At 60.1% G+C, this 56550-nt stretch carries 52 protein-coding genes (2 of these 52 running past the window's edge); 20 read left to right on the forward strand and 32 right to left on the reverse strand.

Annotation, left to right across the window (positions count from 1 at the left end; genetic code table 11):
- The 3 genes from P5706_RS24500 to P5706_RS24510 form a co-directional block, all read right to left on the reverse strand.
- On the reverse strand, positions 1 to 2753 hold the 5' portion of the coding sequence (locus P5706_RS24500) for a DEAD/DEAH box helicase (RefSeq protein ID WP_502945502.1). Its footprint begins 562 nt before the window's first position; the window shows 2753 of its 3315 coding nt (coding positions 1-2753); its start codon is at positions 2751 to 2753; the stop codon falls past the left edge of the window.
- A 138-nt stretch (positions 2754 to 2891) separates the two neighbouring features.
- Entirely contained in the window at positions 2892 to 3902 is a 1011-nt protein-coding gene (gene nagZ / locus P5706_RS24505) for a beta-N-acetylhexosaminidase (RefSeq protein WP_285682353.1), read from the reverse strand.
- A 134-nt stretch (positions 3903 to 4036) separates the two neighbouring features.
- Positions 4037 to 4744, reverse strand: a complete 708-nt coding sequence (locus P5706_RS24510) for a TetR/AcrR family transcriptional regulator (protein WP_200430530.1) — start codon at positions 4742 to 4744, stop codon at positions 4037 to 4039.
- A 263-nt stretch (positions 4745 to 5007) separates the two neighbouring features.
- Between P5706_RS24510 and lexA the strand changes: the two genes are divergently transcribed.
- Both lexA and sulA read left to right on the forward strand, forming a co-directional pair.
- Complete coding sequence (gene lexA, locus P5706_RS24515) at positions 5008 to 5616, forward strand: transcriptional repressor LexA (protein WP_200430531.1); 609 nt, start codon at positions 5008 to 5010, stop codon at positions 5614 to 5616.
- A gap of 10 nt (positions 5617 to 5626) precedes the next feature.
- Complete coding sequence (gene sulA / locus P5706_RS24520) at positions 5627 to 6100, forward strand: SOS-induced cell division inhibitor SulA (RefSeq protein WP_200430532.1); 474 nt, start codon at positions 5627 to 5629, stop codon at positions 6098 to 6100.
- A 244-nt stretch (positions 6101 to 6344) separates the two neighbouring features.
- Here the strand turns inward: sulA and P5706_RS24525 are convergent, their stop codons facing one another.
- From P5706_RS24525 to P5706_RS24555, 7 genes are all read right to left on the reverse strand, one after another.
- On the reverse strand, positions 6345 to 6578 hold the full coding sequence (locus P5706_RS24525; protein WP_017254451.1) for a hypothetical protein: 234 nt from the start codon (positions 6576 to 6578) through the stop codon (positions 6345 to 6347).
- Between the two features lie 166 nt (positions 6579 to 6744).
- Positions 6745 to 7266, reverse strand: a complete 522-nt coding sequence (locus P5706_RS24530) for a DUF6586 family protein (protein ID WP_200430533.1) — start codon at positions 7264 to 7266, stop codon at positions 6745 to 6747.
- A gap of 191 nt (positions 7267 to 7457) precedes the next feature.
- On the reverse strand, positions 7458 to 10079 hold the full coding sequence (topA, locus tag P5706_RS24535) for a type I DNA topoisomerase (protein WP_285682357.1): 2622 nt from the start codon (positions 10077 to 10079) through the stop codon (positions 7458 to 7460).
- A gap of 114 nt (positions 10080 to 10193) precedes the next feature.
- Positions 10194 to 10430 (reverse strand): DUF1653 domain-containing protein, encoded by a 237-nt coding sequence (locus P5706_RS24540; RefSeq protein WP_200430536.1) that lies wholly within the window; start codon positions 10428 to 10430, stop codon positions 10194 to 10196.
- A gap of 97 nt (positions 10431 to 10527) precedes the next feature.
- Complete coding sequence (fadA, locus tag P5706_RS24545; protein ID WP_017137418.1) at positions 10528 to 11703, reverse strand: acetyl-CoA C-acyltransferase FadA; 1176 nt, start codon at positions 11701 to 11703, stop codon at positions 10528 to 10530.
- Positions 11704 to 11732: 29 nt separating this feature from the next.
- The gene (fadB, locus tag P5706_RS24550) at positions 11733 to 13880 is read right to left on the reverse strand and encodes a fatty acid oxidation complex subunit alpha FadB (RefSeq protein ID WP_017137417.1); all 2148 of its coding nucleotides are present in this window, start codon (positions 13878 to 13880) and stop codon (positions 11733 to 11735) included.
- Positions 13881 to 14376: 496 nt separating this feature from the next.
- Positions 14377 to 14814 carry a hypothetical protein gene (locus P5706_RS24555; protein WP_200430537.1) on the reverse strand — a complete coding sequence of 146 codons (438 nt, stop codon included), beginning with the start codon at positions 14812 to 14814 and terminating at the stop codon, positions 14377 to 14379.
- Between the two features lie 105 nt (positions 14815 to 14919).
- Between P5706_RS24555 and P5706_RS24560 the strand changes: the two genes are divergently transcribed.
- Entirely contained in the window at positions 14920 to 15372 is a 453-nt protein-coding gene (locus P5706_RS24560) for a universal stress protein (RefSeq protein WP_200430538.1), read from the forward strand.
- Between the two features lie 212 nt (positions 15373 to 15584).
- Here the strand turns inward: P5706_RS24560 and P5706_RS24565 are convergent, their stop codons facing one another.
- A complete protein-coding gene (locus tag P5706_RS24565) occupies positions 15585 to 17507 on the reverse strand; it encodes an ATP-binding cassette domain-containing protein (RefSeq protein WP_285682363.1) in 1923 nt (640 codons plus the stop codon).
- Positions 17508 to 17720: 213 nt separating this feature from the next.
- Between P5706_RS24565 and P5706_RS24570 the strand changes: the two genes are divergently transcribed.
- The gene (locus P5706_RS24570; protein ID WP_200430543.1) at positions 17721 to 19649 is read left to right on the forward strand and encodes a transglycosylase SLT domain-containing protein; all 1929 of its coding nucleotides are present in this window, start codon (positions 17721 to 17723) and stop codon (positions 19647 to 19649) included.
- Between the two features lie 369 nt (positions 19650 to 20018).
- Here the strand turns inward: P5706_RS24570 and P5706_RS24575 are convergent, their stop codons facing one another.
- Entirely contained in the window at positions 20019 to 21806 is a 1788-nt protein-coding gene (locus tag P5706_RS24575) for an ABC transporter transmembrane domain-containing protein (RefSeq protein ID WP_285682365.1), read from the reverse strand.
- A 235-nt stretch (positions 21807 to 22041) separates the two neighbouring features.
- Here P5706_RS24575 and P5706_RS24580 point away from each other — a divergent pair, with 235 nt between their 5' ends.
- Positions 22042 to 22215, forward strand: a complete 174-nt coding sequence (locus tag P5706_RS24580; protein ID WP_163005420.1) for a PA1571 family protein — start codon at positions 22042 to 22044, stop codon at positions 22213 to 22215.
- A gap of 213 nt (positions 22216 to 22428) precedes the next feature.
- Here P5706_RS24580 and pdxB read toward each other — a convergent pair whose 3' ends face one another.
- Complete coding sequence (gene pdxB, locus P5706_RS24585; protein WP_285682368.1) at positions 22429 to 23571, reverse strand: 4-phosphoerythronate dehydrogenase PdxB; 1143 nt, start codon at positions 23569 to 23571, stop codon at positions 22429 to 22431.
- Between the two features lie 287 nt (positions 23572 to 23858).
- Here pdxB and P5706_RS24590 point away from each other — a divergent pair, with 287 nt between their 5' ends.
- Entirely contained in the window at positions 23859 to 25241 is a 1383-nt protein-coding gene (locus P5706_RS24590) for an MATE family efflux transporter (protein ID WP_285682370.1), read from the forward strand.
- On the opposite strand, the gene tusA is transcribed toward P5706_RS24590, so the two are convergent.
- Both tusA and rlmM read right to left on the reverse strand, forming a co-directional pair.
- Positions 25238 to 25483, reverse strand: coding sequence for a sulfurtransferase TusA (tusA, locus tag P5706_RS24595; RefSeq protein ID WP_502945503.1), 246 nt, complete (start codon positions 25481 to 25483; stop codon positions 25238 to 25240). The two genes, P5706_RS24590 and tusA, sit on opposite strands and share 4 nt — an antisense overlap.
- 125 nt (positions 25484 to 25608) lie before the next feature.
- Entirely contained in the window at positions 25609 to 26685 is a 1077-nt protein-coding gene (gene rlmM / locus P5706_RS24600) for a 23S rRNA (cytidine(2498)-2'-O)-methyltransferase RlmM (protein ID WP_285682372.1), read from the reverse strand.
- A gap of 196 nt (positions 26686 to 26881) precedes the next feature.
- On the opposite strand from rlmM, the gene acnA reads away from it, so the two are divergent.
- On the forward strand, positions 26882 to 29623 hold the full coding sequence (acnA, locus tag P5706_RS24605; protein WP_285682374.1) for an aconitate hydratase AcnA: 2742 nt from the start codon (positions 26882 to 26884) through the stop codon (positions 29621 to 29623).
- A gap of 65 nt (positions 29624 to 29688) precedes the next feature.
- Here the strand turns inward: acnA and P5706_RS24610 are convergent, their stop codons facing one another.
- Both P5706_RS24610 and cysK read right to left on the reverse strand, forming a co-directional pair.
- The gene (locus tag P5706_RS24610) at positions 29689 to 30627 is read right to left on the reverse strand and encodes an aspartyl/asparaginyl beta-hydroxylase domain-containing protein (RefSeq protein ID WP_056857296.1); all 939 of its coding nucleotides are present in this window, start codon (positions 30625 to 30627) and stop codon (positions 29689 to 29691) included.
- A 312-nt stretch (positions 30628 to 30939) separates the two neighbouring features.
- Positions 30940 to 31914, reverse strand: a complete 975-nt coding sequence (cysK, locus tag P5706_RS24615) for a cysteine synthase A (RefSeq protein WP_285682377.1) — start codon at positions 31912 to 31914, stop codon at positions 30940 to 30942.
- 124 nt (positions 31915 to 32038) lie between these two features.
- Between cysK and P5706_RS24620 the strand changes: the two genes are divergently transcribed.
- The 3 genes from P5706_RS24620 (at position 32039) to P5706_RS24630 (ending at position 35376) form a co-directional block, all read left to right on the forward strand.
- The gene (locus tag P5706_RS24620; protein ID WP_200430552.1) at positions 32039 to 33115 is read left to right on the forward strand and encodes a DUF748 domain-containing protein; all 1077 of its coding nucleotides are present in this window, start codon (positions 32039 to 32041) and stop codon (positions 33113 to 33115) included.
- 237 nt (positions 33116 to 33352) lie between these two features.
- The gene (locus P5706_RS24625) at positions 33353 to 34198 is read left to right on the forward strand and encodes an AAA family ATPase (RefSeq protein WP_017137402.1); all 846 of its coding nucleotides are present in this window, start codon (positions 33353 to 33355) and stop codon (positions 34196 to 34198) included.
- Positions 34198 to 35376, forward strand: coding sequence for a vWA domain-containing protein (locus tag P5706_RS24630; protein ID WP_285682380.1), 1179 nt, complete (start codon positions 34198 to 34200; stop codon positions 35374 to 35376). The genes P5706_RS24625 and P5706_RS24630 overlap by 1 nt, the downstream gene beginning before the upstream one ends.
- A 107-nt stretch (positions 35377 to 35483) precedes the next feature.
- On the opposite strand, the gene P5706_RS24635 is transcribed toward P5706_RS24630, so the two are convergent.
- Genes P5706_RS24635 through P5706_RS24645 form a run of 3 tightly spaced genes read right to left on the reverse strand, consistent with a single transcriptional unit; the run spans position 35484 to position 37836 of the window.
- A complete protein-coding gene (locus tag P5706_RS24635) occupies positions 35484 to 36398 on the reverse strand; it encodes a 5-oxoprolinase subunit C family protein (protein WP_285682382.1) in 915 nt (304 codons plus the stop codon).
- A complete protein-coding gene (locus P5706_RS24640; RefSeq protein ID WP_285682384.1) occupies positions 36395 to 37099 on the reverse strand; it encodes a 5-oxoprolinase subunit B family protein in 705 nt (234 codons plus the stop codon). Before P5706_RS24640 ends, P5706_RS24635 begins: the two co-directional genes overlap by 4 nt.
- On the reverse strand, positions 37096 to 37836 hold the full coding sequence (locus P5706_RS24645) for a 5-oxoprolinase subunit PxpA (RefSeq protein ID WP_285682386.1): 741 nt from the start codon (positions 37834 to 37836) through the stop codon (positions 37096 to 37098). Before P5706_RS24645 ends, P5706_RS24640 begins: the two co-directional genes overlap by 4 nt.
- Before the next feature lie 175 nt (positions 37837 to 38011).
- On the opposite strand from P5706_RS24645, the gene P5706_RS24650 reads away from it, so the two are divergent.
- Positions 38012 to 38932 (forward strand): LysR family transcriptional regulator, encoded by a 921-nt coding sequence (locus tag P5706_RS24650; RefSeq protein ID WP_200430559.1) that lies wholly within the window; start codon positions 38012 to 38014, stop codon positions 38930 to 38932.
- A 109-nt stretch (positions 38933 to 39041) separates the two neighbouring features.
- Here P5706_RS24650 and P5706_RS24655 read toward each other — a convergent pair whose 3' ends face one another.
- From P5706_RS24655 to P5706_RS24665, 3 genes are read right to left on the reverse strand one after another with little or no spacing between them, the layout of a single operon-like run.
- On the reverse strand, positions 39042 to 39584 hold the full coding sequence (locus P5706_RS24655; protein WP_099548664.1) for a DUF2937 family protein: 543 nt from the start codon (positions 39582 to 39584) through the stop codon (positions 39042 to 39044).
- 11 nt (positions 39585 to 39595) lie between these two features.
- Positions 39596 to 40372, reverse strand: coding sequence for a class II glutamine amidotransferase (locus P5706_RS24660; RefSeq protein WP_285682390.1), 777 nt, complete (start codon positions 40370 to 40372; stop codon positions 39596 to 39598).
- A 30-nt stretch (positions 40373 to 40402) separates the two neighbouring features.
- Positions 40403 to 40939 carry an MFS transporter gene (locus P5706_RS24665; RefSeq protein WP_065929160.1) on the reverse strand — a complete coding sequence of 179 codons (537 nt, stop codon included), beginning with the start codon at positions 40937 to 40939 and terminating at the stop codon, positions 40403 to 40405.
- A 21-nt stretch (positions 40940 to 40960) separates the two neighbouring features.
- Between P5706_RS24665 and P5706_RS24670 the strand changes: the two genes are divergently transcribed.
- Both P5706_RS24670 and P5706_RS24675 read left to right on the forward strand, forming a co-directional pair.
- Positions 40961 to 43003 carry a S9 family peptidase gene (locus P5706_RS24670; protein ID WP_285682393.1) on the forward strand — a complete coding sequence of 681 codons (2043 nt, stop codon included), beginning with the start codon at positions 40961 to 40963 and terminating at the stop codon, positions 43001 to 43003.
- Between the two features lie 70 nt (positions 43004 to 43073).
- Positions 43074 to 43547 carry a cyclic nucleotide-binding domain-containing protein gene (locus P5706_RS24675; RefSeq protein ID WP_065929158.1) on the forward strand — a complete coding sequence of 158 codons (474 nt, stop codon included), beginning with the start codon at positions 43074 to 43076 and terminating at the stop codon, positions 43545 to 43547.
- Here P5706_RS24675 and P5706_RS24680 read toward each other — a convergent pair.
- Entirely contained in the window at positions 43544 to 43828 is a 285-nt protein-coding gene (locus P5706_RS24680; RefSeq protein ID WP_200430562.1) for a hypothetical protein, read from the reverse strand. The genes P5706_RS24675 and P5706_RS24680 overlap by 4 nt on opposite strands.
- A 78-nt stretch (positions 43829 to 43906) precedes the next feature.
- Between P5706_RS24680 and P5706_RS24685 the strand changes: the two genes are divergently transcribed.
- Entirely contained in the window at positions 43907 to 44593 is a 687-nt protein-coding gene (locus P5706_RS24685) for a spermidine synthase (RefSeq protein ID WP_056857309.1), read from the forward strand.
- 203 nt (positions 44594 to 44796) lie between these two features.
- Here P5706_RS24685 and P5706_RS24690 read toward each other — a convergent pair whose 3' ends face one another.
- Positions 44797 to 45717 (reverse strand): ParB/Srx family N-terminal domain-containing protein, encoded by a 921-nt coding sequence (locus tag P5706_RS24690; RefSeq protein WP_285682397.1) that lies wholly within the window; start codon positions 45715 to 45717, stop codon positions 44797 to 44799.
- 151 nt (positions 45718 to 45868) lie between these two features.
- Here P5706_RS24690 and P5706_RS24695 point away from each other — a divergent pair, with 151 nt between their 5' ends.
- The 3 genes from P5706_RS24695 (at position 45869) to P5706_RS24705 (ending at position 47282) form a co-directional block, all read left to right on the forward strand.
- The gene (locus tag P5706_RS24695; RefSeq protein ID WP_003210675.1) at positions 45869 to 46243 is read left to right on the forward strand and encodes a YajD family HNH nuclease; all 375 of its coding nucleotides are present in this window, start codon (positions 45869 to 45871) and stop codon (positions 46241 to 46243) included.
- 162 nt (positions 46244 to 46405) lie between these two features.
- Complete coding sequence (locus P5706_RS24700; RefSeq protein ID WP_003189607.1) at positions 46406 to 46873, forward strand: RNA methyltransferase; 468 nt, start codon at positions 46406 to 46408, stop codon at positions 46871 to 46873.
- A 67-nt stretch (positions 46874 to 46940) separates the two neighbouring features.
- Positions 46941 to 47282, forward strand: coding sequence for a YgaP family membrane protein (locus P5706_RS24705; RefSeq protein WP_017137388.1), 342 nt, complete (start codon positions 46941 to 46943; stop codon positions 47280 to 47282).
- Between the two features lie 118 nt (positions 47283 to 47400).
- Here the strand turns inward: P5706_RS24705 and P5706_RS24710 are convergent, their stop codons facing one another.
- On the reverse strand, positions 47401 to 48621 hold the full coding sequence (locus P5706_RS24710; protein WP_285682401.1) for a hypothetical protein: 1221 nt from the start codon (positions 48619 to 48621) through the stop codon (positions 47401 to 47403).
- A 14-nt stretch (positions 48622 to 48635) separates the two neighbouring features.
- On the reverse strand, positions 48636 to 49085 hold the full coding sequence (locus tag P5706_RS24715) for a YcgN family cysteine cluster protein (protein WP_138816255.1): 450 nt from the start codon (positions 49083 to 49085) through the stop codon (positions 48636 to 48638).
- 153 nt (positions 49086 to 49238) lie between these two features.
- Here P5706_RS24715 and P5706_RS24720 point away from each other — a divergent pair, with 153 nt between their 5' ends.
- Entirely contained in the window at positions 49239 to 49823 is a 585-nt protein-coding gene (locus P5706_RS24720) for a nitroreductase family protein (RefSeq protein WP_017137385.1), read from the forward strand.
- Between the two features lie 152 nt (positions 49824 to 49975).
- Here P5706_RS24720 and P5706_RS24725 read toward each other — a convergent pair whose 3' ends face one another.
- The 4 genes from P5706_RS24725 to P5706_RS24740 form a co-directional block, all read right to left on the reverse strand.
- Positions 49976 to 50908 (reverse strand): D-2-hydroxyacid dehydrogenase, encoded by a 933-nt coding sequence (locus tag P5706_RS24725; protein ID WP_285682404.1) that lies wholly within the window; start codon positions 50906 to 50908, stop codon positions 49976 to 49978.
- 108 nt (positions 50909 to 51016) lie between these two features.
- Positions 51017 to 51310 (reverse strand): YcgL domain-containing protein, encoded by a 294-nt coding sequence (locus tag P5706_RS24730; protein ID WP_056857316.1) that lies wholly within the window; start codon positions 51308 to 51310, stop codon positions 51017 to 51019.
- A complete protein-coding gene (gene rnd, locus P5706_RS24735; protein ID WP_200430567.1) occupies positions 51307 to 52440 on the reverse strand; it encodes a ribonuclease D in 1134 nt (377 codons plus the stop codon). The genes P5706_RS24730 and rnd overlap by 4 nt, the downstream gene beginning before the upstream one ends.
- 122 nt (positions 52441 to 52562) lie before the next feature.
- Positions 52563 to 53162: a class I SAM-dependent methyltransferase gene (locus P5706_RS24740; protein WP_285682407.1), complete on the reverse strand. Its 600-nt coding sequence runs from the start codon at positions 53160 to 53162 to the stop codon at positions 52563 to 52565.
- 399 nt (positions 53163 to 53561) lie between these two features.
- Between P5706_RS24740 and P5706_RS24745 the strand changes: the two genes are divergently transcribed.
- Positions 53562 to 53921, forward strand: a complete 360-nt coding sequence (locus tag P5706_RS24745; RefSeq protein WP_285682410.1) for a hypothetical protein — start codon at positions 53562 to 53564, stop codon at positions 53919 to 53921.
- A 292-nt stretch (positions 53922 to 54213) separates the two neighbouring features.
- Here the strand turns inward: P5706_RS24745 and P5706_RS24750 are convergent, their stop codons facing one another.
- Positions 54214 to 55584 (reverse strand): glutamine synthetase family protein, encoded by a 1371-nt coding sequence (locus P5706_RS24750; protein ID WP_285682412.1) that lies wholly within the window; start codon positions 55582 to 55584, stop codon positions 54214 to 54216.
- A gap of 357 nt (positions 55585 to 55941) precedes the next feature.
- Between P5706_RS24750 and P5706_RS24755 the strand changes: the two genes are divergently transcribed.
- On the forward strand, positions 55942 to 56550 hold the 5' portion of the coding sequence (locus P5706_RS24755; protein WP_285682414.1) for a transporter substrate-binding domain-containing protein. 156 nt of this gene lie beyond the right edge of the window; the window shows 609 of its 765 coding nt (coding positions 1-609); its start codon is at positions 55942 to 55944; its stop codon lies beyond the right edge, outside the window.

Below are 56550 nucleotides of genomic sequence, written 5' to 3' on the forward strand. Positions count from 1 at the left end.
AAATCACAGCACACCTGCCGCAGTTTGAGCAGCGCCTCCAGAATAATGATCTGGCTGCGGGCGACACCATGCCGAGTGATTTCATCGCGGACCTTTTTGTCCATCGCCACACGCACAGTTTCGTACACGTCGCGCTGGGCGTCGCTCAAGTCCACCCAATGCACAATCTCGGTCTTGGGTGGCAATTCAGTCGCCACTTGTTCTTTTTTACGACGCAACAGGAACGGTTTGATCCTGGCGCTAAGGTGCTGCATACGCTGAGCTTTACCGTGTTTTTCAATCGGGGTACGGTACTCACGATTGAAGGTCTTGCTGTCTCCCAGCCACCCTGGCAACAGGAAATGGAACAATGACCACAGCTCACCCAAGTGGTTTTCCAGCGGCGTGCCGCTCAAGCACAAGCGCTGGCCGGCAGCCAGTTGACGTGCCGCCTGGGCAGCTTTGCTGTTGGGGTTTTTGATGTTTTGCGCTTCGTCGAGAATCAACACGCTCCAACGTTGCGGCTGCAAAACCTCAAGGTCACGGGGCAGCAGTGCGTAAGTGGTCAGCACCAGATCGTAATCGGTCAACCGGGTGAAATCGGCTTGGCGCTGGGCGCCGTGCAGGGCCAACACATTGAGTTGTGGTGTAAACCGTGCGGCCTCGTCCATCCAATTGGGGATCAGGCTGGTGGGCATGATCGCCAAGGCTGGCGCGGTCAAACGACCGGCATTTTTTTCCGTGAGCAAGTGCGCAAGAGCTTGGAGTGTTTTGCCCAAGCCCATGTCATCACCCAGAATGCCGCCAACGTCCAACTCCCGCAGGGTTTGCATCCAGTTCAAGCCTTCGAGCTGATAACCGCGCAGTTCAGCGTTCAACCCTATAGGGGCCGCGACGTGCACATGGGTCGACTCTTTAAGGCGCTTGGCGAAATTTCGTACATGCTCACCGCCTTGCCAGACCAGGGGAATACCGTCCAGATCGTTGAGGCGGGCCGCATCCGGCGCACTCAATCGCAGTGAGTCACTGTCGGGGGCGCGTTGGTACAAGGCACCCAACGTCGCCATCAAGGGTTTAAGCCGACCATAAGACAGCGCGACTTTAGTCCCCTCGCGAGTACCCAGGCTTACCAATACGCGCTCCTCGTCTGCGCGCTCCGCCATATAAGTGGCGTCGAGCAGCTTGGGCTGGCGAACGATCAGTTCCAGCACAATGGGGAGCAGGCTATAGCGCGAGCCGTTGACCTCAATCCCGAGTTCAAGATCAAACCATTCGTGACCAGGAGACTCTTCAATATCCGCGTACCAAAGGTCCACGGCCTCCACATTGTAGTAAAAACCAGGGTGGATACTGATGTCCCAGCCGGCCTCCCGAAGGGTTGGCAGATGATGTTCAATAAAGTCCAGCCAGGCGTCGTCAGTCGGCAGATCAAACATCTCGCCGGCGCTCTGCGGCAATGCCCGCGTCTTACGCTTGACCTTGGCAAAACCGAGCTTGGTCATGATTTTGCGCAAGGCCTTCTCGGCCGAAGGCTTGCGTTGGATACGCTGGGTTTCGGTGCTGCTCAACACTCGTATCTCAACGCCGTCTTTATCAGCGGTCAGGCTATCGCCGTAGCGAAAGGCCAGCGCAGCACGGTGCTCGATCAACGGCATTTGCCTACGGAATTCAGTGCTATAGGAATAGGACTCGTCGCTTCCAAGTGTCAGACAAGCCTGCGGCTCAAGCGTATCGACAATGCGCTCAGTCAACTCGCGCGGTGGCGGGATTTCGGCGCCCGCTGCGCTGAGGCGATGGCTGAACAACGCGACTTGATTTGCCGGAATCTCGGGTAAGGCGGACAAATGAATAGCCAGACGGTCGTCCATCTCATACTCAAGTGCCCCCAACTCCAGGGTGTCCAGGTTTAGATAATGAAGCGGGGTAAGCGGCAAGACTTCGTGCAACTGCAGTTCATCGCTCAGCCACTGCGGTCGATAGCTACCGTCGGGCTGCACGGCCCAATTGAAACGGGCAGCAAGCGTGGGGCCTGGATTGAGCGCCAACTGAGCGTCAAACTCCACGAATAGCCGCCCAGTTTTGAGTGCCAGTGTGAGAATTTCGGCACCGTCCGCGCCCTCCAGCGGAAAGCTGTTGCCGTAGCGCCCGTAGGCTCGCCCAACCAGCAGCAGCCGGCAGATACGCTTGTCCACTTCGAGCATATAGCCAGGGGCGCGTGCCAGGGTTTCATCCAGCGAATACAGCGCTTTGATTTCGCTGTAGCCGCCTTTTTTCAAGAGGCGTGCCCGGTAGACAGCCAGTGACCAGTGGTTCGAGTAAGGGTCTGGGTTGAGCTGGTACAGCAAGCAGGTGTTGCTGCCTTTGGGCAGCGACTCAAGCTCTAAAGTAGCCGCTGGAATGTTGCTAAGCCATTGCTCGATCTGCGGATTGAGGCGGTCGCTGGGTGCTTTTCTGGGTTGATCCAGCTCATTGGGCTCATTGGGCTCATCGGTCATCACGATAAGCTTGAATAAAGCCGCAGCGGCGTGTTTGCAGTCGACTGCCATAGGGCAGGAGCACACGCAATCGATATCGGTCCAGTGCGGGTCGTCTTTGGCCAGCAGGGAGATCGTCAGCGAATAGAAATTGCCACCGGAGCCCCTGCACCTTGCGATGAGTCGTTGCTTCCCGACATCGACGACGTGGACGCGGCCTTGTGTTGCATATTCAAAACCACGCTCAAGAGTGCGAGGGCTGAAGTTCTCTTGCCAGTCCAGACTAACGAGGCGTGTCATCAAATCATTCATGGGTATGCACTTTACAGTCTAAGCGTAGGCGGGATGAAGGCAGATTCTTCCTGCCTACAAGTACGAACAAGCAGCCATGGAACGCTGATATTTCCGACACGCTGGACGTTAACTAAACACCCCTTGTCACTCAAACAATTGAGCAGCTCGAAGCGCCTCAATAGCCACCAACCAACGCGGATCCTGCTTGTACTCCGTCGACGCAATCGCCTCCCCGCGCATCCGCGCAATCCGCGCCGATGGCGTAACCTTCATCCGCTGCGCCGCAGTCAGTGCCAACTCCGCAGCCGCCCGGTCATTGCACACCAAGCCCATGTCGCAACCGGCCGTCAACGCCGCTTCAATTCGACTGGCCGCATCGCCGACCACATGAGCACCGGCCATGGACAGGTCATCGCTGAAAATCACCCCGTCAAATTGCAGCTCGCCGCGCAAAATGTCCTGCAACCAGCGACGCGAGAAACCGGCGGGCTGGGCGTCCACTTGCGGGTAAATAACGTGAGCCGGCATCACCGCCGCCAATTGCTTGCTCAGGCGTGCGAAAGGCACCAGGTCATTTGCGCGAATCTGCTCCAGGCTGCGCTCATCATTGGGAATCGCGACGTGGGAATCCGCCTCGGCCCAGCCGTGGCCCGGGAAGTGTTTGCCGGTGGCGGCCATGCCGGCGCTGTTCATACCGCGAATGAATGCACCCGCGAGCACGGCAGCACGCTCCGGGTCGCCTTCGAAGGAACGGGTGCCGACCACGGCACTGCGCTGATAGTCGAGGTCCAGCACCGGCGCGAAGCTCAGGTCAAGGCCGACCGCCAGCACTTCAGTGGCCATGATCCAGCCGCACTGCTCAGCCAGGTATTCGGCATTCAGCTTGTCCGCCAGCAGACGCATGGCCGGCAGGCGTACAAAGCCGTGGCGCAGGCGCTGCACACGACCGCCTTCCTGATCGACCGCCAGCAGCAGGTCTGGGCGCACCGCGCGAATCGCCGCGCTCAGCTCGCGCACCTGGCGTGGATGCTCGATATTGCGCGCAAAAATGATCAACCCGCCCACTTCAGGCTGGCGCAACAACTGCCGATCCTCGGCCGTCAGCCAAGTACCGGCCACATCGACCATTAAAGAACCTTGCAGGGCAGCAGTCATAAACCTTCCTTAAATAACGCACACAACCCGTTGCCCTCACATGGCGCGATACGCACAGTGAGCACAACGGGTTGCGAGTAAATAGCTGAAATCGGCATGGCGGCTAGCTTAGCCGCCGCGCACACCTGGGGCAATCACGCCTTGGCGACGGCCGGCGTGGACTTGCTGCGCGGGCGCAGTAGCGCAGCGGCCATGGCTGGGTCAGTCACGCCGGTTTCTGCACGCATGCCGGCGGCAAGGAACGGCACCATCAGGCGCATCACTTGCTCGATGGACGTGTTGACGCCGAAATCGGTCTCGGCAATCGCGCGCAAGGCCTTGATGCCGGACATGCTGAACGCAGCGGCGCCGAGCATGAAGTGCACACGCCAAAACAGTTCGATCGGCGGAATACGCGGGGCGGCTTCGTTGACCAGCAACATATAGCGGCGGAACACCTTGCCGTACATATCTTCCAGGTAACGGCGCAAATGGCCCTGGCTCTGACTGAAGGCCAGCCCTAAAAGACGCATGAAGATCGACAAGTCATTGCCACTGCGCGGTTGAACCACCAGCGCTTGCTCAACCAGGATTTCCAGCAGGTCTTCCAGGCTGGGCTTGTTTTCGGGCTTGGTCTGGCGACGTTCCAGCTCACGGTCGAGGCTGGCGCAGAACGGCCCCAGGAAGCGCGAGAACACCGCCTGTATCAGGGCTTTTTTCGAGCCGAAATGATAGTTCACGGCGGCGAGGTTGACCCCAGCCTTGCTGGTGATCAGCCGCAATGAAGTTTCAGCAAATCCTTTTTCCGCGAACAATTGCTCGGCAGCATCGAGAATGCGTTCAACGGTTTCCGACTGGGCCATGGCTACTCCGCCTGACAAACACTTGTTTGAAACATACGTTTCAGGGTATGTCTTGTCAAGCCTGCAAGGCCGCTTTCCGGCCGGGCAGTCACCTATTTCACGCCTATTTAATCACATCCTTACCGCTCTGTAGGCAGCGCTGTCTATGCCTTGTAGGAAGGGTGACAGATGACCGTCCAGCGGAGTGCCAGAAAAGGATGATTGCCAAGCGCAGTTCACTGTATATAATCCCAGTCACTGTATAAAAAGACAGAGCGATCAATATGCTAAAACTGACGCCACGCCAAGCTGAGATTCTGGCTCTTATCAAGCGCTGCCTCGAGGACAACGGCTACCCGCCGACGCGAGCTGAAATTGCGCTGGAACTGGATTTCAAGTCCCCCAACGCCGCTGAAGAACACCTCAAGGCCCTCGCCCGCAAAGGCGCAATCGAGATGACCCCGGGTGCTTCACGCGGTATTCGTATCCCTGGCTTTGAAGCCAAGGCCGACGAATCGACCCTGCCGATCATCGGCCGCGTCGCCGCCGGTGCACCGATCCTGGCGCAGCAGCACGTCGAGGAATCCTGCAACATCAACCCGACTTTCTTCCATCCGCGTGCCGACTACCTGTTGCGCGTACACGGCATGAGCATGAAGGACGTGGGCATTTTCGACGGTGATCTGCTGGCCGTCCACACCACTCGCGAAGCCCGTAATGGCCAGATCGTCGTCGCCCGTATCGGCGATGAAGTCACCGTCAAGCGCTTCAAGCGCGAAGGCAGCAAGGTCTGGCTTATGGCCGAGAACCCTGAGTTCGCCCCGATTGAAGTGAACCTGAAAGATCAGGACCTGGTGATCGAAGGCTTGAGCGTCGGCGTCATTCGCCGCTAAAGGAGGCACCATGCAGCTCGTGCACACCCCGCCACACACACAACTGTCGCTGTTCGAGGCCTTTATGGCCCAACCCCTTGCGCCCATCCTCAAGGAAACGGTCGAGGCCCCTTGGGGCTCCGAACCTGAGGCGTTCAGTGAACTGTCGTTGCGCGGTGCTGCCGGGAGCTGCCTGAGCCTGCTGGCGCCGATCCTTCGCGAATTGAGCGAAGAGCAGGACGCACGCTGGCTGACGCTGATCGCCCCGCCCGCCAGCCTGACCCAGGCCTGGCTGCGGGACGCAGGCCTCAACCGTGAACGCATCCTGCTGCTGCAACCGCGAGGTGCACAAAGCGCTCAACAGCTGACGTGCGAAGCCTTGCGCCTGGGGCGTAGCCATACGGTGGTGAGCTGGTTAAACCCCCTGAATGCGGCCGCCAAGCAACAGCTGATCAGCGCCGCACGCACGGGTGATGCGCAGAGTTTGAATATTCGATTGGGGTAATGGGATCTGATGCAGGACAGCTTGTTGTGGCAGGTGCGCTTTTTGTGACAAGCATGCTTGTTGTGGCAGGTGAGCTTGTTGTGGCGAGCGAGCTTGCTCGCGCTGGGCTGCGCAGCAGCCCCAAAACCAGGCACCGTGGAATACCTGATACACCGCATTAGATCTATTCAGGGCCGCTTCGCAGCCCAGCGGGAGCAAGCTCCCTCGCCACAGAATCCCGCTTCTCAGAACACTTCATCGCTACTCAGTGAAGCACCCGCGGCCCATCTTCCTTCTCCGGCTCGCCTTCGGCCAGGCGACCAGCCATCTGCACACCCACGCTCAACATGGCTTTCGCCACTTCCACGTGCTGGCCTTGCAGGAACGCTTTGGCGTCCTCGGAAAAATCCAAAATAACCAGAGAACCCTCGTCCTCAGCCCGGCGCAGCTCGATTCGGCCGTCAGGCAACTCTACAATTTCCAGAAAGGACGTTGGCATATAAGTCTGTTCTCCACGAAAGGCCGGGATTATATCAGTCATCCACCCAGCCTCGCAGAGGATCTGAACAGGTTTCTTGACGGCTTGATGAATGGTGCTCTCGAGAGGTTTGCGCTCAATGTGGGAGCTGGCTTGCCAGCTTCCACTTTTGTTCAGCACAACCCTCTCAGCACTCGTTCAAGCCTTCACGAAACCGCAATGCCATCTTCTTCAGTTCCTGACGCCAGCTTTCCAGCTCTTCGCGGCTCAAGGGCTTGGGCTCATCCTCTTCCAGCGCAACGGCCACGATCAGCGGCTGTGTCACATCGCCCTTGGGCACATGGGGAACACGCGGCGGCTGGAACATATCCGCATGCGCCTTGAGCAATCGAGCAACCCAACTGTCGGGGCTCTGCGCCATTTCCACCAGTTCGGCCAATTCAGGAATCGCCATGCTGTCCAGCACTTCGCGGTTCATGAGCATTTCTGCTCGGGGCGCGCCCGCCTGGGGCAAGCGGTAGAACCCGGCAATTTCATGGCACAAGCCCAGCAAAGCGCCGTAAAGGTGGAACAACGCGGCCTCACGCCCGGCCTGGACCAGCGCGATGGCATTCATCTCCTTCCCTTCCTCGGCACGGCCAAGGGCTTCCAGGGACAAACCCGCGAAGTAAATTTTCTGATTGGTACGGGTATAGAGTTCGTTGGCCATAACGGCAGTCTCCACAACGAAATAAGCGTGATGCTGGCTGAACATTGTGGCGAGGGAGCTTGCTCCCGCTGGGCCGGGCTGGCGCTCCAGTGCGCAGCGCCCCCTAAAGCCGGGGCCTGCTGCGCAGTCCAGCGCGAGCAAGCTCCCTCACCACAGCAAGCCCGCCCCTAGACCTCGGACAGATCAGCCGATCAAGCGCCCTGGCGCTTGTCCTCGACCTTCCATTTACCACCGTCGTAGAACGCTTTCCAGCCAGTTGGCTTGCCGTCCACTTCGGTCTGCACGTACTGCTCCTTGGTTTTGCGGCTGTAGCGGATCACGGACGGGCGACCGTCGGGATCCTTCTTCGGCGCTTCACACAGGAAGTGGTACTTCGGATCGATCTCGTCTTTATGCGGCACGATCTCCATCACCAACGGTGCACGCGTCTCGCGGTTTTTCGGGAACTGGCTGGCCGCCAGGAACAGGCCCGAAGCGCCGTCACGCAGGATGTAGGTGTCGTTGACCTTCTCGCACTTGAGTTCCGGCATCTTCACCGGGTCCATCTTCGGCGGCGCCGCGTCACCGCTCTTCAGCAGTTTGCGCGTGTTCTTACAGGTCGGGTTGGTGCAGCCGAAGAACTTGCCGAAACGGCCGGTCTTGAGCTGCATCTCGCTGCCGCACTTGTCGCATTCCAGGCTCGGGCCTTCGTAGCCTTTGATGCGATAGGTGCCCTCTTCGATCTCGTAGCCGTTGCAGTCCGGGTTGTTACCGCAGATGTGCAGCTTGTGCTTCTCGTCGAGCAGGTAGGCGTCCATCGCCGTGCTGCAGATCGGGCAGCGATGCTTGCCACGCAGTACCAGCGACTCGGACTCACCCTCGTCGTCAGCGGCAATCTCATCACCCGGCACCAGGTTAACCGTGGCCTTGCAACGTTCTTTCGGCGGCAGGCTGTAGCCTGAGCAACCGAGGAACACACCGGTGGATGCGGTACGAATCTGCATCGGGCGGCCGCACGTCAGGCACGGGATGTCAGTCATCACCGGCTGGTTGGCGCGCATGCCGCTATCAGGGCTTTCGGCTACTTCGAGTTTCTTTTTGAAGTCGCCGTAGAACTCATCCAGCACGTTTTTCCAATCGCGCTCGCCCTGGGCCACGTCATCGAGGTTCTCCTCCATGCCGGCGGTAAAGCCGTAGTCCATGAGGTTGGAGAAGCTCTCGGACAGGCGCTCGGTCACGATGTCGCCCATCTTTTCCGAGTAGAAGCGACGGTTGTGCAGCGCTACGTAGCCACGGTCCTGGATGGTCGAGATGATTGCCGCATAGGTCGAAGGACGACCGATACCGCGTTTTTCCATCTCTTTTACCAGGCTGGCTTCGGAGTAACGCGCCGGCGGCTTGGTGAAATGCTGGGACGGGTCGAGCTTGATCAGCTTCAACGTGTCGCCCTGGGCCATGTCCGGCAGCACGTCGTCATCGCCTGGCTTGGCGATTTGCGGCATCACGCGGGTATAGCCGTCGAACTTGAGGATACGGCCCTTGGCACGCAGCTCGAAGTCGCCTGCGCCTACGCTGACGGTGGTCGACAGGTATTGCGCCGGCAGCATCTGGCAAGCCAGGAACTGGCGCCAGATCAGCTCGTAGAGGCGCTCAGCGTCACGCTCCATGCCAGTCAGCTTGCTTGGCTCGGTGTTGGCGTCGGAAGGACGAATCGCTTCGTGAGCCTCCTGTGCGCCTTCTTTGCTGCTGTAGACGTTCGGCGACTCCGGCAGATACTTCTTGCCGAACTCGCTTTCAATATAAGTACGCGCCATCGCCACCGCGTCTTGCGACAGGTTGGTGGAGTCGGTACGCATATACGTGATGTAGCCGGCTTCATACAGACGCTGGGCCATCATCATGGTTTTCTTCACACCGAAGCCCAGGCGGTTACTGGCGGCCTGTTGCAGGGTGGAGGTGATAAACGGCGCCGACGGCTTGCTGCTGGTCGGTTTGTCTTCACGCTTGACGATGCTGTAGATGGAAGCCTTGAGCTTCTCCAGCGCGGCCATGGCCTGGGCTTCGTTCAGCGGTTTGAAGGCCTCACCTTTCTCGCGGGCCACTTCAAAGCGCACGTTGTTGCCCTTGGCAGTGCCCAGGTCAGCGTGGACTTCCCAGTATTCTTCGGGGTTGAACGCTCGGATCTCGCGCTCACGCTCCACCACCAGCTTGACCGCTACCGATTGCACACGGCCGGCAGACAGGCCACGGGCGATCTTCGCCCACAGCAGTGGCGAGACCATGTAACCCACTACGCGGTCGAGGAATCGGCGGGCCTGTTGGGCGTTGACGCGGTCGATATCCAGCTCACCCGGCTTGGAGAAGGCTTCCTGGATGGCTTTTTTGGTGATTTCGTTGAACACCACACGCTTGTAGCGGCTGTCATCACCACCGATGGCTTCGCGCAGGTGCCAGGCAATGGCTTCCCCTTCGCGGTCCAAGTCCGTCGCGAGATAGATGGTGTCGGCATCTTTTGCGAGCCGGCGCAGCTCTTCGATGACCTTTTCTTTGCCTGGAAGGATTTCGTACTTGGCCTTCCAGCCATGTTCCGGGTCCACACCCATGCGTGAGACCAGCTGCTTGCGCGCTTTCTCTTTAGGGCTGAGCACCGGACCTTCGCCCGCAGCTGCCTTGCCGCGCTTGGCGGCAGGCTCCTTGCTGGCGCTAGCCGAACCGCTGGTGGGCAGGTCTCGGATATGGCCGATACTCGACTTCACCACGTACTCATTGCCCAAGTACTTGTTGATGGTCTTGGCCTTAGCCGGGGATTCCACAATGACCAGCGATTTGCCCATGGATCGGAAAATTCCTGAATTCGAGAAGTGAAAGGCAGTTGGCGCCTGTCGCGGCAACGCTATATATAGTGGCAACAAGGTGAGGTCAAGCGCAGCATTCTGCGCGGCCTGCCGTTATTGCCCTGAAAAAAGACTGGGTTCGACCTGCACCAAAGCAAAGCGCGGGACCTGCTCGCCGTCAACTTCGACGCTCTCCAGGAACATGCTCAATGGGCGCACCCAAAAGCCGTAATCGCCATACAGTGCTTGGTAAAACACCACTTCTTCTTCGGTCTCGGAGTGCCGCGCCACATTAAAAACACGGTACTGCGGGCCCTTATAATGTTGGTAGAGCCCTGGTTCGACTTTCATGCTCTGGCCCTCGTGCAAAAATTGTTGAAAAAAAATATTAAAAATTCCAAAAAACAAAAACCGGGGCACTGGGCCCCGGCTTCCGTCAGCGAAACGTTTAGATACGTTCGAAGACGGTGGAAATGCCTTGGCCGAGACCAATGCACATGGTTGCAACCCCAAGGTTGCCGCCATTTTGCTTCATCACGTTAAGCAAAGTGCCGGAGATACGTGCACCGGAGCAACCGAATGGGTGGCCCAAGGCAATCGCGCCGCCGTGCAGGTTAACCTTCTCGTTCATCTTGTCGAGTACTTTCAAATCTTTCAGCACTGGCAGGGCCTGTGCGGCGAAAGCTTCGTTGAGCTCGAAGAAGTCGATATCGGAGATGGTCAGGCCCGCGCGCTTCAAGGCTTTTTGTGTGGCCGGTACTGGACCATAGCCCATGATTGCCGGGTCCACACCTGCCACTGCCATCGAACGGATCACCGCCATCGGCTGAATGCCCAGGTCCTGGGCACGCTGCGCCGACATCACGATCATGCACGAAGCACCGTCGGTGATTTGCGACGAAGTACCGGCTGTCACGGTGCCGCCCTTTGGATTGAAGGCGGGTTTCAAGGCCGCCAGGCTTTCCAGGGTGGTGTCCGGACGAATGGTTTCGTCGTAGTCGAACAGTTTGAGGAAACCGTTCTCGTCGTAACCGTTCATCGGGATGATTTCATCCTTGAACTTGCCTTCCACGGTCGCCTTGTGGGCCAACTGGTGGGAACGCACGCCGAACGCGTCCTGGGCTTCGCGAGTAATGCCGTGCATTTTGCCGAGCATTTCTGCGGTAAGGCCCATCATGCCCGAGGCTTTTGCCGCGTACAGCGACATGTGCGGGTTAGGGTCGACGCCGTGCATCATGCTGACGTGGCCCATGTGCTCCACGCCGCCGACCACGAACACATCACCGTTGCCGGTCATGATCGCTTGTGCTGCGGTGTGCAGCGCGCTCATCGACGAGCCACACAGGCGGCTGACAGTCTGGCCAGCTGCCGTGTGCGGGATCTGGGTCATCAGCGACGCCATGCGTGCGATGTTCCAGCCCTGCTCCAGGGTCTGGTTGACGCAGCCCCAGATCACGTCTTCGACTTCGTTAGGGTCGACCTTGACGTTACGCTCCAGCAACTTGCTGATCAGGTGCGCCGACATGTCTTCGGCGCGGGTGTTGCGGTGCATGCCGCCCTTGGAGCGGCCCATTGGCGTGCGACCGAAGTCGACAATCACCACGTCTCTTGGATTCAAGCTCATAAATATTCTCGCTCTATTCGTCTGGGCGCTTAACCGAAGAAGCTCTGGCCATTTTTGGCCATTTCACGCAGCTTCGCGGTCGGGTGGTACAGCGGGCCCAGATCAGCGTATTTGTCAGCCAGGGCAACGAACTCAGCCACACCGATCGAGTCGATGTAACGCAGCGCACCACCACGGAATGGAGGGAAACCAATACCGTACACCAGGCCCATATCGGCTTCGGCGGCGGTTTCAACGATGCCGTCTTCCAGGCAACGCACGGTTTCCAGGCACAGGGCGATCATCATCCAGTTGATGATGTCCTCGTCGGACACCTCACGCTGTTCATAGATGACTGGCGCGAGTACTTCGTGAACCGATGGGTCGGCCACTTTCTTCTGCTTGCCCTTCTTGTCAGCCTCGTAGGCATAGAAGCCTTTGCCGTTCTTCTGGCCCAGGCGCTTGGCCTCGTAGAGCGCGTCGATCGCCGAGCGACGGTCGTCTTTCATACGATCCGGGAAGCCTTCAGCCATCACGTCGCGACCGTGGTGGCCAGTGTCGATACCGACCACGTCCATCAGGTACGCCGGGCCCATTGGCCAGCCGAATTTCTCCATCACTTTGTCGATGCGCACAAAGTCGACACCGGCGCTGACCAGTTTGGCGAAACCGCCGAAGTACGGGAACAGCACGCGGTTAACCAGGAAGCCCGGGCAGTCATTGACCACGATCGGGTTCTTGCCCATTTTCTTGGCGTAGGCAACGGTAGTGGCAACCGCCAGCTCGCTGGACTTCTCGCCACGGATCACTTCCACCAGCGGCATCATGTGTACCGGGTTGAAGAAGTGCATGCCGACGAAGTTTTCCGGACGCTTGAGGGCCTTGGCCAGCAGCGAGATGGAAATAGTCGAGGTGTTCGAGGCCAGGATAGTGTCGTCTTTAACCTGGGCTTCCACTTCAGCCAGTACGGCTTGCTTGACCTTCGGGTTTTCGACTACCGCTTCGACCACCAGGTCGACGTGGCCGAAATCACCGTAGGACAGCGTAGGGCGAATGCCGTTGAGCACTTCAGCCATCTTCGCGGCGGTCATGCGACCTTTATCAACGCGACCCACCAGCAGCTTGGCGGCTTCTGCCAGGCCTTGCTCGATGCCGTGCTCGTTGATGTCCTTCATCAGGATCGGCGTGCCTTTGGACGCCGACTGATAGGCGATACCGCCGCCCATGATACCGGCACCGAGTACGGCAGCCTGTTTCACGTCGCGGGCAATCTCGTCGTAGGCCTTGGCCTTTTTCTTCAGTTCCTGATCGTTCAGGAACAGGCCGATCAAGCTTTGTGCTGCCGAGGTTTTCGCCAGTTTGACGAAACCTGCCGCTTCCACTTCCAGGGCTTTGTCGCGACCGAAGTTCGCGGCTTTCTGGATGGTCTTGATCGCTTCAACCGGTGCCGGGTAGTTCGGGCCGGCCTGGCCGGCCACGAAACCTTTGGCGGTTTCGAACGACATCATTTGTTCGATGGCGTTGAGCTTGAGTTTTTCCAGCTTCGGCTGACGCTTGGCCTTGTAGTCAAATTCGCCGCTGATGGCGCCTTTGATCAGGTTCAGAGCGGCTTCGGCCAGTTTGTCCGGGGCCACCACAGCGTCGACGGCGCCGACTTTCAGCGCGTCTTCGGCACGGTTTTCTTTACCGGCGGCGATCCACTCAATCGCGTTGTCTGCACCGATCAGGCGCGGCAGACGCACAGTGCCGCCGAAACCTGGGTAGATGCCCAGTTTGACTTCAGGCAGGCCGATTTTGGCGGTGGCCGACATGACGCGAAAGTCCGCAGCCAGGCACATTTCCAGGCCGCCGCCCAACGCGATGCCATTGATGGCAGCCACGGTTGGCACGTTGAGGTCTTCGAAATCGCTGAAAATCTTGTTGGCTTCGAGGTTGCCGGCCACAAGCTCTGCATCGGGCAGCTTGAAGTTGTCGACGAATTCGGTGATGTCAGCGCCGACGATAAACACGTCCTTGCCGCTGGAGACGATCACGCCCTTGACCGAAGCATCTGCTTTGATGGTGTCTACGGCCTGACGCAGTTCGTTCAGGGTTAGACGGTTGAACTTGTTGACGGACTCACCCTTGAGGTCGAATTTCAGTTCGACGATGCCACTTTCAAGAGCCTTAACCGTGATGGCTTTACCTTCGTAAATCATCAACTGATCTCCACGATATGGAAGCTGAACAGTACACACTGGACGCTGGCCTATTGGTTGGACATTGAGAGTTGCCTCAATGCTCATGCCAATCCGCCAGGCACACCCGCCAATGCGCTAGTCGGGGTTCTGTATGAGTCGTCTGACAGACAAACGCTCAATTCATACGCCCGTTTGATTTGGGTACGTCACCTTCATCCAATTCAGGGCAATTGTCAATCGCTCGAAAGGCCAGGAAAAACGCGACTTTCCAGTCAGTTCAGAACCCCACGCCCGCGCCTGCGCCCTGTCAATATTCAAATATTCACAGAATCAATAATAAAAAAGATGTGGGAAAAGGCTGTACAGAATCGGATATGCCGCTAGGCTAGCCACAACCGCAAAGCGCCTGGATGAACACCCGGCGTAAGGAACACAGAATTACCGGCCTGCCTGGCCAACTCCAGCCCGATGATGATGTCGGGCTTTTTAATGCCTGGCTTTTAACGCTATGGCGTCATGCCAGGGCCTTGAGCAGCGTATCGATGTCCTTCAGCACGCTGGCCTCGCCCTTCTCGCCCCAATACAAGGCGATCATTTGCTTGTCGGCCTCGACCTTGTAGACGTTGGCCGGCAACGTCGAAAAATGCGGCAACAACTTTTCATCCTCACACACTTCACGCCACTGATTGACCCATACGCCCGGCGACATTTGCCAGTAACTCCACAGGGCCGGCGTGCTGCCCCGTCGTGGTCGGCAGTACTGCGCGCACGGGCTCGGCGGCTCTTGTGCGAGCCAGTGCGGCCACTCCTGGGGCGCCAATTGCATGGTCAAACCGATGCGGCGTGCCTCCATGCGCAAGGCCATGCGCCCACTCTGATGGCGCGACGGGCGCAGCCATGCCATTGGGCTCAGAACCACCACAAGGATTGACACCACTATCCAGACCGTCATATGTGTACTCCCGAATTTCTAGATGAGCGGGTTTGAGCTGACGCAACCCCATCCGCTTGAAACCAGCCATACTGAACTTATTGCAGTCCCCTGGAGGAACGCGCCATGCCCAACGAACATTCCTATAAACATATCCTGGTCGCTGTCGATCTGACCGAAGAGTGCGACCCGGTTATCAAGCGCGCGCAGGCTTCAGCAATCGCCAACGGCGCCAAGCTGTCACTCGTGCATATCGTCGAGCCTATGGCCATGGCCTTTGGTGGCGACGTGCCGATGGACCTTTCCCAGTTGCAGCAACAGCAATTTGATCAGGCCAAAGAGCGCCTGGATCGCTTGATCCTGAAGTACCCGCAAGTGACCAAGGAAAACTCCCACCTCACCTACGGTCAGCCGCGCCAGGAAATCCATCACCTGGCCAAAGAGCAGAACTGCGACCTGATCGTGGTCGGCAGCCATGGTCGTCACGGCCTGGCGTTGTTGCTGGGCTCTACTGCTAACGACGTGCTGCACGGCGCGCCGTGTGATGTGCTGGCGGTCAAGCTGGTAAAAAGCTCGTAAGAACACTGTAAAACCTGTGTGGGAGCTGGCTTGTGTGGGAGCTGGCTTGCCTGCGATGCAGACACCTCGGTGATTCAGGCAGACCCAGGTGAGGCTATCGCAGGCAAGCCAGCTCCCACACAAACCAGCTCCACATTTTCAATCGCATTTCATATAAAAAGCCCGGCGATCATACAGATGAGCGCCGGGCTTTTTTATGGCGTGCGAATCAATCAGGCATCCAGCTCAGCCCAACGCTCCATCAGCACTTCCAGCTCTTGGTTCAGCTTTTCCAGGGAAGCAATCACTTTGGCGGTTTCCGCTGCCGGGCGCAGGTAGAAACCTGCGTCAGCCATGTCTGCCTCTACCGCAGCGATCTGCTGTTCCTTGGCGTCGATATCACCCGGCAAGGCTTCCAGCTCGCGTTGCAGCTTGTAGCTGAGCTTCTTCTTGGCCGCCGGTGCAGCGTCCGCAGCCGGTGCAGCAACAGCGGCCACAGGCGCCACGACTGCCGAGGTCAGGTCGGCCTTGCCGGACTTGCTCTCGGTCACGCCCAACAGACGCGGCGAGCCGCCCTGACGGATCCAGTCCTGGTAACCACCGACGTATTCACGCACCTTGCCTTCACCTTCGAAGACCAGGGTGCTGGTCACCACGTTGTCGAGGAATGCCCGGTCGTGGCTGACCATCAGCACGGTGCCGCTGAAGGTCAGCAAAACCTCTTCCAGCAGCTCCAGGGTTTCCACGTCGAGGTCGTTGGTCGGCTCGTCGAGTACCAGCAGGTTGGACGGCTTGCTGAACAGTTTGGCCAGCAGCAGGCGCGCGCGCTCACCACCGGACAAGGCTTTGACCGGCGTACGCGCACGCTGCGGGCTGAACAGGAAGTCGCCCAGGTAGCTCAGCACGTGGCGGCTCTGACCGTCGATGTCGATAAAGTCGCGGCCTTCGGCGACGTTGTCGATCACGGTCTTTTCCAGGTCCAACTGATGACGCAACTGGTCGAAGTAAGCCACGTCGATGCGCGTGCCTTCTTCCACGGTGCCGCTGGTCGGTTGCAGGCCATTGAGCATCAGCTTGAGCAAGGTGGTCTTGCCGGTGCCGTTGGCGCCCAGCAGGCCGATACGGTCGCCGCGCTGCAGGACCATCGAGAAGTCCTTGATCAGGAACGGGCCATCCGGGTGGTGGAAGCTGACGTTCTCCAGCACCATCACCTGCTTGCCCGACTTGTCGGCGGTGTCCAGCTGGATATTCGCCTTGCCGGTGCGCTCGCGGCGCTCACTGCGCTCAACACGCAGGGCTTTGAGGGCACGCACACGGCCTTCGTTACGGGTGCGACGGGCCTTGATGCCCTGGCGGATCCAGACTTCTTCCTGGGCCAGCTTCTTGTCGAACAGCGCGTTGGCGGTTTCTTCAGCGGCCAGCGAGGCTTCTTTGTGTACCAGGAAGCTGGCGTAGTCGCCGTTCCAGTCGATCAGGCCGCCACGGTCCAGTTCGAGGATGCGCGTGGCCAGGTTTTGCAGGAAGGAACGGTCGTGCGTGATGAACAGCACGGCGCCCTGGAAATCCTTGAGGGCTTCTTCCAGCCAGGCGATGGCGCCGATGTCCAAGTGGTTGGTTGGTTCGTCGAGCAGCAGCAGGTCTGGCTCGGACACCAGCGCCTGGGCCAGCAGCACGCGACGGCGCCAGCCACCGGACAACTCGGCGAGGGTCTTGTCGGCCGGCAGTTGCAGGCGGCTCAGGGTGCTGTCGACCAGTTGCTGCAAGCGCCAGCCGTCACGGGCTTCGAGGTCTTGCTGGACGTGCATGAGCTTGTCCAGGTCGGCTTCGGTGACGCAGTTCTGCGCCAGGTGATGGTACTGCGCGAGCAACTCGCCAACGCCGTCGAGGCCTTCGGCAACCACGTCGAACACTGTCCGTCCGTCGGCCACCGGTAATTCCTGGGGCAATTCGCCGATCTTGAGGCCTGGCGCGCGCCACACAGAGCCGTCATCGGGCTTCTGGTCGCCTTTTACCAGCTTCATCATGCTGGACTTGCCGGTGCCGTTGCGGCCGATGATGCACACCCGCTCACCACGGGCGATCTGCCAGGACACCTTGTCCAACAACGGCATAGCGCCGAAAGCAAGGGACACATCGCTGAATTTGAGCAGGGTCATACGCTTCTCCAAAAACTGGGCGCGCATTCTACCTGACTTGAGGGTGGGATGCGGCCGGCATTTTTGCCACAGACACGTTCTGTAGGACATTTACAGTCAACTTCTGCCAGCCGGCCGGCAAAGCTTTCGCCTGCCGCAGGCAAAAGGCTAAGCTAGGGGCAATCAGTGTCGGCGGTGCCGGTGCTAGTCGTGATTTCTCTGCACGGACGTCTCATGCGCAGTCGCCTTTTCAACTTTTTATCTTGTCTGCTTCTTTCCGCCACCGCCGTTCAATCTGCCCAGGCCGTGGACCTCACCACCCAACGTCAATATTACGATGAAGCCAAACGCGCCCTCGCCAAAGGCGACAGCGGCCCTTACATGCAATACAGCCAGGCCCTGGCCGACTACCCGCTCACGCCATACCTGGCCTACGACGAGCTGACCGCGCGCCTCAAAACCGCGAGCAACGAGGAAATCGAACAATTCCTCGCCAAAAACGGCGACCTGCCCCAGGCCAACTGGATGAAACTGCGTTGGTTGCGCTGGCTGGCCGACCGTGGTGACTGGCAAACCTTCGAAAAGTACTACGACGCCAAGCTCAATTTCGTCGAACTGGACTGCCTGCATGGCCAGTATCAGTTGACTCACAACCTCAAAGCCGAAGGCTACAAGACCACCGAAAAACTCTGGCTGACCGGCAAATCCCAGCCGGCCGCCTGTGACGCCACCTTTGGCCAGTGGGCCGCCGACGGCCAACTCACCGAACAGAAAATCTGGGACCGCGCCAAGCTCGCTGCCGAAGCCCGCAACTACGCGCTGGCCAACAGCCTGGTGAAAACCCTGCCAACCCTCGGCGCCCAAGGCCGCCTGATGGTCGACGTGGCGCAAAAGCCCGACATGCTCAGCGACCCGTCGCGCTTCCTGCCGGCCAACGAGGCCATGTCCGATGCCGTTGGCCTCGGTCTGCGCCGCCTGGCACGCCAGGACCCGGACAAGGCCATGGCACTGCTCGACGGCTATGCCAGCAGCATGCACTTCTCCCGTGACGAAAAAGTGTCGATCGCCCGCGAAATCGGCCTGACCCTGGCCCGCCGCTACGACCCACGCGCCCTCGACGTAATGACCAAGTACGACCCCGAGCTGCGTGACAACACCGTCTCCGAATGGCGCCTGCGCCTGCTGTTGCGCCTGGCGCGCTGGGAAGATGCCTACCAGTTGACCCGCAAACTCCCGCAAGACCTGGCCACCACCAACCGCTGGCGCTACTGGCAGGCGCGTAGCCTGGAACTGGCCGAGCCGAAAAACCCGCAGCCACTGGTGCTGTACAAGAACCTTGCGCAGGAACGTGATTTCTACGGGTTCCTCGCCGCCGATCGCTCCAAAGCGCCTTACCAGTTGAAAAACAAACCGCTGGTGATGAGCCAGGCGTTGATCAACAAGGTGCGTAATACCCCCGGTGTGCGTCGCGCTATGGAATTCTACGCACGCGGCCAGATTGTCGATGGTCGCCGCGAGTGGTACCACGTCAGCCGTCACTTCAACCGCGATGAAATGGTGGCCCAGGCCAAGCTGGCCTATGACATGAAGTGGTACTTCCCGGCGATCCGCACCATCAGCCAGGCGCAATACTGGGACGACCTGGATATTCGTTTCCCGATGGCCCACCGCGACACGTTGGTGCGCGAAGCCAAGGTGCGTGGCCTGCATTCAAGCTGGGTGTTCGCCATCACCCGCCAGGAAAGTGCCTTCATGGACGACGCCCGCTCCGGCGTCGGCGCCAGTGGCCTGATGCAACTGATGCCCGGCACCGCCAAAGAGACCGCACGCAAATTCAGCATCCCACTGGCCTCCCCGGCCCAAGTGCTGGACCCGGACAAAAACATCCAGCTCGGCGCCGCCTACCTGAGCCAGGTACACAGCCAGTTCAACGGCAACCGCGTACTCGCCTCCGCCGCCTACAACGCCGGCCCCGGCCGTGTACGCCAGTGGCTGCGCGGTGCCGATCACCTGAGTTTCGATGTGTGGGTGGAAAGCATCCCGTTCGATGAAACCCGCCAGTACGTACAGAACGTGCTGTCTTATTCGGTGATCTACGGGCAGAAGCTCAACTCACCGCAGCCGCTGGTGGATTGGCATGAGCGGTATTTTGATGATCAGTAAGACTGACTGAAGTGCGATCGGCAGGCTTGCTGTGGCCAATAGGCTTCATTTGGCCACCAGGCTTTCTGTGGCAAGCAGGCTTTATGTGGCAAGTAGGCTTGATGTGGCAAGCAGGCTTAATGTGGCGAGCAGGCTTGCCCTGCGTTGGAGTGCGAAGCGCTCCCCATTCAGCCCCGCCATGGTGTAACTGATAGACCGAGTCGGCAGGTTTTGGGGCTGCTACGCAGCCCAACGCGGGGCAAGCCCGCTCGCCACATCAAGCCCGCTCGCCACAACAAACCTGCTCAGCCTACTAGCCTGCTCACCCTACTAACCTGCTTGCCCTACTAACCTGCTCAGCCTACTAGCCCGCTCGCCACATAGATCGAGCTAGCCTTGGTTTTTCGCAACCTCACCGCCATCACTGAACTGCAACGCCGCTAACCGTGCATACAACGGATTACTCGCAATCAACTGTTGATGCGTGCCCACTGCCACCAACTTGCCCTGGTCCATCACCGCAATGCGGTCGGCGTTTTTCACCGTGGCCAGCCGATGCGCAATCACCAGCGTGGTGCGGCCCTGCATCAGTTGCGGCAAAGCTTGCTGGATCAAGTGTTCACTCTGCGCATCCAGGGCGCTGGTGGCTTCGTCCAGCAGCAGGATCGGCGCGTCCACCAGCAACGCACGGGCGATGGCCAGGCGCTGGCGTTGGCCGCCGGACAGGCCCATGCCGCCGTCGCCCAAATGGGTCTGGTAGCCGTCGGGCATTTGCAGGATGAAGTCGTGGGCGTGGGCGATGCGTGCCGCGGCTTCGACCTGTTCGCGCGTGGCGGACGGGTTGCCGTAACGGATGTTTTCCTCAACGCTGCCGAAAAACAGCGCCGGGCTCTGGGACACCAGCGCGAAATGACGGCGCAGGTCCATCGGCTCGAGTTCGGTCAGCGGGTGGCCTTCGAGCAGGATGCGGCCTTGCTGAGGGTCGTAGAAGCGCAGCAGCAAATCAAAGATCGTCGATTTGCCGGCGCCGGACGGGCCAACCAACGCCAGGGTTTCGCCCGGGTTGATGGTCAGGTTCAAGCCGTCAATGGCGTAGCTGTCTGGCCGCGATGGGTAGGAAAAGCGCAGGTCTTGCAGTTCCATGCGGCCACTGACCCGTTCCGGCAGTTGCACAGTGCCTTCGGCGGGCGCCTGGATGTCGTTGCTCGACTGCAACAATTCGCCAATCCGCTCAGCCGCTCCGGCGGCGCGCTGCAGCTCACCCAGCACTTCGCTAAGGGTGCCGACGGCGCTGCCGACGATCAGGCTGTAAAACACGAACGCGGCCAGCTCGCCGCCGGAAATGCGCCCATTGATCACATCCATGCCACCCACCCACAGCATCACGCCCACGGCGCCGAGCACCAGCATGATCACCAGGGTAATGAGCCAGGCACGCTGTGCGATGCGTTTACGCGCAGTGGCGAATGCCTCTTCGACGGTCACGGCAAAACGCTGTTCGTCCTGCACCTGGTGGTTATAGGCCTGCACGGTCTTGATCTGGCCGAGCGTCTCCGACACGTAACTGCCCACATCGGCAATACGGTCCTGGCTCAGCCGCGACAGGCTGCGCACGCGGCGACCGAAGATCAGGATTGGCGCCAGCACCAACGGCAGAGCCACCACCACGATGCTGGTGAGCTTGGGGTTGGTGACAAACAACAGCACGATGCCGCCGATCACCATCAAGGCATTGCGCAGGAACAGCGACAGCGACGAGCCGATCACCGATTGCAGCAACGTGGTGTCAGTGGTCAGCCGCGACTGGATTTCCGAACTGCGGTTGTTCTCGTAAAAGCCGGGGTGCAGGTAGATCAGGTGATTGAAAACTTGCCGACGAATGTCCGCAACCACCCGCTCGCCGATCCATGACACCAGGTAAAACCGCGCAAACGTGCCCACAGCGAGGCCCAGTACCAGCACCATGAACAGGCCAATGGACTGGTTGAGCAAGTGCGGCGACTGAGTCATGAACCCTTGGTCCACCAGCAGGCGAATGCCCTGCCCCATGGACAAGGTGATGCCGGCCGTGACAATCAGCGCCAACAAGGCGCCCAGCGCCTGCCAACGGTAGGGCGCAACAAAGCGGCTGGCCAGACGAATTGCACGACGTTGACGGACTGAGAACATGGAGGGCATACCGATGAGGAACCTATACACCAACATTGGGGGAACTTGGGCAAATAGCAATGAGTCAGGTTAATTATGCCCGCCGATGTTGATCCCTAGAGGCTATCGGTCTAACGCCCGGGTGGAAATTTGTATCGGTTTCTGCTGGACTGGGCGTTCGAACCGGTGATCGTGTAAGGAGTTGTAATAGCTCGGTCACGCGGGGGGATTAGATTAGGTACACAACCTGATGAGGAGACAGGCCATGACCTTGCAAAATAGCAGTGACGCCAAAATTGAAGTGATTCGCCAGCCGCAGCAGTTGCCTTGCTCGTATATCGATGCCAAGGGCCGCGAAGTGCAGATTACCGAAGAGATGATCCAGCAAGCGTGCAGCGACCTGGAACAGCGACTGGTCAAACCTGCCAAGCAAGGCTGACGCGCCCACGCTCTTTCAGACCCGGCCTCAATGGCCGGGTTTTTTATGCCTGTTTTTTATGCTCTGATCTGTTTTGTGTGGCCTGCTTTTTGTGGCGAGGGAGCTTGCTCCCGCTGGGCCGGGCTGGCGCTCCAGTGCGAAGCGCCCCTGAAAGCCCGCGACTGCTGCGCAGTCGAACGGGAGCAAGCTCCCTCGCCACATGTGTAACATGTCCTAAAAAGAGTTGGCGCCCAATGCAGTGACGATGTTCGACAACACTGCCGACTCGCCATTGATCCGCACCTTCAAGCCATCTATCTCGCGACGTTCCGGGTAATGCTTGCGCAGCAGGTCGAACGCCTTGCGTTGCTCTTCCACGGTGCCTACAAGGCTGCGGCGAAAGTCCGCATCATCGCGGCGCGGGTCATACACGCTGCGGCACAGGGTCGCCAGCGCCCAGGCCGGGTCTGTCGATGCATTCAAATGCACTTCGGCCAGCCATGGCTGCGGCAACAAATCACTCAACTGGATACTGGGTTCCTGGCCCATATGGGCACACAAAGCCTGGTAGATCTTCGCGGTACCACGCTGTTTGCCGTCGAGGCTGTAGCCGGCGATATGCGGTGTGGCCAGCACGCACAGGTCGGCTAGGTCGACGTCCACTTCGGGCTCGCCTTCCCACACGTCCAGCACTGCTTGCAGGTCTTCGCGCTCCAGCAGCACTTCGCGCAACGCCGCGTTATCGACGACAGGGCCGCGACTGGCGTTGATCAGCCAGGTGCCGGGCTTGAGGCGACCAAGGCGTTCACGATCAAACAGGTGCCACGTGGAGCCATTTCCGGATTTGGTCAGCGGCGTGTGCAGGCTGATCACGTCGCACTGCTCGATGATTTGCGCCAGGCTCACGTAATCGCCGTCTTCGGCGATCTGGCGCGGCGGGTCACACACCAGCACGTTCCAGCCCAGGCCTTTGAGCACCTTGACCAGACGCCCGCCCACTTCACCGGCACCGACGATGCCGTAAGTGCGTTGATTGAGGTCGACGCCTTCGATTTCGGCCAGTGTCTGCAAACTGCCCAGCACGTAGTCCACCACACCGCGGGCATTGCAGCCAGGCGCGCTGGACCAGGTGATACCGGCCTGTTTGAAGTAGTCCAGGTCCAGGTGATCGGTGCCAATGGTGCAGGTGCCCACAAAGCGCACTTTAGTGCCGTCCAGCAAGTGACGGTTGACGTTGGTTACCGAGCGCACCAGCAGCACATCGGCCTGCTCGACCGTGGCGCGGTCGATGGAACGCCCGGGTACGCGGCGAATCTCGCCAAACCCTTCGAAGAAAGCATCGAGCAGCGGAATATTTTCGTCGGCAACAATCAACATGGCAGGCTCCTTTCGCGGATTGGCAGTGTACAGGGATGCGTAGTTTGAGTGTGGGAGCTGGCTTGTGTGGGAGCTGGCTTGCCTGCGATGGCATCACCTTGATCGTCCTGAAAAACCGAGGTGCCAGCATCGCAGGCAAGCCAGCTCCCACATGGGCCAGTTCCCACAGGGGTTTATCCTCTACCGGGAAAGCGCATTACAAATCAGCAACACAGGTTTTTTCCTGACCACTGCGTCAAAGCGTAGACTTCGCCGTCCTTTGCAACTCTTTTACTGGACACCCGCACGTGAACACCGCCACCGCCTCCCTCTCCCGCCCCGCCCGCGTCAGTCGCGAGGTGCGCAGCCTGCTGACCCTGGCCCTGCCGATCATGATCGGCCAGCTCGCCACCACGGCCATGGGCTTTGTCGATGCGGTGATGGCCGGGCGCGTGAGCCCGCGAGACCTGGCGGCGGTGGCCTTGGGCAACTCGATCTGGATTCCGGTGTACCTGTTGATGACCGGCACGCTGCTGGCCACCACGCCCAAAGTCGCCCAGCGCTTCGGCGCCGGTCACCACACAGACATTGGCCCGCTGGTGCGCCAATCCCTGTGGCTGGCAGTGGTGGTGGGCATCACTGCCCTGCTGATGCTGATCAGCGCCGAGCCGATCCTGCACGCGATGAATGTCGACCCCGAGCTGATCAAACCCTGCATGGCCTACCTGCACGGCATCGCGTCCGGCATGCCCGCCATCGCCCTGTATTACGTGTTGCGTTGCTTCAGTGATGGCCTGGGCCGTACGCGCCCCAGCATGATCATGGGCCTGTGCGGGCTGGCGTTGAACATTCCACTGAACTACGTGTTCATTTATGGCCACTTCGGTGTGCCGGCCATGGGCGGCGTGGGTTGTGGCTGGGCTACAGCCATTGTGATGTGGGTGATGATGCTCGGCCTCGCCGCCTGGACCCGCTGGGCACCGGCGTACCAGAGCAGCGAGTTGTTCAAGCGTTTCGACTGGCCGCAATGGGCCGTGATCAAGCGCGTGCTGGGCATCGGCCTGCCGATCGGGATCGCGGTGTTTGCCGAATCGAGCATCTTTGCGGTGATCGCTCTGCTGATCGGCAGCCTGGGCGCCAACGTGGTGGCCGGGCACCAGATCGCGCTGAACTTCAGCTCGCTGGTGTTTATGATCCCCTATTCGCTGAGCATGGCGGTCACGGTACGGGTCGGCCAGGCATTGGGCCGTGGCGAGCCGCGTGAAGCACGCTTTGCCGCCGGGGTCGGCATGGGCACGGCACTGACCTACGCGTGCCTGTCCTGCAGCCTGATGCTGCTGTTTCGCGAACAGATTGCCACGATTTACACGCCTGACCCGCTGGTGATCCACGTGGCATCGATGCTGATCGTGTTTGCGGCGCTGTTCCAGTTCTCCGACGCGATCCAGGTCACCGCTGCCGGCGCGCTGCGTGGCTACCAAGACACGCGGGTGACCATGGTGCTGACCTTGTTTGCTTACTGGGGCGTGGGGTTGCCGGTGGGCTATACCCTGGGGCTGACCGATTGGCTGGGCGCAGCGAGTGGGCCAAACGGGCTATGGCAAGGGCTGATCGTGGGCTTGAGCTGCGCAGCGGCGATGCTGGTAATCCGCCTGGCACGCAGCGCGCGCCGGCGGATTCGCCTGGTTTAAGCGGACTTCTTGCGGATCCAGTACAGGTACGCACCGGCGTGCTCCTGCTGATCCACCAGTTCGTGGTCGAGGAACACGCAGAACTTGGGAATATCGCGACGGGTCGACGGGTCGGTCGCGATCACCTTGAGCAAGCCGCCCGGCGGCAGGTCACGGATGTGCTGGTGCAACATCATCACCGGTTCAGGACAGTTGAGGCCGGTGGCGTCGAGGGTGCCGTCGACAGACAATTCAATACTCATAATCACTCCTGAAACTGGCCCGCTCCAGTGTGGGAGCGGGCTTGCCCGCGATGACCGGGGCACATTCAACATAGATTTCAACCGTTATACCGCTATCGCAGGCAAGCCAGCTCCCACATTGGGTTTCAGCGGGATTTAGGTTTCTTTGCATCAACCAGCCGACGCAGGTGGCAAGTCACTTCCTCTCGGTCGTGATACAGCTGCTTGCAGCCGATTTCCACCCGAATGCCACGAGCCTTGAAGCCATCTTCGATGCGCTCAAGCAAACGCTTTACCTCAGCATAACGCTGCTTCATCGGCAGTTTGAGGTTCACTACCGCCTCGCGGCAATGCCCTTCGCCAATCCAGGTTTCCAGCAGCGCGGCATTACGCGCCGGTTTCTCGACGATATCGCAGACCATCCAGTCCACCGGCTGTTTAGGCACGAAGGTAAAGCCGTCTGCCATCAAATGCTGCACCAGGCCGGTGTCCATCAGGCTTTCGGCCATGGGGCCGTTGTCGATGGCGGTCACCAGCATGCCACGGTTGACCAACTGCCAGGTCCAGCCGCCCGGCGCGGCGCCGAGGTCGACGCCGGTCATGTCGCCATGCAGGCGTTCGTCCCACTGGTCGCGGGGGATGAAGTGGTGCCAGGCCTCTTCAAGCTTCAGGGTCGAACGGCTTGGCGCGTCCCGTGGGAACTTGAGGCGTGGGATGCCCATGGGCCACATCGCCGAATTGTTCGACTCGGCCAGGCCCATGAACACTTCGCGGCCGCTTTTGAAGGTCAGTAGCAGGCGCGGCTTGCTCGGGTCGTCCACCAGCTTGCCGGCGTTGAGCAGGGCTTTGCGCAGGTGCACTTCGAATTTCTTGCAGAAGTTCGACAGTTCTTTGCCGTCGTTGGTGTCGACCATCTCCAGCCACAGGCTGCCGCACACCGGGAATTCGCGCAGGTGGGCGAGGATCACGCTGATGCGGTCGGTTTCCGGCAGGTCGATAAATACCCCGCGCGCCCACTGCCTTGGGAAGATCAGCTCGGCAAACCGCTGGCCGTGCATGAGGCGCTGGGCGCCGTCTTCTTCGGTGCAGACAAATTCGGCGCAGGCGCTGCCGGTCTTGGCCTTGGCGTAGCCGGAAACGTTCAGGCGCGCGGCGTGTTCCGCGATCTCGGAACAGACTTCGCCTTCAAAACCCGGGCGGCAGTGCATAAAAAGGGTGTTCATCAACTCTCCTGGTGACTCAACCGGCCTTGCGCTATCGCAATACCTGTCATGAAAACGCGCGCATGATAGCCGAGTTCGGAACCTTGGACTTAACGATAGAGTCCAGTTATTAGCCTGCTAATGAAAACAGGGCTAAGTTGAAAGCTCTGTTCGTCCCGTCAGGTCCGTAGCCGTGCGGACCATAAGGAGTCATGTAATGTCATCGCTAGATAGCCTGAGAACCCTTAAAACCCTGCAAATCGACGACAAGACCTATCACTACTTCAGCCTGCCCGAAGCCGCCAAGAGCCTGGGTGACCTGGACAAGCTGCCGATGTCCCTCAAGGTGCTGCTGGAAAACCTGCTGCGCTGGGAGGACAACAAGACCGTCACCGGCACTGACCTCAAGGCCATCGCCGCCTGGCTCAAAGAGCGCCAGTCCGACCGCGAGATCCAGTACCGCCCAGCCCGCGTATTGATGCAAGACTTTACCGGCGTGCCCGCCGTGGTCGACCTTGCCGCCATGCGCGCCGCCGTAGCCAAGGCCGGTGGCGACCCGCAGCGCATTAACCCGCTCTCCCCCGTGGACCTGGTGATTGACCACTCGGTGATGGTCGACAAGTTCGGCAACGCCGACGCATTCGAGCAAAACGTCGATATCGAGATGCAGCGCAACGGCGAACGCTACGCCTTCCTGCGCTGGGGCCAAAGTGCGTTCGACAACTTCAGCGTAGTGCCACCGGGCACGGGCATCTGCCACCAGGTCAACCTTGAGTACCTGGGGCGCACGGTGTGGACCAAGGACGAAGACGGCCGCACTTACGCCTTCCCCGACACGTTGGTGGGCACCGACTCCCACACCACCATGATCAACGGCCTCGGCGTACTGGGCTGGGGCGTGGGCGGCATCGAAGCGGAAGCTGCGATGCTCGGCCAGCCGGTGTCGATGCTGATCCCGGAAGTGATCGGCTTCAAACTGACCGGCAAATTGAAAGAAGGTATTACTGCCACCGACCTGGTGCTGACCGTCACCCAGATGCTGCGTAAGAAAGGCGTGGTCGGTAAATTCGTCGAATTCTATGGCGACGGCTTGGCCGACCTGCCCCTGGCCGACCGCGCAACCATCGCCAACATGGCCCCGGAATACGGCGCCACCTGTGGCTTTTTCCCGGTGGACGAGGTGACGCTGGACTACCTGCGCCTGTCCGGCCGCCCAGCAGAGACCGTCAAGTTGGTCGAGGCCTACACCAAGGCCCAAGGCCTGTGGCGCAGCGCCGGCCAGGAACCGGTGTTTACCGACACCCTGGCGCTGGACATGGGCAGTGTCGAAGCCAGCCTGGCTGGGCCCAAACGCCCGCAGGACCGCGTGTCACTGCCCAATGTTGGCCAGGCGTTCACTGACTTCCTCGACCTGCAGTTCAAACCCGCCAGCAAAGAAGAAGGCCGCCTGGAAAGTGAAGGCGGAGGCGGGGTTGCCGTGGGCAATGCGGATTTGGTCGGCGAGACCGATTACGAGTACGGCGGCCACACCTACCGCCTCAAAAACGGCGCGGTGGTGATCGCCGCGATTACCTCCTGCACCAACACCTCCAACCCCAGCGTGATGATGGCCGCAGGCCTGGTAGCGAAAAAGGCCGTCGAAAAAGGCCTGACCCGCAAGCCCTGGGTAAAAACCTCCCTGGCGCCCGGCTCCAAAGTGGTGACCGATTACTACAAGGCGGCCGGCCTTACCCAATACCTCGACACGCTAGGCTTTGATCTGGTCGGCTACGGCTGCACCACCTGCATCGGCAACTCCGGGCCATTGCCTGAGCCGATCGAAAAAGCCATCCAGAAGGCCGACCTGGCGGTGGCTTCGGTGCTGTCGGGCAACCGCAACTTCGAAGGCCGTGTGCATCCACTGGTGAAAACCAACTGGCTGGCCTCGCCGCCGCTGGTGGTCGCCTATGCCTTGGCCGGCACCGTGCGTATCGACATCAGCAGCGAGCCGCTGGGCGAAGGCAAGGACGGCAAGCCGGTGTACCTCAAAGACATCTGGCCGAGCAGCAAAGAGATTGCCGACGCGGTCGCGCAGGTCAGCACCGGCATGTTCCACAAGGAATACGCCGAAGTGTTTGCCGGTGACGAGCAATGGCAGGCAATTGAAGTGCCGCAGGCCGCGACCTATGTATGGCAGAAGGACTCCACCTACATCCAGCATCCGCCGTTCTTCGACGATATTTCCGGGCCATTGCCGGTGATCGAGGACGTCAAGGGCGCCAACGTGCTGGCCCTGCTAGGCGATTCGGTGACCACCGACCACATCTCCCCCGCCGGCAATATCAAGACCGACAGCCCCGCCGGGCGCTACCTGCGCGAACAAGGCGTGGAGCCACGTGACTTCAACTCCTACGGCTCACGCCGTGGCAACCATGAAGTGATGATGCGCGGCACCTTTGCCAACATCCGCATCCGCAACGAAATGCTCGGCGGCGAAGAAGGCGGCAACACGCTGTACATCCCCACCGGCGAGAAAATGCCGATCTATGACGCGGCCATGAAGTACCAGGCCTCGGGTACACCGTTGGTGGTGATCGCAGGCCAGGAATACGGCACCGGTTCAAGCCGCGACTGGGCGGCCAAAGGTACTAATCTGCTGGGGGTAAAGGCAGTGATCGCCGAGAGTTTCGAGCGGATTCACCGTTCCAACCTGGTGGGCATGGGCGTGTTGCCGTTGCAGTTCAAGCTGGATCAGAACCGCAAGACGCTCCAGCTGACTGGCAAGGAGAAGATCGACATCCTGGGGCTGACCGATGCCGAGATCGAGCCACGGATGAACCTGACGCTGGTGATTACTCGTGAAGACGGCAGCAGCGAGAAGGTTGAGGTGTTGTGCCGGATTGATACCTTGAATGAGGTGGAATACTTCAAGGCCGGTGGCATCTTGCACTATGTGCTGCGCCAGCTGATCGCGTCCTAAGCAACACTGGAGATCAAATGTGGGAGCTGGCTTGCCTGCTCCCACAGTTTTGAGCGTGTTTTAGATTAGCCGAACAACCACTTCCACAGCAGCACCAGCACGACCACCGCCAGCACCGGCCGCGCAATGCGGTAGGCCTTGGGATGCTTGCGCTTCCACTGCTTGACCACACCACTGAACTTGTCGCTGAAGGTTTTGCTCCAGGCATACGCCTGGTTGATCCCGCCCACACGTTCGTCATCCAGATTTTGCGGCGCAGTTGCGCGACCCAGCTGCTTGCTGACCCAGCGATTGATGCTGGTCATGATGCGGTTGCTCAGCGGGCGTTCGATGTCGCAGAACAGAATCACACGGGTATGCTCGGTTTCGTTCTTCACCCAATGCACGTAGGTTTCATCGAACATCACGTCTTCACCGTCGCGCCACGCGTAAACTTGGCCGTCGACAAAGATGCGGCAGTCGTCGGAGTTTGGCGTGGACAAGCCCAAGTGATAACGCAGCGAGCCTGCAAACGGATCGCGGTGCGGGTTGAGGTGGCTACCACCCGGCAACAGCGCGAACATCGCGCCCTTTACGTTCGGGATACTGCTCACCAAGGCCACGGTTTTCGGGCACAGCGCCTCGGCCGATGGCAGCGGTTTGTCATACCACTTGAGGTAGAAACGCTTCCAGCCCTTCTTGAAGAACGAGCCGAAACCGGCGTCGTTGTTCTTTTCGGCGGCGCGGATGTAACCCTCGTCGAACAGGTGCATGGCCTCTTCGCGGATCACCTCCCAGTTATCCTTGAGCACATCCAGTTCCGGGAACTTGCTGCGATCCAGGTATGGCTTGGACGGCACGGCCGAGAACAGGTACATCAAGGCGTTATACGGGGCGAACAGCGCCGAATGGTTGACGAACTGGCGCAACACCGGCAAACGCGCCTTGCCGCGCAAGTGCACATACAGAATGCTGCCGATAAACAACGCCAGCACCGACAGTTTGGCGGCCAAAGAAAAGGTCATGCAGCAACTCCTGAAAATAAGCGCCTGGCCAGCAACCTCCCGTCAACGGGAAACCAGACGTAGCAGCCGGCCATGATAAACACTTGGGCCATTATGCAGAAGGCCCAGGAAAACCGGCTGACATAAATCAACCCCGGTGATGAGCGGGGCCGTTGTGGCGAGCAGGCTTGCCCTGCGTTGGAGTGCGAAGCACTCCCAGTTCAGACCACGCGGTGTAACTGATAGACCGATTCGACGGTTTTAGGGCTGCTTCGCACCCCAGCGCAGGGCAAGCCTGCTCGCCACATGAAGCTCCCTCGCCACAGGAGAGCATCACGCCTGGGTTTCTTGCTCGGTAAACAGATCACTGAACAACATGCTCGACAGGTAACGCTCGCCGGAGTCCGGCAGGATCACCACGATAGTCTTGCCTTGCATTTCCGGCTTCTCGGCCAGACGCACGGCCACGGCCATGGCGGCGCCGCAGGAGATACCGCACAAAATCCCTTCTTCCTGCATCAGGCGCAGGGCCATGGCCTTGGATTCGTCGTCGGTCACCAGTTCCACGCGGTCAACCATCGACAGGTCGAGGTTTTTCGGCACAAACCCGGCGCCGATGCCCTGGATTTTATGCGGGCTCGGCTTGATTTCTTCACCTGCCAGCGCCTGGGTGATCACCGGCGACACGCTCGGCTCAACCGCCACCGACAGAATCGGCTTGCCGGCAATGTTCTTGATATAGCGCGAAACGCCGGTAATGGTGCCGCCAGTGCCCACGCCCGCCACCAACACATCCACCGCGCCATCGGTGTCGTTCCAGATTTCCGGGCCGGTGGTTTTCTCGTGGATCGCCGGGTTAGCCGGGTTTTCGAACTGGGCCGGCATAAAGTAAGTGCTCGGGTCGCTGGCGACGATTTCACCGGCTTTGTCGATAGCGCCCTTCATGCCCTTGGCCGGCTCGGTCAGCACCAACTCGGCGCCCAGCGCCTTGAGCACTTTGCGTCGCTCGATGCTCATGGACGCCGGCATGGTCAGCAGCAGCTTGTAGCCACGCGCAGCGGCGACAAACGCCAGGCCGATGCCGGTGTTGCCGGAGGTCGGTTCGACAATGGTCATGCCCGGTTTGAGTTTGCCGGTGCTTTCGGCGTCCCAGATCATGTTGGCGCCAATGCGACACTTCACCGAGTAACCGGGGTTACGCCCTTCGATCTTGGCCAGGATGGTCACGCCACGCGGCGCAATGCGGTTGATCTGCACCAGGGGCGTGTTACCGATGGAGTGCGCGTTGTCTGCAAAGATACGGCTCATGACGGGTCCTTAAGGCAATTTCAAGAAGGCCCCAAGGGTATGCCTCAGGCCTTTAGGCGTCCAGTCAGAGGAACGTTGCGCCCGCGCGTGCGGTCCATCGCCTATACCGTTGGAGAGTATTGACATGAAACGTCGCTACAGTGGGCTGCTATGGATCGTCGCCGTACTGGTGGTAATACTGATCGCCCTGGACCTGGCCCTGCCCTATCTGGTGCGTAATTACCTGAACGACAAGCTGGCCGACATGGGCGACTACCGTGGCCAGGTCACCGATGTAGACGTGGCGCTGTGGCGCGGCGCGTACCGCATCAATGGCCTGAAAATTGTCAAGGTCGACGGCAAAGTCCCGGTGCCGTTCGTCGACGCGCCGCTGATTGAATTTGCCGTCAGTTGGCACTCGCTGTGGTACGACCATGCCGTCGTCGCCGAGGGCCATTTCGTAAAGCCTGAAATCAACTTCGTCGACGGCGGTGCCAACAAACAGGCGTCCCAAACCGGTAAAGGCACCGACTGGCAGCAACAGTTGAAAAAACTGCTGCCGATCACGCTGAATGAAGTGCGCATTGAAGATGGCAAAATCGCCTTTCATAATTTCAGCTCCAAGCCCCAGGTGAACATCAAGGCCACCGAGGTCAATGCCAGTCTGTACAACCTGACCAACGTGGTAGACCTCAAAGGCAAACGCGACGCGCGATTCGAAGGCAAGGCCCTGCTGCAGGGTCAGGCCCCTATGGAGGCCAACGCAACCTTTGATCCTTTAAATAACTTTGAAGACTTCGAATTCCGCTTCCGCGCCCGCGACTTGCAACTTAAACGCATGAACGACTTCGCCTCGGCCTATGGCAAATTCGACTTCAAGGCTGGCACCGGCGACGTGGTGATTGAAGCCCAAGCGGAAAAAGGCCAGCTCACTGGCTATATCAAGCCACTGCTGCGCGATGTAGAAGTGTTCGACTGGAAACAGGACGTGGAAAACAAGGACAAAAACATCTTCCGCTCGATCTGGGAAGCCGTGGTAGGCACCAGCGAAACCGTGCTGAAGAACCAGAACAAAAACCAGTTTGCTACCCGTGTGGAACTCAGTGGCAGCGTGCATCAGCAAGATATCAGCGCGTTCTCCGCGTTTTTGGCGATTTTACGCAATGGTTTCATCCAAGCGTTCAATGCCCGCTACGAACAACCCAAGCCTTCTGCAGATTAAACACAGCAGCCAGCTTGTGTGGGAGCTGGCTTGTGTGGGAGCTGGCTTGCCTCGGTGCCACTGATAAACCGAGGTGCTCGCATCGCAGGCAAGCCAGCTCCCACACAAGCACAATCATGACCCGGCAGCAGGACTGCAACGTGACCGGCCATTCAGACACTGAATGACCCGTCTGCGTTCACAGTCGCCGGGGCTGCGCGGTATAGTCCGGGCATTGATGAATTCGAGGAATGACCGATGAAGTTCGAAGGCACCCAGGCCTATGTGGCTACCGATGACCTGAAACTGGCCGTCAACGCCGCCATCACCCTGGAGCGGCCGTTGCTGGTCAAGGGCGAACCGGGCACCGGCAAGACCATGCTTGCCGAGCAACTGGCCGAATCCTTCGGCGCCAAGCTGATCACCTGGCACATCAAGTCGACCACCAAGGCGCATCAAGGCCTGTATGAGTACGACGCGGTCAGCCGCCTGCGCGACTCGCAGCTGGGCAATGAGAAAGTCCACGATGTGCGCAATTACTTGAAAAAGGGCAAGCTCTGGGAAGCCTTCGAGTCCGAGGAGCGCGTGATTCTGCTGATCGATGAAATCGACAAGGCCGACATCGAGTTTCCCAACGACCTGCTGCAAGAACTCGACAAGATGGAGTTCTACGTCTACGAAATCGACGAGACCATCAAGGCCAAGAAACGCCCGATCATCATCATTACCTCCAACAACGAAAAAGAGCTGCCGGACGCGTTCCTGCGCCGCTGCTTCTTCCACTACATTGCCTTCCCCGATCGCAGCACCCTGCAAAAAATCGTCGACGTACACTACCCCGACATCAAGAAGGATTTGGTCAGCGAAGCGCTGGACGTGTTCTTCGACGTGCGCAAAGTGCCGGGCCTGAAGAAAAAGCCATCCACCTCCGAACTGGTCGACTGGCTCAAGCTGCTGATGGCCGACAACATCGGCGAAGCCGTGCTGCGCGAACGCGACCCGACCAAAGCCATTCCGCCGCTGGCCGGCGCTCTGGTCAAGAACGAGCAAGACGTGCAGTTGCTGGAGCGTCTGGCGTTCATGAGCCGTCGCGGTAATCGCTGATGCTGCTCAACCTGTTCAATGAGATGCGCGCCGCCAAGGTGCCGGTGTCGGTGCGCGAGCTGCTCGACTTGATCAACGCGCTTAAACAGCGCGTGGTCTTCGCTGATATGGACGAGTTTTATTACTTGGCCAGGGCGATCCTGGTCAAGGATGAGCGGCATTTCGACAAGTTCGACCGCGCGTTCGGCGCCTATTTCAATGGCCTGGAAAAACTCGACGAGCACTTGCAGGCATTGATCCCTGAAGAATGGCTGCGCAAGGAATTCGAACGTTCGCTAACCGATGAAGAACGTGCACAGATCCAATCCCTTGGTGGCCTGGATAAGCTGATCGAAGAATTCAAGAAACGCCTGGAAGAACAGAAAGAACGCCACGCCGGCGGCAACAAGTGGATCGGCACCGGCGGCACCAGCCCGTTTGGCTCCGGCGGCTACAACCCGGAAGGCATTCGGGTTGGCGATGCCGGCAAGCGCCAGGGCAAGGCGGTAAAGGTCTGGGACCAGCGCGAGTACAAGAACCTCGACGACCAGGTGGAATTGGGCACGCGCAACATCAAGATCGCCCTGCGCCGCCTGCGCAAGTTTGCGCGCCAGGGTGCGGCCGAAGAGCTGGATATCGACGGCACCATCGACCACACGGCGCGCGATGCCGGTTTACTGAATATCCAGATGCGCCCGGAGCGGCGCAACACCATCAAGTTGTTGCTGCTGTTCGATATTGGCGGCTCGATGGACGCCCACGTGAAGATCTGCGAAGAGCTGTTTTCGGCGTGCAAGACCGAGTTCAAACACCTGGAGTACTTCTACTTCCACAACTTCGTGTACGAGTCGGTGTGGAAGAACAACCAGCGCCGCACCTCGGAGCGCACCTCTACCCAGGACCTGCTGCACAAGTACGGTGCCGACTACAAAGTGATCTTTATCGGCGATGCGTCGATGGCGCCGTATGAAATCACCCAGGCCGGTGGCAGTGTCGAGCACTGGAATGAAGAGCCTGGGTATGTGTGGATGCAGCGCTTCATGGCCAAGTACAAGAAGCTGATCTGGATTAACCCCTACCCGAAAGACACCTGGGGATATACGGCGTCGACGGGGATTGTGCGCGAGTTGGTGGAGGATCAGATGTATCCGCTGACGTTGCGTGGGTTGGAAGAAGGCATGCGTTTTCTGTCTAAGTAGGTGGTGTATTCACTGACGCTATCGCAGGCAAGCCAGCTCCCACATTTTGAATGCATTCCAAAGTTGAAATGCATTCCCCTGTGGGAGCTGGCTTGCCTGCGATGCTTTTAGCGATTCAAAAACCGCTGCAAAAACTCGATGTGCTGCCGATGCGCGGTCTCCTGCACCACCGGCGCCAACCTCACCTTCTCCCCCGGTAAACACTGCGCCAACCGCGCCAGCGCCAACGGCGTCAACGCGCCCAAACGCGGATAGCCACCAATAGTCTGCCGATCATTGAGCAACACAATCGGCTGGCCATCCGGTGGCACCTGGATAGCCCCCAACGGGATCCCTTCGGAGATCAGCGACGGCCCCTGGTACTGCAACGGCGTACCCAGCAAGCGCATGCCCATGCGGTCGGCGCGGCTGTCCAGCGACCATTCGGTGTTGAAGGCATCGAACAAGCTCTGCCCACTGAATTGGCCGATTTGCGCGCCGACAATCACCTCCAGTGATGCCTTCACCAGCAGCGCTGGCTCATTCAGCACTCGCATCGCGCCGCCCGTACCGGAATAAGCCAGTCGCGCGCCTTCGGGTAACGCTTTGCCGAAGCCATCCAACCCGCCAAGTTCCTCACGTACCACCGTGGCGCAACTGCCCAACACGTGCGGGGCATCAAACCCGCCCGGCGCCGCCAGGTAAGCTCGCGCGCCACTGAACGGCTGGGTGAATCGCAAACGCTGGCCCTTTTGCAGGATAAAACTGCGCCCCGGGCTGATGGCGCGCTCGTCGATATAGGCACCCAAGTCCGCGCCGGCCAGCGCCAGCAGGCAATAGTCTTCAGCCTGCACGGTAAACCCACCCAAGGTGATTTCCACCACCGGCGCATCCAAGGCATTGCCCAGCAGCCAATTGGCCCAGGACATCGACACCCAGTCCAGCGCGCCGCCCTGGGTCACGCCCAAGTGGCGCACGCCAAACCGCCCGGCGTCCTGTAACAGGCACAGCGGCGTGCTGGCCTCGATCAACAAGCGGCTCATGCCTGCGCCTCCAGTGGTGTGTCATCGCCACCCAGGTTGATGAATTCGGCGTGGCTGACGGCCTCGAAACGCACGGTATCGCCGGGTTGCATCAGGCTGTAGCCGTCGCGTTCTCGGTCGAACAGTTTAGCTGGGGTGCGACCGATCAGGTTCCAACCGCCCGGAGACACCACCGGGTACGCGGCAGTCTGGCGCTCGGCAATGCCAACGCTACCGGCCGCCACGCGTTTACGCGGCGTGTTGAGACGTGGTGTGGCGAGGATCTCGTCCACCAACCCCATAAAGGCAAAACCGGGTGCAAAGCCCAGGGCAAATACTTGGTATTGGTGGGCACTGTGACGGCGGATCACGTCGTCTATGCCCAGGCCACTGCGCTGGCCGAGCAAGGTGAGTTCCGGGCCGACGCTCAGGTCGTACCACACCGGTAACACATGACACTGGCCACTGCCCTGAGCCTGGGGCTGCAGGTCAGTCAATGCCACGTCGATCAGCTCCCGCGCCTGTGCCGGGCTCAACACGCTAAGGTCGTAATGCACCATCAAGGTTGTGTAGGACGGCACCAGATCCACCAGCGCTGCGCCGAAACCTTCGCGCAGGCGCTGCGTGGCGGCGAGCATCCACGGCATATTGGCTTCAGCAATCACCTCAAACAGACGCACCATCAGGCAGTCGATCGCCACCACTTCAATGCGTGGTTTCATACTGGCTTCAACGCCTCGCGGATACGTTGCACGGCAGCAATGGAGCTGGCGTTGTCGCCGTGTACGCACAGGGTATTGGCCTGCAACACCAAGGGGCTGCCGTCGCTGGCAGTCAGGGCTTGCCCACGGGAAATGGTCAGAGCTTGCTGCACGATGGTGTCCGCATCATGGTGTACGGCGCCGGGCAACTGGCGGGAGACCAGATGGCCGTTTTGGTCGTAGGCTCGGTCGGCAAAGGCTTCGAACCACAGGGTCAGGCCGAATTCATCGCCCATCGCCTGGGCCTCGCTGTTGTCGCTTTTGGCCAGCAACATCAAGGGCAAGTTGCCATACGCGGCCACAGCCTGCATCACCGCACGCAGTTGCGCCGGTTTGGCCATCATGTCGTTGTACAACGCGCCGTGGGGTTTGACGTAACTGACGCGGGTACCCTGGGCACGGCAAATGCCATCAAGGGCGCCGATCTGATAGTGCATCAGGTCCTGGATTTCCTGCGGCGTATAAGCCATGGAGCGGCGGCCAAACCCTTGCAGGTCCTGGTAGGCCGGATGCGCACCTATCTGCACAGCGTGCTTGAGGGCCAGGCCAACGGTCTTGCGCATGATGCTCGGGTCGCCGGCATGAAAGCCGCAGGCCACGTTGGCGCAATCGATGAACGGCATGACCTCGGCGTCCAGACCCAGGGTCCAGTTGCCAAAGCTTTCGCCGATATCACAATTCAATAGCATGCGGCTCACGGTTGGTGCTCCTGTAGGCTTTGTATTTTTTGTAGTGTGGGATTTTTCACGCAGAACTCGCAACTTGTCCTGACACCCCAGCGAAGCTTATCGTGCGATGGTCCGATTTTTGGCGTTCGCCGGGGGCGGCGTCCAACTAATAAAAACCGATCCAAGCATAAGAAAAGTTGATCCCATGAATTTGAAGTTCCTCGAAACCTTCGTCTGGGTGGCCAAGCTCAAGAGCTTTCGCCTGACCGCCGAGAAGTTGTTCACCACCCAGGCCTCGATTTCCAGCCGCATCGCCGTGCTCGAAAGCGAGTTGGGTGTGAAGCTGTTTCTGCGCGATTCACGCGGCGTGAGCCTGACCCCGGAAGGCTTGAAGGTGCTCGATTACGCCGAGCAGATGATGGTGACCATGCAGGGCCTCAAGCAGTCACTGGAGACCACCAGCAGCAAGGTCGGACGGATTCGGATCGGCGCCATGGACACGGTGATCCACACCTGGCTGAGCCAGTTGGTGGCGCAATTGATGGAGCATTTCCCGCGGGTAGAAATCGAACTGGTCGCCGATACGGCGCTTAACCTCAGCGATCAGCTGCAAAAAGGCTTCCTCGACCTGATCCTGCAAACCGACCTGCTGCGCCTGGAAACCGTGCGCAGCCTGGAGCTGGCCAGCCATCCCATGGCCTGGATCGTCGCCAGCCAGTCTATCTACAACCGCGACTACGCCTCCCTCGCCGAACTGGCCCAGGAGCGCATCATCACCTACTCGAAAAATTCCCACCCGCACCAGGATGTGCTGAGCCTGATGCAGGCCAACGGGATAGCTTCGCCACGCATGAACTGTGTGAACTCGGTGTCGGCGATTACGCGCTTGCTGCGCGATGGTTTCGGCATTGGCGCGCTGCCACCGGTGCTGGTGATGGAAGAATTGGCGCGCGGGGAATTGGTGATGCTGCCGATGGCGCAACGCCTGCCGAATTTGCAGGTGGTGGTGTCATGGCGTGTGGGGGTGGAGTTGGTGGAGGAGATTGTGGAGTTGTGCCAGAAAGTCGTGGCGCGGTATGCCGAGGAAGTGGGTGAAAACCGGATGCTGCTGGCGAAACCGGTTTAAAAAGGTGGGAGCTGGCTTGCCTGCGATAGCGGCCTATCAGTTGCAGATGTGCGAACTGACCCACCGCTATCGCAGGCAAGCCAGCTCCCACAGTTGACCATGTTGGTCTTTAGAGGCCTTTAAGGTCACGTTCTTCGATCGGCCGGCTCTGACGCAGGCGCTTGCCGCCCAACACCACCCAGTCGATCAGGCGGAACAGGCATTCGATGCCGAACGACAACAGCATCGCCCCGCCCAGGCCCCAACCCATCGCCTCAGGCGTCAGCAGGATCTGGTAGCTGTAGCCATTCCAGGTTTCCAGGCGGATATCCGGGTCGGCCGCCACCGCCACTTGCAGCGCGCGGATGTACCAAGGGCCTTGCATGGCCTGGAACTGCTTGTCCAACGCCACCTGACGATCGAGCAAAGTGCCCAGGCTGTTGGCATCGCTGCGAAACACCGGATCATCACTGGCGCGGTAATGGGCCACCAACGCCTGCAAGTCCCCATTGAAGAACTGCTGCGCCGTGGCATCAAAGCCGCGCAGGCCGGTCTGGGCCTCGATCAAATGGGCTTCAACGCGCTTGGCGTAGTCGTTGATAAACCCCGGCACTTGCACGCCGACCAACAAGCCAATGGCAAACAGCACCAACCGCAGATAACTGAGCAACATGGTCGATATCCTTACTCGGTAACGCCTTGGCTGACGCATTCACCGCGTCGCCACAGGCTCCATTGGCCCGGTTCGTAGCGGGTCCAGTTTTCATTGTCGGTCAAGGGTTCGGTGGCGATCACCGTGACCACGTCATTGGGCGTGGTTTCGGCCTGAAAATCGACGATCACGTCGACATCCTTCAGGCGCGCCGGGCCAAACGGTGCGCGCCGGGTGATCTGTGCCAGTTTGGTCGAGCAGTAGCAAAACAGCCAGTCACCGTCGCTGAGCAGGCAGTTGAACACGCCTTTGCTGCGGTATTCGGCGCAGGCGGCGATCAGGTCCGGCAGCACTTGCTCGATGTCGACAGGCTCCGGGAAAGCTTCGCGCACGCGGTTGAGCAGGTCGCAGAACGCCGCTTCGCTGTCGGTATCGCCCACCGGCCGGTAGAAGTTGGCGCGCGGGTTGAAGTCGGCCAATTGGCCGTTATGCGCAAAACACCAGTTACGGCCCCACAGTTCGCGCACGAACGGGTGAGTGTTGGCCAGGCTCACCTTACCCACATTGGCTTGGCGGATATGGCCGATCACCACTTCACTTTTGATCGGGTAACGCTGCACCAGCAGCGCCACTTCCGACTCGCTGCTCGCGGCCGGGTCCTGGAACAGCCGCAGGCCACGACCTTCGTAAAACGCGATGCCCCAACCGTCACGGTGGGGGCCGGTACGCCCGCCCCGCTGCATCAGCCCGGTAAAGCTGAACACGATATCGGTGGGGACGTTGGCACTCATGCCCAATAATTCACACATGCCAGGGCTCTCGCTGCAGGGCTTACAACGTTAAAGGCGCGGCTCAACCCGCAGGTTGCCGGCAGGCGCCGGGCGACGGAACGGTTCGTCGTCTTCGTCTACCGGCTCGGCGGCCAGTGCGGCGTCGGCGGCGGCCTTGCGCTCACGGCGCGCGTTGGCGGCACGCTCGATGGGCCAGCGGATCAACACGATCACGATATACACGCCAAACGCGATCATCGTGTACATGAACAGGTCGGAAATGGCCCGCCAGGCGTTATTGCCCACATGCAGCACCAGGTCCAGGGCGGTAATGGCCACGGCTGGCGCAAACTGGGTCTTGACCGGGTCGACGATGGTCGGGCTGAACAGCAACACCGCCATCAGCAATTGCAGCGGCTCGCGCAGCCAGCGCCAGATCCAGCGGGTCATGCGCCACCACACCAACAGGCAGCCCAAAGCGGCGAAGGCGTAAAGGCCCCAAGCGGTCAGATAGTCGTTCTCGGTCATGGTGTCCATGGCAAGGCTGGCAAAGAGGCGGCTATGATAACGGCTTTTGCGTGTCTCGGCTGCAATGCCTGCCACCATCCGCCAGACAGAGAGTGATCCATGCCTATATCGACTGCCCCGATCGCCCGCAAGGCCCAAGGCCCAGACCCGTACGCCTGGCTGCAAGAGCGTGACACAGCTGAAGTGCTCGATTACCTAAAGGCCGAAAACGCCTGGCAGGAAGCCCAGCTCGCCGACCAGAAAGCCCTGCGTGAAAACCTGTTCGAAGAGATCAAGGGCCGCATCCTGGAAACCGACCTGTCGTTGCCTTCGCCGTGGGGGCCGTACCTGTATTACACGCGCACCACCGCCGGTGATGAATACGCCCGCCACTACCGCTGCCGTCGCCCGGCGGATGACAGCAACACGGTAGACGAAAGCAGCGAAGAGTTGCTGCTGGACCCGAACGTGCTGGCCAATGGCGGCTTTTTCTCCCTCGGTGCGTTCAGCATCAGCCCCGACCACCTGCGCCTGGCCTACAGCCTCGACACCAGCGGTGAAGAGATTTACACCCTGTACGTGAAGGAATTGGCCACCGGCAAAGTCAGCGAACTGGAGTTCGAAGACTGCGACGGCAGCATGACCTGGGCCAACGACAGCCTGACGCTGTTCTTCGGCGAACTGGATGACACCCATCGCCCGCACAAGCTTTACCGCTACCGCCTGGATGGCACGGCAGCGCAGGAAGTGTTCCACGAGCCCGATGGGCGGTTCTTCCTGCATTGCTACCGTTCCAGCTCCGAGCGTCAATTGCTGTTGGCCCTGGGCAGCAAGACCACCAGCGAAATCTGGGCGCTGGACGCCGAACAGCCGCAACAGGATTTCACCTGCCTGGCGCCACGGGTCGAAGACCATGAGTACGATGTCGACCACGGCATGCTGGATGACCAATGGACCTGGTTTATCCGCAGCAACCGTGACGGCATCAACTATGCGCTGTTCGTCGCCGCCGACACTGGCACTGCGCCGACCGAGGACCAATGGCAAAACCTGATCCCCCACAGCGACGACGTGATGCTCGACGGCGTGACCCTCAATGCCGGCGCCATGACCTTGAGTCTGCGCATCGGCGGCCTGCCGGTGATCGAAGTTCACCCGCAGGGTTCGACCGCCTATCGCGTGGAACTGCCTGACGCCGCCTACAGCCTTTACGTACAGAACAGCCTGGAATTTGCCAGCGACAAGATCCGCCTGCGTTACGAAGCCCTGAACCGTCCGGCCCAGGTGCGCCAGCTTGAACTGGCCAGCGGCGCGCAGGTAGTGCTCAAGGAAACCCCGGTACTCGGCGTGTTCAACGCCGACGATTATGTCAGCCAACGGTTGTGGGCGACTTCTGCAGATGGCACTCAGGTGCCGATCAGCCTGGTCGTCAAGCGTGATCAGTTGGGCAAACCCACGCCGCTGTACCTCTATGGCTACGGTGCCTACGGCTCAAGCCTCGACCCGTGGTTTTCGCATGCGCGCCTGAGCCTGCTGGAGCGCGGCGTGGCCTTTGCCATCGCGCATGTGCGTGGCGGCGGCGAACTGGGTGAAGCCTGGTACCGCAATGGCAAGCAGGAACATAAACAGAACACGTTCAGCGACTTTATCGCCTGCGCCGAGCACTTGATCGCCGAAGGGCTGACCACCTCCAAGCAGCTGGCTATCAGCGGCGGCAGCGCCGGCGGCCTGTTGATCGGCGCTGTGCTCAACCAACGCCCGGAGCTGTTCCAGGCGGCGATTGCCGAAGTGCCGTTCGTCGATGTGCTCAACACCATGCTCGACCCGGACCTGCCATTGACCATCACCGAGTACGACGAGTGGGGCAACCCGCAAGAACCCGAGGTGTATGAACGCATCAAGGCCTACGCGCCGTACGAAAACGTCCAGGCCCAGGCTTATCCGCACATGCTGGTGATCGCCGGTTATAACGACAGCCGCGTGCAGTATTGGGAAGCGGCCAAGTGGGTGGCCAAATTGCGCGACACCAAAACCGACCACAACCTGTTGCTGCTCAAGACCGAACTTGGCGCCGGCCATGGCGGGATGAGCGGGCGTTATCAAGGATTACGTGACGTAGCGCTCGAATATGGGTTTGTCTTCAAGGCCCTGGGCCTCGTTTAAGGAACTTAGTCAGGCGGTCCTGTCTGAACACAAGACCGCCCGACTTGATTGATGGACCAAGATTGCAGCTATGCCACTACCGACTCTGATGAACAACGAAATCCGCGACATGCTCATGGATTGCGGCCTGTTCGACCCGCTGTTACCGGAAGATTTTCACGTGGCCGCCGGCTACTTCAATATCAGCAGCATCGCCCGCGACGAGGTGATTTTCCTCGAGGGCGATGCAGGCACCTTCATGTGCATCTTGCACAGCGGCCAGGTGGCCGTGCAAAAAACCAATCACAGCGGCCAGCGCCTGACCATCGCCACCCTGCGCAGCGGCCGGGCCTTTGGCGAAATGGCCGTGCTCGACGGCGAGCGGCGCTCTGCCAGCTGCGTGGCCGCCAGTGATTGCGTGCTGTTGAACCTGGGCAAGGATGCACTGGAAAAAATGCTCAACGAGGCACCCAGGGTGGCGGCCAAGATCATTCGCGCGATTGCGATTGCCTTGTCCAAGCGCCTGCGCATGGCCGACGGGCAATTACTGTCCCAGCAATTTTAACCACCGGGCGTCTTCGGCTTGCTGTCATTTTGCAGCAGGCCGGGCACCGTTTGATCCTTGGGCGGCGTTGGCAACACAATCGGCACCAGCGCGGGTGAACCATTCGCGGTGGCTTTGGGCGCCACGGGCGGGGTGACTTGCGGGTACAAGGTGGGCGTCGGCGTGCCCGGCGCGCCGGGGGTTGGCGTAGGCGCCACGGGCACGGTTTGCGCCTCTTGCGCCTGCGCCGCACCCAATGTGAGCGCGCTTAACGCAATGACCGTTAGAATGCTGCACTTCATCGATGGCTCCATGGCCTGACCGGAATGTCGTAAGGCTACTCCCAACCGCGCAAGAATGCCCTTCCCAATGAGATTTCCATGAAACGTTTCGTTCTGCTCGACACCACTCCGATCCCCGACAACGGCGGTGCCTTGTGCCTGTTCGAATACGGCGAGGATTTTGTCATCAAGATCCAGGGCGGTGACGGCGGCCAGTTGATGAACACGCGCATGCACGGCTCCGAAGACGCGCTGGCGGAGATTCCTTGCCGTAAAGTCGCCGGCAGGCCGGGTTCTCGGGTGTTGATCGGCGGCCTGGGCATGGGCTTTACCTTGGCTGCAGCCCTCAAGCATTTAGGCAAGAGCGCTGAAGTGGTGGTGGCGGAATTGGTGCCCGGCGTAGTGGAATGGAACCGTGGCCCACTGGGGGAAAAATCCGGCCGCCCGCTGCTGGACCCACGCACGGTGATCCGCATGGAAGACGTGGCCAAGGTGCTGCAGGCCGAGCCCCAGGGCTTTGACGCGATCATGCTGGATGTGGACAACGGCCCCGAAGGTCTGACGCAAAAGGCCAACAGTTGGCTGTATTCAGCCGGTGGCCTGGCCGCGTGTGCCAAAGCGCTGCGCCCTAAAGGCGTGCTGGCGGTGTGGTCAGCCAGCGCCGACAAGCTGTTCAGCGACAAACTGCGCAAGGCCGGGTTCAAGGCCGAGGAAGTGCAGGTGTTCGCCCATGGCAACAAGGGCACCCGGCATACCATCTGGATTGCCGAAAAGCTCAAGGGCTGAGGCTCGCAGACACCGCCCCCCCCTGTAGGAGCGCTCTTGTGTGGGAGCGCTCTTGTGTGGGAGCTGGCTTGTGTGGGAGCTGGCTTGTGTGGGAGCTGGCTTGTGTGGGAGCTGGCTTGCCTGCGATAGCATCACCGCGGTCTACCTGAATCACCGAGGTGCCAGCATCGCAGGCAAGCCAGCTCCCACATTTTGGTCCTGTGTCAGCCCCGGGATTTTCGGTAGTCGATCACATACGGCACTTTTTTCTCAAAGGTCTTTTCCAACTCGCCCTGGTCCAGCTTAGTCATACCGCCCAGTTGCCTGGCAGTAAAACCGCTGCTGCCCACCTGTGAATCCGGCGCCACGCTGACCATGCGCTTGGCGACCGCTTCAATCGCGTCCTTATAGCCGCCCTTCTTGTTCAGGTTGTACGCCTTCAAATCAATCTGCGTGCGCAGCCAGTTGCCCCAGTAGAACTCCAGAAATTCCGGCGCAATTGCGCCATCGTCCGGCTTGCCGTATGCGGCCTTGCGGGTGAAATACACCAGGCTACGAAACGTGTCGTCCTGCAGGTTCTTGAAGCCCAGGTGCGCAGGCAGTTGCTGTGGCGGCAGGGGCTGGCCTTGATTGTCCTTGAGCCAGACCTTGCGGGCCGCCTCCATACGCTGCCAGAAGGTGTTCATGTCGGCGCTGTTGCTGAAGTCATCGGTCACCTTGACCCACATTTTCAACTGCGGGCCGCCGCCCGGCACTTCCCACAGCGTGGTGAAACTGTGATGACCGTCGGTCAGGTACAACTGGCCACCGGGGCCGACCACCACGGTCTTCATGTCATCGGGATGGGTGCCCACCGGGTCTTTGCAGGTGAAGCTGCCGGGTTGGTGCAGGTCGGCTTTCTTCGGCACGTTGTCGGCGGCGCCCTGGCCGTTGGTTTCGCAGTATTCGTCGAACACCTTGGCCGGTTTGTCGGCGAACAGCCCCAGGCTGTAGTAGATCTGGTCAAAGCCCACCACGGCCTGGGTCGGGTGCAGTTGCTCAAGGGCCACCTCGATCACCTGGCCGGGCTTGGGTGTGGAGAACGCCTGGGCTTGAGCGGCCAGCACGCTGAGCAGCAGGGCTGCGGTCCATGTGTACACACGCATAGGTTTCAGATCCTTGTGAAGTGAATGTGCCGATACTACAAACGTTCACTCAAGCGCAGCTGTACCGCAGCTGAAAAAGCCAGCGGTCATTTGCCGCGCGAGCGGCTAGAATCAACCCTATCCGTGAACCACCAAATAGCCAGGAGCCATGATGAGCTCGACCAACCCGCCCTCCCACACCGCCAAGCTCGACCGCATCCTCGCCGATGCCCAGCGCGACCGGGAAATGGGCTACCGCGACAAAGCCTTGAAGATGTACCCGCACGTGTGCGGCCGCTGCGCCCGTGAGTTTGCCGGCAAACGCTTGAGCGAACTGACCGTACACCATCGCAACCACAATCATGATGACAACCCCCAGGACGGCTCCAACTGGGAGTTGCTGTGCCTGTACTGCCACGACAACGAACACTCGCGCTACACCGACCAGCAGTACTTCGGCGAAGGCTCCACCAGCAGCCCGACGATTGCCAAGGCGACGCACAACCCGTTTGCGGCGTTGGCGGGGTTGATGAAGAAGGACGACTGAAGCCCTTCTTTGTCTGTGCGGGCCTCATCGCAGGCAAGCCAGCTCCCACAAGGGAATGCATTCCAAGTGTGGGAGCCGGGCTTGCCCGCGATAGCGATCGCCCAAGCGCCACATGCCGCCAAGGCCGTATAATCGCGGTTTTCCTCCAAGGCACCCTTCCCCGTGGGCAATAAACGCTACAGCTGCATCGGTCTGTATAACCCCAAATCCCCCGAAAACGTCGGCTCGGTGATGCGCGCCGCCGGCTGCTACGGCGTGGCCTCGGTGTTTTACACCGGCGTGCGTTACGAGCGCGCCCGGGACTTCATCACCGATACCAAGAAGGTCCACCACGACATTCCGCTGATCGGCATCGATGACCTGAAAAAAATCCTGCCGCTGGGCTGTATCCCGGTCGCCGTGGAGTTGGTGGAAGGCGCCCGCCCACTGCCCGAGTACACGCACCCCGACCGCGCGCTGTACATCTTCGGCCCCGAAGACGGCTCGCTGGACAAAGAGATCCGCGACTGGTGTGAAGACGTGGTGTACATCCCGACCACCGGCTGCATGAACCTGGCCGCCACCGTCAATGTGGTGCTCTACGACCGGTTGGCCAAGGGCAACAACACCCGTTCGGGCCCCAAGTACTGATTTTTCGGGAACATCCGGCACCCGCAAACAGTCAGCTACTTACACTTGCCTTTGTTGGAGACACACCATGAGCGACAGCAAAACCCTGCGACCTATCATTGAACACCTGCAACCCGCCCCCAAAAGCGAGCAAAACGTGCACGGGTCGGAACGCATTCTTTCGGTGGCCGGCGGTGTGATGATGGTCGGCAAAGGCCTGCGCCGTGGCGGCATTTTCGGGCTTATCCAGGTGGCGATTGGTGGCGTGGCGCTGGTGCGCGGCGTGACCGGGCACAGCTCGCTCAAAGACAAGCTGGAGCAAGGGCGCCAGGAAATGAACAGCGTGCGTACCAAGATTGAACGCGCGGGCGAAGAGTTGAAGAACTTGAAGACCAAGGCTGAAGTGGCGGCGGAGAAAGCCACTAAATAGCCCGGCCAAGTCCAATCAACTGTGGGAGCTGGCTTGCCTGCGATGCTGGCACCTCGGTGATTCAAGTAGACCGAGGTGATGCAATCGCAGGCAAGCCAGCTCCCACAGTTGTTTTGCGTCAACGCAATAATTTGTTGTCCAGCACCACCGACGACTCGCCGATCACACTTTCAGCCAACTGCACAAACTCCGCCGTATTGACGCTGTTCGCACGCATCACTGCCTGTGCCAGATCATCCAGCGAGCGCTTGTTGTGGGTCTTGACGCGGATCTCACGGTCCAGCTCCTGCAACACCAGCACCGCCCGCGCCACGGTCGCACCGTTGACCTGATCGCCGCGCAGGCTGGTCACGCCCTTGCCTTCCTTGGCCAACCGCATCTGGATTGCCGCATAGCGCTCATCGGTAATGCCGCCGGCACGCCGCAGCAGTTCAATGGCGTAATACTCGCCCAACCCTTCGCTGATCCAGTCACTGGTATCGTGGTCTTTAAAACGACCAATCGCTTGCACCACTTCGCGCAGCAACGGGCTGCTGCCGTTTTCGCTGATCAGTGGCGTGCGGCTGTTGAGGTAGATCGAATCGCGCGCCGAGAACGCGCCACGGCGCATCGGGTCGCTGGCGCCAACGATCAACAGCTTGGCCGGGTGGCGCGGCAGTGCGGCTTCCATTTGCGGCCATACGAACGTCAGCAGCGTCAGCACGTCCATGCGGCGCATGGCCTGGCTCTTGGGCGAGGCTACGGTGACTTCGGTTTCACCCAGCCGCACCCGACGGCTGCCGAGGTTACCAGCGAGCATCCAGCCGGTGGGCCGATCGAACAGGCGGGACACATTGTCGATACGAAATTTGTGTTTGCCGACACGCGGCCAGGCGGTTTCGACGCTTTTCCAGCCGGCCGGCAATTCGAACATCAGCCGCGACACCAGCTCAATGCCGTCCTGTTGGTCCAGCCGCGCAGCCGGCACCAGGTCTTCACCGCGAAACAGCGCCCAACTCGGCGTCATCCGCGCCTCATAGACGCCCGCCTTACGCGCATGGGTGAGGCGCACACGGTAGGTCAGGCTGGCTTTGTCGGCGCTGGGTTGCCACAGGCCACGGCTGCCGGTGACCTGCCACTGGCCGTCGGCCTTGAAGTCGCTGTAGTCGCCGTCACGGCCCAAATCGAAGTTCAGGCTGCGCACCGCCGAGCCCTGTGACAGGCTCACGCGTACCTCGGCCTGATCACTCTGGGGCAGCAGTTTGACGTGATAATCGAGGTCGACTTTCTTCGCGCACCACGCCGGCAGGCTCAGTGCCAGCAGCACCAAGGATGCCGCCAGCTGGGTTGCCACCCTCATACACACTCCTTTTTTCAGCCTGCGCGGAAGATCAGGTAATCCTCCCAGTCGTCTTCGGGCACGCTGCCTTCGGCGAGCATGCGGCCGGACTGGGAAATGCGTTCATGGTGCACGGCATCGCGGTCGCCACACACCAAGTGGTGCCACAGCGGCAGGTCCTTGCGTTCGCTGACCAAGCGGTAGCCGCAGGTCGGCGGCAGCCATTTGAACTGGTCAGCCTGGCCCGGCGTGAGCTGGATGCAGTCCGGCACCGAGGCGCGGCGGTTGGCGTAGTCGCTGCACTGGCAGGTTTTGAGGTCAAGCAGTTTGCAGGCGATGCGCGTGTAATAGACGCTGTTGTCTTCTTCATCCTCAAGCTTTTGCAGACAGCACAGGCCACAGCCGTCGCACAACGACTCCCACTCCTCCTGGTCGAGGTGTTCAAGGGTTTTGCGTATCCAGAAAGGTTCGACTTTAGCGGCCATGGCTCTACATCAGTATCGGTAGGTGAAAAGGCCGCCAGTCTAGTGCCCAAGACTCCTGGGGCCAAGCGCTTACGACTGGCGGTGTAACAACACTTGTCAGTCTAGTGGGCGCGCAGTAGCTTTGAAGGCCGAATTGACGATCAGGAACTGCCCATGACACGCGTTGCCGATTATCCGATCCACACCCAGTTCACCGAGCGCTGGTCGCCCCGCGCCTTTACCGGCGAAAGCATCCCGCAAGAGACCCTGCTGAGCTTCTTCGAAGCCGCTCGTTGGGCGCCGTCGGCCTACAACTCGCAGCCATGGCGCTTTCTTTACGCGCGCCGCGACACGCCAAACTGGGAGCGTTTCCTGGGTTTGCTGAATGAATTCAACCGTGGTTGGGCGCAACACGCGTCAGCCCTGGTGATCATTGCTTCAAAAACCGACTTCACCGCCCCAGGCGCCAGCGAAGAAACCCCGGCCTTGTGGCACACCTTCGACACTGGCTCAGCCTGGGGCCACCTGGCACTGCAAGCCAGCCTCAGCGGCTGGCACACCCACGGTATGGCCGGTTTCGATCAGGAGCTGACCCGCAAGGAACTGAAGATTCCAGAAGGTTACGCGCTGCACGCGGCTGTGGCCGTGGGCAAGCTGGGGGATAAGTCGAGTTTGCCGGAGTACCTGCAAGGTCGTGAAGCGCCAAGCCCGCGTAGGCCGCTGAGCGAACTGGTGTCCGAGGGTGATTTCAGCCTGTAAGCCTTGCATAGATCCAATATGTGCGGGCTTGTGTGGGAGCTGGTTTGTGTGGGAGCTGGCTTGCCTGCGATGAAGGCACCTCGGTGAATCAGGTAGACCGAGGTGATGCTATCGCAGGCAAGCCAGCTCCCACATAAGCCCAGCTCACACGTTTAATAGCCCCTTTCGAAGCTGACTTCCCCGCGCAACGCATCCTTGGCCTGATAAGCCCGCAGATTCTGCACAAACAACTCCACCATCATCCCCGGCGACGTCGGCGCGGAACTGTGCCCGGTCAGCAGCAAGCCCCAGGCGGTCCAGAACGGATGGCGCTGCGGCAGTGGCTCCTGACGGCATACGTCGATCACCGCACCCGCCAGGTGGCCTTCTTTTAATGCCTCGACCAAATCGGCATCGACCACCGCCACGCCGCGTCCGACATTGATAAACAACCCGGTCGGCTTGAATTGCTTGAACAGCGCCGCGTCGTACAAATCATGGGTCTCAGGCGTGTTCGGCAGCAGGTTGATCACGTAATCCACCTCGCCCACCAGCCGGCTCAGTTGGTCCAGCCCGGCCACTTCGATAAACGGTGCCTGCTCCCGAGCGCTGCTGGCAACCCCGTAGAGCTTGACGCCAAACGGCAGCAAAAAATCAGCCACGCTTTGGCCGATATCGCCCGTGCCAACCACCAGCACCTTGCGCCCGGCCAGGCTCTGGCCCATGCGGTTGTCCCATTTGCGCTCGACCTGGCTGACCAGCCGCGCCAGCACTTCGCGCTCATGCCCAAGTATATAGGTGAGTACGAACTCGGCCATGACCTGGCCAAAAATGCCGACCGCACGGGTCAGGCGATAGTCGCGCGGCAAGCCATCGGCCAGCAATGGCGTAATACCCGCCCAGGTCGATTGCAGCCATTGCGGCTTGTGGCCCTGGCGCAGCAAGGTGGCGAGCAGGTCCGGCTGGCCCAGCCATACCGGGCAATCGGCGGCCAAGCGCGACAGTTCGGCCGAGTCGCCGCTGGTCAACACCTCAACGTCCGGGGCCGCTTCGCCCAGCAATTGGGCGTAGAGCGGGTGATCCTGTTCAGCAATCAGAACACGCATGGTTCAAACCTTTCAAAAACACTGCAGACGGCCGCCCGCTTCCTTACGGCCACCGCCCATCGAATACGAGTCCATAAAAGAATGTGCCCCGAACGGGGCACTGACCGGTTACATCGGGTCGTTGCGGCGCAGCAGCTCTTCGGGCAAGTGCTCGATGTACTCATCCTCGGCCGGCGGCATTTGCAGGTGGTAGCCCTGCTTGTCGAGGTTTTCCAGGACCACGGTGATGTCCTCGCGCGACAGCTTGCGCTCGGGCGTCAGTATCATTTCGAACGCGAGATGGGCCTTGCCAAAAGCTGCCATCAACGGCTCCGGCACGCGCTCCAGCGCATCGCTTTTGAGCACGTAGAGGTACATCCCGTCTTTTTTCAAGCTGCGATAGATGGAGCAAATACGTTTCAAGGCTGTTCTCCGGCAGTGGCCAGGCTGTCGAGCAGCGCCTGGCCCATCAACTCGCGGCGCCAGCCACGCAGCGAGTCTGGCAATGTATAAGGCCCATCGGGGTAGCCACTTTTAACCAGGGCTTCGAGGGTTTTCTTGCGCAGCATCAGTTCCGGCGCCATTTCCAGGCGCTCGGCCTCGGCCTGGCCCAGAGCACGCAGTTGCTTGATCAACGCAGCGGCATCCACCGGCAGCGGCTCAGGCACGGCGGGCGGCCACTGGTCCATCGACACGCTGGCGGCACGTTTGATCAGGTCCAGCAGGAACTGGCCATCCTGACGCACGGTGCGCGGGTGCATGTCTTCGATCTTGCCCAACGCGGCGAGGTTATCCGGCTGAGACTTGGCCAGGGGCCACAACGAGTGCTCACGAATGATACGGTTGCGCGGCAGGTCACGGGCACGGGCCTGCTGTTCGCGCCAGGCGCACAGTTCACGCAATACGGCGAGCTGGGCACGCGAGAGTTTCCACGCCAGCTTGGCGTCGCGGTACACCTCATACGGGTCGACTTCACGGCGCAGGTTGGCCACCAGTTCGGCGCCGTCATCCAGTACCCAGGCGTATTTGTCATCCGACAACTGCGGGCGCAAGCGCACATAGACTTCGGCCAGATGCACCGCGTCTTCGGCGGCGTAGCTCACCTGCGTCTCGGACAATGGCCGCTGCAGCCAGTCCGAGCGGGTCTCACCCTTGGGCAGCTCGATGTCGAGCACCGCTTGCACCAGGCGCGAGTAGCCCATGGAGAAACCGAGGTTCAGGTACGCCGCTGCCAATTGAGTGTCAAACAACGGCACTGGCAGGCTGCCCGTCAGGCGCAGCAGCACTTCCAGGTCTTCGCTGCAGGCGTGCACCACCTTGATCACCGCCGGGTTCTCCAGCAAGGCGGCCAAGGGTTGCCAGTTGTCGATGGTCAGGGGGTCGATCAGGTAAGCGCGAACGCCATCACCGATCTGGATCAGCCCGGCAATGGGATAAAAGGTGTCGACCCGCATGAATTCGGTGTCGAGGGCGACGAATGGCAACTGCTGCCATTCGGCGCAATGCTGGCCGAGGCTATCGTTGTCGCAGATCCAGTGAATATCGATGGCCACACGGCTCTCCCTTGAAGAATGGCGCGCAGTATATATCGCGAAAGGGACTTGCGAGCATCCGCAGTGCACACACCATCATGAAAACTCTGACAAGAGATGGAGAATAGTCCGACAGGCGGGAGTTAGCCTCTCTTACGCAAAACGTAGACACGCCACAGCTTGGAGGCTGGCAGGAACTCCTGCTGATGGAGGACTTTGAAACCGGCCTGGCGGAATTCGTCCTCCACCGGCGTGCGTGAGTTCACCGAGACGATCACGGTGTCGCGGCTGACACGGTGGAATTCGCGCAACAGCGCCATGCGCGCGTCGCTGCTGGGCACATGGCGAAACAATTCCAGGCAGAAAATGCAGTCCACCGCGTTGGCCGACAGGCCGATGGAAAACGCCGAACCCTGGAACGTTTTGACCCGCTTGAGCAACGCCGCGGGGTGATGGGTGCGCGCATGGTCGAGCATGTCCTGGGAATTGTCCGAGGCCAGGATCACCCGGTTGACGTGTTCGGCCAACACGGGCCAAAACCGGCCGGAGCCACACGCCAGGTCGAGGATCAGCCCCGGTTCGCCGGCCACTTTCAACGCCTGGCGCACCAACCGTTCATCGCGCCAGGCCGCCAGACGCTTAAGCAGCGCGGGCGGACGCGTGTCGCCGCAGACCTGCGCATGCTCACGGTCACAGCGTTCGGCGAATTCGATCTCGATAGAGGATGGAGGTTGTGGCGACATCGCGGGCTCATGTGGGTGGAACGGTGGTGAACGACCTTGAACCGCAGCTTAACCACTGCAACGTGAAAAAAAGGTTGAAACGGTGGTGGCTATGAAACACCGGCGCTCGACTGTGGGAATTTGGTTGGCCGGCGATGGCGGTTTTTCGGGGTACATATCCATTGCTGCGGTAACGGCTGAGTAGGGTTCCGCTCTTACAGCGGGTCACTTTTGCAAGGACGCAAAAGTAACCAAAAGGTCCTCGCCCCAACACTCGGTGCCTCGCTTAGGCTCGGCATGCCCGCAATCCGCCAGTGATTTGGGGGGTCGCCGCGATGGGCCATCCTTGGCCCAGCGCGGCTAAACCGGCATCCCTGCCGGTTTACCCCCCAAATCACTGTCAGATTCCGGCCATCGTGTTTGACGGGGCGATTTCAGATCAAGATCAAGATCAAGATCAAAAGCGCAGATCAAAAGACCGCTGACTTCGTCATCGAAAAGGATGTAAGGGCCAGAGCAACAGCAACAGCAACAGCAACAGCAACAGCAACAGCAACAGCAACAGCAACAGCAACAGCCATACTCGGTCAACTGTGGGAGCTGGCTTGCCTGCGATGGCATCAACTCGGTGTGGCTGATGTACCGAGGTGTCTGCATCGCAGGCAAGCCAGCTCCCACAGAAAAGCAGCTCTTCAGTGTATTCAGATAGGTTTTTGCTTCGCACTTGATCTGGCTTTTGCTTCAACCACTCAGGTCGGCTTTCAGGCCGCCGTGCTGTAGATCTTGATTTTGATCTGAGACGCCCCGTTAACCACGATGGCCGAACGCAGGCTTGAATCCGTGGGTAACCCGGCAGGACGCCGGGTTAGCCGCGCTGGGCCAAGGATGGCCCATCGCGGCGGCCCACGGATTCAAGCCGGAGTGAGGGCACACCGAGCCTAAGCGAGGTGCCGAGTGGTGGGGCACAGACCTTTTGGTTACTTTTGGGGCGTTTGCCAAAAGTGACCCGCTGTAAGAGCGGAACCCTAGGCGGCCGTTACCCAGATAACGGATATACACACCCCCCAGCAGATCACGCCTGATGCAAATACCAACGCCAATCCTGCTCCCCCACCTCACCCATAAACTGCCGATACTCCGCACGTTTCACCGCCAAATAAACGCCGAGAAATTCACCGCCAAACGCCTCCCGCGCCCAGCTTGACCCCTCCAGCGCACGCAAGGTGGTAAGCCAGTCAGTGGGCAGCAATGCATTTGCTTGGGCGTACCCGTTGCCCTCCACCGGCGCCCCAGGGTCACGCTGTTCGCGAATACCTCGGTGAATACCCGCCAAAATGGCAGCAGCCGCCAGGTAAGGATTCGCGTCGGCCCCACAAATCCGGTGTTCGATATGCCGCGAATACGCAGGCCCACCCGGAACACGCAAGCTGACGGTACGGTTATCCACGCCCCAAGTAGCCGCCAGCGGCGCATAACTGTTGGTCTGGAAACGCCGATAAGAGTTGGCGTTGGGGCAAAACATCAGCAACGAATCGAGCAAAGTGCTGAGCATCCCGCCCACCGCCTGGCGTAGCAGCGGCGTGCCATCGGCGGCCTCACTGGCGAACAAGTTATTGCCCTGAGCATCCGCAAGGCTCACATGCATGTGCATACCGGTGCCCGCCAAGTCATCGAACGGCTTGGCCATAAAGCAGGCCGACATCCCATGCTTATGCGCCACGCCCTTGACCAGGCGCTTGTAGCGCACCGCTTCGTCCATGGCCTGCAGAGCATCGGCGCGATGTTCCAGGGTGATTTCCACCTGGCCCGGCGCGTACTCGGAAATCGCCGTGCGCGCCGGAATGCCTTGCAGCTTGCAAGCGCTGTAGAGGTCGGCCAGGAACGGCTCGATCTGCTCCAGCTCACGCAAGCCGTACACCTGTGTCGAGCGTGGGCGATTACCGTCAACATCCCGCGCCGGTTGCGGGCGGCCGTTGCTGTCGGGTTTCTGGTCGAGCAGGTAAAACTCCAATTCCGCCGCCATCACCGGGTAATAACCGTCGGCCTTGAGCCCGTCGATCACCTTGGCCAGCACATGCCGAGGGTCCGCCACGGTGGCCGGCATGCCCTCGGTGGGGTGCATGCTGACTTGCACTGCGGCTGTCGGGATCAGACGCCACGGCATGCGCTGCAAGCTGCCGCTGACTGGGTAGGCGCGGCAGTCGATATCGCCGACTTCCCACACCAGCCCGGAGTTTTCCACGTCGTCGCCGTTAATCGTCAGGCCCAAAATGGTGCTGGGCAACGGGCGACCACTTTCATACACCGCCAGCAGTTCGTCGCGGTGCAGCAACTTGCCGCGCGGTACGCCATTGTTGTCGAGGATAAACAGCTCGAACATTTCGATGTCCGGGTGCTGCTCAAGAAAAGTCTGGGCTTCTTGCAGGCTGGCAAAAACACTCATGGGAACTCTCATACGTTTGCGTCAGGCAGGCGCAGGCGCGCCGCCGGGCAGATGCGCACAGGTGCGCGTCATCCATGGGGCAGATCAACGAAGGAGAGAGGTATCTGGTGGGCGCGCGTGTCGGCAGTGGAACAGCGCCCAAAAGGCCAGCGCGGACGGCAGTGTCGCGAGGTGAGTGTCGGGAGAGCCGTCCATGCGAGATTCACAGTGAGGTAGATGCCCGGCAGCGTCACACGCGCACAAAGGTTGTTCAATTCAGGGTTGACGGAGTTTGGTTGCAGCCTGGCTAAACAATTGCCATCCCCGTGTTTAGCTGGAAATAATGGCGACCCGAGCATGCCCCAAGGATTCGACCGCATGAAAGCGCCCCTGGCCTTCTGTTTACTGGCAAGCGTGACCAGCCACGCCCTGGCCGACTCACGCCTGGACGAGGTGCTGCAAACCGGCACTCTCAGCGTCTGCACCACCGGCGACTATAAGCCCTACACCTCGTTGCGTGCCGATGGGCGCTACGAAGGCATTGATATCGCCATGGCGGAGTCCCTGGCCAAGAGCCTCAACGCCAACATCAGGTGGGTGCCCACCACCTGGAAAACCCTGATGCCGGACTTCCTCGCCCAGCGCTGCGATATTGCGGTGGGCGGTATTTCAGTGTCACTGGAGCGCCAGAAAAAAGCCTTCTTCAGCCAGCCTCTCGGCGTTGACGGCAAGATCCCGCTGGTGCGTTGCGCTGATGTGCAGCGCTACCAGAGCGTCGAGCAAATCAACCAGCCGCAGGTGCGGGTGATCGAACCGGCAGGCGGCACCAATGAGGTGTTTGCCCGCACCCACCTGGGCCAGGCGCAGATCCGCCTGCATGACAACGTGACGATTTTCGACGAACTGCTGGCCGGCAAAGCCGACGTGATGATCACCGACGCCAGCGAAGCGCGCTTCCAGCAAAAACAGAAGCCTGGGCTGTGTGCG

This window comes from Pseudomonas sp. ChxA, assembly GCF_030263855.1.
Taxonomy (GTDB): Bacteria; Pseudomonadota; Gammaproteobacteria; order Pseudomonadales; family Pseudomonadaceae; genus Aquipseudomonas; species Aquipseudomonas fluorescens_CB.

What these genes read in the sequence shown, in the direction of transcription:
- P5706_RS24710 (WP_285682401.1), bottom strand. Translation starts at nt 48,621, where the DNA reads ATGAGGGTGGCAACCCAGCTGGCGGCATCCTTGGTGCTGCTGGCACTG.
- P5706_RS24540 (WP_200430536.1), bottom strand. Translation starts at nt 10,430, where the DNA reads ATGAAAGTCGAACCAGGGCTCTACCAACATTATAAGGGCCCGCAGTAC.
- P5706_RS24665 (WP_065929160.1), bottom strand. Translation starts at nt 40,939, where the DNA reads ATGGTGGCAGGCATTGCAGCCGAGACACGCAAAAGCCGTTATCATAGC.
- P5706_RS24635 (WP_285682382.1), bottom strand. Translation starts at nt 36,398, where the DNA reads ATGAGCCGCTTGTTGATCGAGGCCAGCACGCCGCTGTGCCTGTTACAG.
- P5706_RS24650 (WP_200430559.1), top strand. Translation starts at nt 38,012, where the DNA reads ATGAATTTGAAGTTCCTCGAAACCTTCGTCTGGGTGGCCAAGCTCAAG.
- P5706_RS24685 (WP_056857309.1), top strand. Translation starts at nt 43,907, where the DNA reads ATGAAACGTTTCGTTCTGCTCGACACCACTCCGATCCCCGACAACGGC.
- P5706_RS24530 (WP_200430533.1), bottom strand. Translation starts at nt 7,266, where the DNA reads ATGGCCAACGAACTCTATACCCGTACCAATCAGAAAATTTACTTCGCG.
- cysK (WP_285682377.1), bottom strand. Translation starts at nt 31,914, where the DNA reads ATGAGCCGTATCTTTGCAGACAACGCGCACTCCATCGGTAACACGCCC.
- P5706_RS24620 (WP_200430552.1), top strand. Translation starts at nt 32,039, where the DNA reads ATGAAACGTCGCTACAGTGGGCTGCTATGGATCGTCGCCGTACTGGTG.
- P5706_RS24560 (WP_200430538.1), top strand. Translation starts at nt 14,920, where the DNA reads ATGCCCAACGAACATTCCTATAAACATATCCTGGTCGCTGTCGATCTG.
- P5706_RS24690 (WP_285682397.1), bottom strand. Translation starts at nt 45,717, where the DNA reads ATGCGTGTGTACACATGGACCGCAGCCCTGCTGCTCAGCGTGCTGGCC.
- P5706_RS24725 (WP_285682404.1), bottom strand. Translation starts at nt 50,908, where the DNA reads ATGCGTGTTCTGATTGCTGAACAGGATCACCCGCTCTACGCCCAATTG.
- P5706_RS24625 (WP_017137402.1), top strand. Translation starts at nt 33,353, where the DNA reads ATGAAGTTCGAAGGCACCCAGGCCTATGTGGCTACCGATGACCTGAAA.
- P5706_RS24660 (WP_285682390.1), bottom strand. Translation starts at nt 40,372, where the DNA reads ATGTGTGAATTATTGGGCATGAGTGCCAACGTCCCCACCGATATCGTG.
- tusA (WP_502945503.1), bottom strand. Translation starts at nt 25,483, where the DNA reads ATGAGTATTGAATTGTCTGTCGACGGCACCCTCGACGCCACCGGCCTC.
- P5706_RS24680 (WP_200430562.1), bottom strand. Translation starts at nt 43,828, where the DNA reads ATGAAGTGCAGCATTCTAACGGTCATTGCGTTAAGCGCGCTCACATTG.
- P5706_RS24555 (WP_200430537.1), bottom strand. Translation starts at nt 14,814, where the DNA reads ATGACGGTCTGGATAGTGGTGTCAATCCTTGTGGTGGTTCTGAGCCCA.
- P5706_RS24675 (WP_065929158.1), top strand. Translation starts at nt 43,074, where the DNA reads ATGCCACTACCGACTCTGATGAACAACGAAATCCGCGACATGCTCATG.
- P5706_RS24570 (WP_200430543.1), top strand. Translation starts at nt 17,721, where the DNA reads ATGCGCAGTCGCCTTTTCAACTTTTTATCTTGTCTGCTTCTTTCCGCC.
- rlmM (WP_285682372.1), bottom strand. Translation starts at nt 26,685, where the DNA reads ATGAACACCCTTTTTATGCACTGCCGCCCGGGTTTTGAAGGCGAAGTC.
- P5706_RS24640 (WP_285682384.1), bottom strand. Translation starts at nt 37,099, where the DNA reads ATGAAACCACGCATTGAAGTGGTGGCGATCGACTGCCTGATGGTGCGT.
- sulA (WP_200430532.1), top strand. Translation starts at nt 5,627, where the DNA reads ATGCAGCTCGTGCACACCCCGCCACACACACAACTGTCGCTGTTCGAG.
- acnA (WP_285682374.1), top strand. Translation starts at nt 26,882, where the DNA reads ATGTCATCGCTAGATAGCCTGAGAACCCTTAAAACCCTGCAAATCGAC.
- P5706_RS24510 (WP_200430530.1), bottom strand. Translation starts at nt 4,744, where the DNA reads ATGGCCCAGTCGGAAACCGTTGAACGCATTCTCGATGCTGCCGAGCAA.
- P5706_RS24695 (WP_003210675.1), top strand. Translation starts at nt 45,869, where the DNA reads ATGAGCTCGACCAACCCGCCCTCCCACACCGCCAAGCTCGACCGCATC.
- topA (WP_285682357.1), bottom strand. Translation starts at nt 10,079, where the DNA reads ATGGGCAAATCGCTGGTCATTGTGGAATCCCCGGCTAAGGCCAAGACC.
- P5706_RS24580 (WP_163005420.1), top strand. Translation starts at nt 22,042, where the DNA reads ATGACCTTGCAAAATAGCAGTGACGCCAAAATTGAAGTGATTCGCCAG.
- nagZ (WP_285682353.1), bottom strand. Translation starts at nt 3,902, where the DNA reads ATGACTGCTGCCCTGCAAGGTTCTTTAATGGTCGATGTGGCCGGTACT.
- P5706_RS24575 (WP_285682365.1), bottom strand. Translation starts at nt 21,806, where the DNA reads ATGCCCTCCATGTTCTCAGTCCGTCAACGTCGTGCAATTCGTCTGGCC.
- P5706_RS24525 (WP_017254451.1), bottom strand. Translation starts at nt 6,578, where the DNA reads ATGCCAACGTCCTTTCTGGAAATTGTAGAGTTGCCTGACGGCCGAATC.
- P5706_RS24705 (WP_017137388.1), top strand. Translation starts at nt 46,941, where the DNA reads ATGAGCGACAGCAAAACCCTGCGACCTATCATTGAACACCTGCAACCC.
- fadA (WP_017137418.1), bottom strand. Translation starts at nt 11,703, where the DNA reads ATGAGCTTGAATCCAAGAGACGTGGTGATTGTCGACTTCGGTCGCACG.
- lexA (WP_200430531.1), top strand. Translation starts at nt 5,008, where the DNA reads ATGCTAAAACTGACGCCACGCCAAGCTGAGATTCTGGCTCTTATCAAG.
- P5706_RS24740 (WP_285682407.1), bottom strand. Translation starts at nt 53,162, where the DNA reads ATGTCGCCACAACCTCCATCCTCTATCGAGATCGAATTCGCCGAACGC.
- fadB (WP_017137417.1), bottom strand. Translation starts at nt 13,880, where the DNA reads ATGATTTACGAAGGTAAAGCCATCACGGTTAAGGCTCTTGAAAGTGGC.
- P5706_RS24630 (WP_285682380.1), top strand. Translation starts at nt 34,198, where the DNA reads ATGCTGCTCAACCTGTTCAATGAGATGCGCGCCGCCAAGGTGCCGGTG.
- P5706_RS24750 (WP_285682412.1), bottom strand. Translation starts at nt 55,584, where the DNA reads ATGAGTGTTTTTGCCAGCCTGCAAGAAGCCCAGACTTTTCTTGAGCAG.
- P5706_RS24565 (WP_285682363.1), bottom strand. Translation starts at nt 17,507, where the DNA reads ATGACCCTGCTCAAATTCAGCGATGTGTCCCTTGCTTTCGGCGCTATG.
- P5706_RS24715 (WP_138816255.1), bottom strand. Translation starts at nt 49,085, where the DNA reads ATGGCCGCTAAAGTCGAACCTTTCTGGATACGCAAAACCCTTGAACAC.
- P5706_RS24720 (WP_017137385.1), top strand. Translation starts at nt 49,239, where the DNA reads ATGACACGCGTTGCCGATTATCCGATCCACACCCAGTTCACCGAGCGC.
- P5706_RS24670 (WP_285682393.1), top strand. Translation starts at nt 40,961, where the DNA reads ATGCCTATATCGACTGCCCCGATCGCCCGCAAGGCCCAAGGCCCAGAC.
- pdxB (WP_285682368.1), bottom strand. Translation starts at nt 23,571, where the DNA reads ATGTTGATTGTTGCCGACGAAAATATTCCGCTGCTCGATGCTTTCTTC.
- P5706_RS24610 (WP_056857296.1), bottom strand. Translation starts at nt 30,627, where the DNA reads ATGACCTTTTCTTTGGCCGCCAAACTGTCGGTGCTGGCGTTGTTTATC.
- P5706_RS24655 (WP_099548664.1), bottom strand. Translation starts at nt 39,584, where the DNA reads ATGTTGCTCAGTTATCTGCGGTTGGTGCTGTTTGCCATTGGCTTGTTG.